The 57,671-nt window shown below is 72.2% G+C and carries 41 protein-coding genes and 2 pseudogenes (2 of these 43 running past the window's edge); 27 read left to right on the plus strand and 16 right to left on the minus strand.

Annotated features, from left to right (window positions below; all coding sequences use genetic code 11):
• On the minus strand, positions 1 to 288 hold the beginning of the coding sequence (locus tag AC5WAM_RS41645; RefSeq protein WP_495523765.1) for a SulP family inorganic anion transporter. It extends 1,374 nt beyond the left edge of the window; only the first 288 of its 1,662 coding nucleotides appear in the window; its start codon is at positions 286 to 288; the stop codon falls past the left edge of the window.
• Positions 289 to 356: 68 nt separating this feature from the next.
• A complete protein-coding gene (locus tag AC5WAM_RS41650) occupies positions 357 to 698 on the minus strand; it encodes an ArsR/SmtB family transcription factor (protein WP_366794411.1) in 342 nt (113 codons plus the stop codon).
• Positions 699 to 951: 253 nt separating this feature from the next.
• Between AC5WAM_RS41650 and AC5WAM_RS41655 the strand changes: the two genes are divergently transcribed.
• The 6 genes from AC5WAM_RS41655 (at position 952) to AC5WAM_RS41680 (ending at position 10,954) form a co-directional block, all read left to right on the plus strand.
• Positions 952 to 1,305 carry a zinc ribbon domain-containing protein YjdM gene (locus AC5WAM_RS41655; protein WP_495520936.1) on the plus strand — a complete coding sequence of 118 codons (354 nt, stop codon included), beginning with the start codon at positions 952 to 954 and terminating at the stop codon, positions 1,303 to 1,305.
• A 647-nt stretch (positions 1,306 to 1,952) separates the two neighbouring features.
• On the plus strand, positions 1,953 to 2,153 hold the full coding sequence (locus tag AC5WAM_RS41660) for a DUF5988 family protein (protein ID WP_138957423.1): 201 nt from the start codon (positions 1,953 to 1,955) through the stop codon (positions 2,151 to 2,153).
• Between the two features lie 21 nt (positions 2,154 to 2,174).
• Positions 2,175 to 7,445 carry a type I polyketide synthase gene (locus AC5WAM_RS41665; RefSeq protein WP_495520937.1) on the plus strand — a complete coding sequence of 1,757 codons (5,271 nt, stop codon included), beginning with the start codon at positions 2,175 to 2,177 and terminating at the stop codon, positions 7,443 to 7,445.
• Between the two features lie 159 nt (positions 7,446 to 7,604).
• Positions 7,605 to 8,666 (plus strand): SAM-dependent methyltransferase, encoded by a 1,062-nt coding sequence (locus AC5WAM_RS41670; RefSeq protein WP_495520938.1) that lies wholly within the window; start codon positions 7,605 to 7,607, stop codon positions 8,664 to 8,666.
• A gap of 98 nt (positions 8,667 to 8,764) precedes the next feature.
• Positions 8,765 to 9,655: a spirocyclase AveC family protein gene (locus tag AC5WAM_RS41675; protein WP_495520939.1), complete on the plus strand. Its 891-nt coding sequence runs from the start codon at positions 8,765 to 8,767 to the stop codon at positions 9,653 to 9,655.
• A gap of 39 nt (positions 9,656 to 9,694) precedes the next feature.
• On the plus strand, positions 9,695 to 10,954 hold the full coding sequence (locus tag AC5WAM_RS41680) for an NAD(P)/FAD-dependent oxidoreductase (RefSeq protein ID WP_495520940.1): 1,260 nt from the start codon (positions 9,695 to 9,697) through the stop codon (positions 10,952 to 10,954).
• Positions 10,955 to 11,019: 65 nt separating this feature from the next.
• On the opposite strand, the gene AC5WAM_RS41685 is transcribed toward AC5WAM_RS41680, so the two are convergent.
• Positions 11,020 to 11,667, minus strand: a complete 648-nt coding sequence (locus AC5WAM_RS41685; RefSeq protein WP_495520941.1) for a type III effector protein — start codon at positions 11,665 to 11,667, stop codon at positions 11,020 to 11,022.
• Between the two features lie 127 nt (positions 11,668 to 11,794).
• Here AC5WAM_RS41685 and AC5WAM_RS41690 point away from each other — a divergent pair, with 127 nt between their 5' ends.
• The 6 genes from AC5WAM_RS41690 to AC5WAM_RS41715 all read left to right on the plus strand — a co-directional run bounded on the left by AC5WAM_RS41690 (position 11,795) and on the right by AC5WAM_RS41715 (position 15,584).
• Positions 11,795 to 12,226, plus strand: coding sequence for an Hsp20/alpha crystallin family protein (locus tag AC5WAM_RS41690; RefSeq protein ID WP_495520942.1), 432 nt, complete (start codon positions 11,795 to 11,797; stop codon positions 12,224 to 12,226).
• A gap of 522 nt (positions 12,227 to 12,748) precedes the next feature.
• The gene (locus AC5WAM_RS41695; RefSeq protein WP_495520943.1) at positions 12,749 to 13,192 is read left to right on the plus strand and encodes a DUF2267 domain-containing protein; all 444 of its coding nucleotides are present in this window, start codon (positions 12,749 to 12,751) and stop codon (positions 13,190 to 13,192) included.
• Positions 13,193 to 13,723: 531 nt separating this feature from the next.
• Entirely contained in the window at positions 13,724 to 14,050 is a 327-nt protein-coding gene (locus AC5WAM_RS41700; RefSeq protein WP_495520944.1) for an ANTAR domain-containing protein, read from the plus strand.
• A gap of 206 nt (positions 14,051 to 14,256) precedes the next feature.
• On the plus strand, positions 14,257 to 14,703 hold the full coding sequence (locus tag AC5WAM_RS41705) for an SRPBCC domain-containing protein (protein WP_495520945.1): 447 nt from the start codon (positions 14,257 to 14,259) through the stop codon (positions 14,701 to 14,703).
• A complete protein-coding gene (locus AC5WAM_RS41710; RefSeq protein WP_366794399.1) occupies positions 14,700 to 15,068 on the plus strand; it encodes an ArsR/SmtB family transcription factor in 369 nt (122 codons plus the stop codon). The genes AC5WAM_RS41705 and AC5WAM_RS41710 overlap by 4 nt, the downstream gene beginning before the upstream one ends.
• A gap of 42 nt (positions 15,069 to 15,110) precedes the next feature.
• Complete coding sequence (locus tag AC5WAM_RS41715; protein ID WP_366794398.1) at positions 15,111 to 15,584, plus strand: SRPBCC family protein; 474 nt, start codon at positions 15,111 to 15,113, stop codon at positions 15,582 to 15,584.
• Between the two features lie 119 nt (positions 15,585 to 15,703).
• Here the strand turns inward: AC5WAM_RS41715 and AC5WAM_RS41720 are convergent, their stop codons facing one another.
• The 8 genes from AC5WAM_RS41720 to AC5WAM_RS41755 all read right to left on the minus strand — a co-directional run bounded on the left by AC5WAM_RS41720 (position 15,704) and on the right by AC5WAM_RS41755 (position 26,141).
• The gene (locus AC5WAM_RS41720; RefSeq protein ID WP_495520946.1) at positions 15,704 to 16,927 is read right to left on the minus strand and encodes a cytochrome P450; all 1,224 of its coding nucleotides are present in this window, start codon (positions 16,925 to 16,927) and stop codon (positions 15,704 to 15,706) included.
• 148 nt (positions 16,928 to 17,075) lie between these two features.
• On the minus strand, positions 17,076 to 18,209 hold the full coding sequence (locus AC5WAM_RS41725; RefSeq protein ID WP_495520947.1) for a methyltransferase: 1,134 nt from the start codon (positions 18,207 to 18,209) through the stop codon (positions 17,076 to 17,078).
• A 48-nt stretch (positions 18,210 to 18,257) separates the two neighbouring features.
• A complete protein-coding gene (locus AC5WAM_RS41730; RefSeq protein ID WP_495520948.1) occupies positions 18,258 to 19,955 on the minus strand; it encodes a serine hydrolase domain-containing protein in 1,698 nt (565 codons plus the stop codon).
• Positions 19,956 to 19,987: 32 nt separating this feature from the next.
• A complete protein-coding gene (locus AC5WAM_RS41735) occupies positions 19,988 to 20,929 on the minus strand; it encodes a class I SAM-dependent methyltransferase (RefSeq protein ID WP_495520949.1) in 942 nt (313 codons plus the stop codon).
• On the minus strand, positions 20,926 to 22,047 hold the full coding sequence (locus tag AC5WAM_RS41740; RefSeq protein WP_495520950.1) for a Gfo/Idh/MocA family protein: 1,122 nt from the start codon (positions 22,045 to 22,047) through the stop codon (positions 20,926 to 20,928). The genes AC5WAM_RS41735 and AC5WAM_RS41740 overlap by 4 nt, the downstream gene beginning before the upstream one ends.
• A 5-nt stretch (positions 22,048 to 22,052) precedes the next feature.
• Positions 22,053 to 23,363: a B12-binding domain-containing radical SAM protein gene (locus AC5WAM_RS41745; RefSeq protein WP_366794391.1), complete on the minus strand. Its 1,311-nt coding sequence runs from the start codon at positions 23,361 to 23,363 to the stop codon at positions 22,053 to 22,055.
• Positions 23,360 to 24,481, minus strand: a complete 1,122-nt coding sequence (locus AC5WAM_RS41750) for a Gfo/Idh/MocA family oxidoreductase (protein WP_495520951.1) — start codon at positions 24,479 to 24,481, stop codon at positions 23,360 to 23,362. Before AC5WAM_RS41750 ends, AC5WAM_RS41745 begins: the two co-directional genes overlap by 4 nt.
• Positions 24,471 to 26,141: a Rossmann-fold NAD(P)-binding domain-containing protein gene (locus tag AC5WAM_RS41755; RefSeq protein ID WP_366794389.1), complete on the minus strand. Its 1,671-nt coding sequence runs from the start codon at positions 26,139 to 26,141 to the stop codon at positions 24,471 to 24,473. Before AC5WAM_RS41755 ends, AC5WAM_RS41750 begins: the two co-directional genes overlap by 11 nt.
• Before the next feature lie 287 nt (positions 26,142 to 26,428).
• Between AC5WAM_RS41755 and AC5WAM_RS41760 the strand changes: the two genes are divergently transcribed.
• The 12 genes and pseudogenes from AC5WAM_RS41760 (at position 26,429) to AC5WAM_RS41815 (ending at position 41,039) form a co-directional block, all read left to right on the plus strand.
• The gene (locus AC5WAM_RS41760) at positions 26,429 to 29,581 is read left to right on the plus strand and encodes a helix-turn-helix transcriptional regulator (RefSeq protein WP_495520952.1); all 3,153 of its coding nucleotides are present in this window, start codon (positions 26,429 to 26,431) and stop codon (positions 29,579 to 29,581) included.
• A 133-nt stretch (positions 29,582 to 29,714) separates the two neighbouring features.
• Complete coding sequence (locus AC5WAM_RS41765) at positions 29,715 to 29,885, plus strand: hypothetical protein (protein ID WP_495520953.1); 171 nt, start codon at positions 29,715 to 29,717, stop codon at positions 29,883 to 29,885.
• Between the two features lie 27 nt (positions 29,886 to 29,912).
• Positions 29,913 to 30,755, plus strand: coding sequence for an SAM-dependent methyltransferase (locus AC5WAM_RS41770; RefSeq protein WP_495520954.1), 843 nt, complete (start codon positions 29,913 to 29,915; stop codon positions 30,753 to 30,755).
• 874 nt (positions 30,756 to 31,629) lie between these two features.
• The gene (locus AC5WAM_RS41775; protein ID WP_495520955.1) at positions 31,630 to 32,094 is read left to right on the plus strand and encodes an NUDIX hydrolase; all 465 of its coding nucleotides are present in this window, start codon (positions 31,630 to 31,632) and stop codon (positions 32,092 to 32,094) included.
• Positions 32,095 to 32,199: 105 nt separating this feature from the next.
• A complete protein-coding gene (locus AC5WAM_RS41780; protein ID WP_495520956.1) occupies positions 32,200 to 33,222 on the plus strand; it encodes a Gfo/Idh/MocA family protein in 1,023 nt (340 codons plus the stop codon).
• Positions 33,223 to 33,312: 90 nt separating this feature from the next.
• Positions 33,313 to 34,602, plus strand: coding sequence for a DegT/DnrJ/EryC1/StrS aminotransferase family protein (locus AC5WAM_RS41785; protein ID WP_495520957.1), 1,290 nt, complete (start codon positions 33,313 to 33,315; stop codon positions 34,600 to 34,602).
• A 26-nt stretch (positions 34,603 to 34,628) separates the two neighbouring features.
• On the plus strand, positions 34,629 to 35,318 hold the full coding sequence (locus tag AC5WAM_RS41790) for a methyltransferase (RefSeq protein ID WP_495520958.1): 690 nt from the start codon (positions 34,629 to 34,631) through the stop codon (positions 35,316 to 35,318).
• 101 nt (positions 35,319 to 35,419) lie between these two features.
• Positions 35,420 to 36,220: a histidinol-phosphatase gene (gene hisN, locus AC5WAM_RS41795; RefSeq protein WP_495520959.1), complete on the plus strand. Its 801-nt coding sequence runs from the start codon at positions 35,420 to 35,422 to the stop codon at positions 36,218 to 36,220.
• 64 nt (positions 36,221 to 36,284) lie between these two features.
• Positions 36,285 to 37,850, plus strand: a complete 1,566-nt coding sequence (locus tag AC5WAM_RS41800; RefSeq protein ID WP_495520960.1) for a carbamoyltransferase C-terminal domain-containing protein — start codon at positions 36,285 to 36,287, stop codon at positions 37,848 to 37,850.
• Positions 37,851 to 38,076: 226 nt separating this feature from the next.
• Positions 38,077 to 38,415: pseudogene (locus AC5WAM_RS41805) on the plus strand (alpha/beta fold hydrolase); the annotation flags it as partial.
• 99 nt (positions 38,416 to 38,514) lie between these two features.
• Positions 38,515 to 39,165: an AAA family ATPase gene (locus AC5WAM_RS41810; protein WP_495520961.1), complete on the plus strand. Its 651-nt coding sequence runs from the start codon at positions 38,515 to 38,517 to the stop codon at positions 39,163 to 39,165.
• A complete protein-coding gene (locus AC5WAM_RS41815; RefSeq protein WP_495520962.1) occupies positions 39,165 to 41,039 on the plus strand; it encodes an ATP-binding protein in 1,875 nt (624 codons plus the stop codon). Before AC5WAM_RS41810 ends, AC5WAM_RS41815 begins: the two co-directional genes overlap by 1 nt.
• On the opposite strand, the gene AC5WAM_RS41820 is transcribed toward AC5WAM_RS41815, so the two are convergent.
• From AC5WAM_RS41820 to AC5WAM_RS41840, 5 genes and pseudogenes are all read right to left on the minus strand, one after another.
• Complete coding sequence (locus tag AC5WAM_RS41820) at positions 41,014 to 41,766, minus strand: hypothetical protein (protein WP_495520963.1); 753 nt, start codon at positions 41,764 to 41,766, stop codon at positions 41,014 to 41,016. The two genes, AC5WAM_RS41815 and AC5WAM_RS41820, sit on opposite strands and share 26 nt — an antisense overlap.
• 383 nt (positions 41,767 to 42,149) lie before the next feature.
• Complete coding sequence (locus AC5WAM_RS41825; protein ID WP_495520964.1) at positions 42,150 to 42,380, minus strand: hypothetical protein; 231 nt, start codon at positions 42,378 to 42,380, stop codon at positions 42,150 to 42,152.
• 63 nt (positions 42,381 to 42,443) lie between these two features.
• Positions 42,444 to 42,926 (minus strand): hypothetical protein, encoded by a 483-nt coding sequence (locus AC5WAM_RS41830; RefSeq protein ID WP_495523790.1) that lies wholly within the window; start codon positions 42,924 to 42,926, stop codon positions 42,444 to 42,446.
• Entirely contained in the window at positions 42,923 to 43,348 is a 426-nt protein-coding gene (locus tag AC5WAM_RS41835; protein WP_495523791.1) for a hypothetical protein, read from the minus strand. Before AC5WAM_RS41835 ends, AC5WAM_RS41830 begins: the two co-directional genes overlap by 4 nt.
• A gap of 115 nt (positions 43,349 to 43,463) precedes the next feature.
• A pseudogene (locus AC5WAM_RS41840) lies at positions 43,464 to 44,117 on the minus strand (CotH kinase family protein); the annotation flags it as partial.
• Between the two features lie 290 nt (positions 44,118 to 44,407).
• Here AC5WAM_RS41840 and AC5WAM_RS41845 point away from each other — a divergent pair.
• The 3 genes from AC5WAM_RS41845 to AC5WAM_RS41855 form a co-directional block, all read left to right on the plus strand.
• On the plus strand, positions 44,408 to 46,000 hold the full coding sequence (locus AC5WAM_RS41845) for a hypothetical protein (RefSeq protein WP_495520965.1): 1,593 nt from the start codon (positions 44,408 to 44,410) through the stop codon (positions 45,998 to 46,000).
• A 549-nt stretch (positions 46,001 to 46,549) separates the two neighbouring features.
• Positions 46,550 to 46,768, plus strand: coding sequence for an MbtH family protein (locus tag AC5WAM_RS41850; RefSeq protein WP_495523766.1), 219 nt, complete (start codon positions 46,550 to 46,552; stop codon positions 46,766 to 46,768).
• A gap of 197 nt (positions 46,769 to 46,965) precedes the next feature.
• On the plus strand, positions 46,966 to 57,671 hold the 5' portion of the coding sequence (locus AC5WAM_RS41855; RefSeq protein WP_495520966.1) for an amino acid adenylation domain-containing protein. It continues 376 nt past the right edge of the window; 10,706 of the gene's 11,082 nt are visible here — the first part of the coding sequence; its start codon is at positions 46,966 to 46,968; its stop codon lies beyond the right edge, outside the window.

A 57,671-nucleotide genomic window follows, 5' to 3' on the forward strand; every position in this document is an offset into this window, starting at 1 on the left:
TGCCAGGGCCACCAGCAGCACGCCCGCGATCAGCCCGACGGTGAGGACCCCGCCGGGCCCGTGCTCGGCGGCGATCGGCACCAGGACCACGGTCATCGCCCCCGTCGGCCCGGACACCTGCAGCCTCGAGCCGCCGAACAGCGCGGCCAGCGCACCGGCGACCACCGCGGTGGCAAGCCCCGCCTGCGCGCCGAGCCCGGAGGAAACCCCGAAACCCAGCGCGAGCGGCAGCGCCACGATCGCCACCGTCAGACCCGCGAGCAGGTCCCGGCGCGGGCCGCGGCCCATCTCGGCGACATCCGTGCCTGTGGGAAGAAGCGAGCGGACCAGACCCCAGGCCCGGGGCTGCGGAGCACTCACCGCGCGGCGACCTCTGCCTCCCGCAACTCCTCCAACAGGTCGTACCGCCCGGCCAGCATCTCGGTCAGAATCCGGCGCGCGGCCCGCATCAGCTCGGCGACGTCCCCGCCGGCCAGGGCATACACCACCGTCGACCCCTCACGTCGCGAGCTCACGATCCCCGAGCGGCGCAACACCGCCAGCTGCTGCGACAGCGTCGACGGCTCCACCTCTATCGCGGCCAGCAGGTCACGCACGGGCATCGGTCCGTCCTGGAGCAACTCCAGCACCCGTATCCGTACGGGATGACCGAGCATCCGGAAGAACTCAGCCTTGGCCTGATACAGCGGAACGGACACGGACCCTCTCCCCGAGAACCTCACGTGATGACGCCGTGCCCGCGGCTACCTACGGGCACGGCCACCACACCATCTAACGAATTGCAAAATTTCGCAATTCAGCTAGTCGATCTATCCTGGCCGGACACATCCCACGTTCCAACAGAGCAGCGCCAAGGCCGCGAGAGCGGTTCGACGACGCGGTGGAGGCCCCGGCGCCAACGCCCGTCTCGCCCGATGAGGCGCGGCTCCCCAGCTGAAATGGACTGCGCCGATGCCTGAGAACCTGCCGCCCTGCCCCACCTGCTCCAGCGAGTACACCTACGAGATGGGTGCGCTCCTGGTCTGTCCCGAATGCGGGCACGAATGGTCACCCGCGTCCACCGAACCGGCGCAGGCCGCCGCGGACACGGCGATCAGGGACGCGGTCGGGAACGTTCTTGCCGACGGTGACACGGTCACGGTGGTCAAGACGCTGAAGGTCAAGGGCAGTCCCTCCGGCATCAAGGCGGGCACCAAGGTGCGCAACATCCGCCTCGTCACCGGCGTGGACGGCCACGACATCGACTGCAAGATCGACGGATTCGGCCCCATGCAACTCAAGTCCAGCGTGGTCAAGAAGGCCTGACGCCGGCCGTGGCGCCGACACGGTCTCCGACCGCAGCCCGGACAGCGCGGCGGGGAACGGTGCCCCAGAGCAGCCGCAGCCTGAGTGTCGGGTCATGCGGCGGGAGGCGCAGGCCACGGCGAGGGCAGATGTTGGCGCATGCGGAACAGTACGCGCCGGGGGCGCACGCGGGTGAGGCCGTGTCGTGGGCGTCATGCGCACAGTGCTCGGAGAGGCCCCGGGGTTCACCTCGGGTGGGGCAGGGCACACCTCCTTTCCGGGCGGGGGAGTGCGCGGTCATCGGGTTCCGGTTGTCGCGGTGCATGGCCTGCGCGGTGGCTGACACGCAGTGCGCGGGGACGCGTGCGGCCTGCGGTGGAGCCCACGCTTCGCCGTGCTCTGCACCCCTGCCTCGACGCGCTCCGGGTCGGTTCCGGATATGCCGGAAGGAGGGTTGCCCGGTCGGCCGCATGGCCATGGGGTCTGTGAACGGCGTGCACGGGGTGTGAGGTGGGGGCCCGACGTGCGGAGGCGGTCGGCCGGGGTGTGCGGGAAGGTGCGGGTGGATGGGGCGCGCTCGCGCACGCCGTCCGCACACCCTTATTCGACGGGGTGAGGTGGGAGTTCTCTGCTGCGGTGCCTGACGCGCAGCCAAGGAGGTACTCCCCGTGATCACCATCGTGACCGATGGCGGCCCCGAGGACATGGGACGGGTCCGCCGGATCGACCAGGAAGAGATTCCCGAGCGCTGGGTCGTGGCCTACTACGGCCGCCACCAGCACTTCGAGCGGACGAGCGCGACCGAGCTCGTCGAGGGCCTGCGGGTTCCCGTCTTCCGGTTCACCTACAGCACCGCCATCGCCGAATAGCGGCAAGGGAGGTGACCCGGCATGTCTGCATCCCACGAGGTCCCCATCGCGGTGGTGGGGATCGGCTGCCGACTCCCCGGCGGCGTGAACACCCCTGATGAACTCTGGCAGTTGGCTGCCGACGGCCGTTCGACCGCCGGTCCGGTGCCCGCCGACCGGTGGGACGCCGAGACCCTCGCGGCCCAGCAGGACCCGGAGCTGAGGGAGCCGGCCGCCGTCGGCTGCTTCCTCGAGGGGGACGTGTGGTCCTGGGAGCCGGAGGCGCTGTCGGTGGCCCCGGCCGAGCGGGAGTGGGTGGACCCGCAGTCCCGGGTGATGATGGAGGTCGCCTGGGAGGCAGTTGAACACGCCGGCATTCCAGTCGACCGGATCAGGGGCTCGCGGACCGGGGTGTACGTGGGGACGTACGCGCCGGACAATCTGTTTCGGGAAGCACGTCCGGTTCAGGACGCACCCAACAGCCCGTACTTGTTCGGGAACTACACGGCGGGCACGGCGGGCCGGGTGGCGTTCTCGATGGATCTGCGCGGCCCGGTCATGGTGGTCTCCACGCACTGCTCCTCCAGCATGGTGGCTCTGGACACCGCATGCGGAGCGCTCACACTTGGTGAGTGCGACATGGCGCTCGCGGGCGGGGTGCTGCTGATGGTGGCGCCGCAGACGCACTACTTCGAGGCGCCGTTACTCCTGTCGCGACGCGGGGCCTGCCACGCCTTCGACGCCCGTGCGGACGGGTACGTGCGGGGCGAAGGCGCCGGTGCCGTGCTGCTCAAGCGGCTCGCCGACGCGCGCCGCGGCGGCGACCGGATCCTCGCCGTGATCCGCGGCAGCGCGGTCAACAACGACGGCCAGGCAACGAGGATGACCGCCCCGTCCGGTGAGATGCAGCGCCGGCTCTTCGCAGCCGCCGTGGAATCGGCGGGCATCGACCCGGGTGAGATGGGGCTGGTGGAAGCGCACGGGCCGGGCACCTCGGTGGGTGATCCGATCGAGTACGCGTCCATCCACGCGGTCTACGGACGGAGCGGCCGGGGCCGCTGTGCGCTCGGTTCGCTGAAGACGAACATCGGGCACACCGAGCCGGTTTCCGGCGTCGCCGGGGTCATCAAGGCGGTGGAGAGCCTGCGGCGCGGAGTGGTCCCGCCGAACCGGAACTTCACCGACTGGAATCCGGGCATCGACCGAGCCGAGAAGTCCCGGCTGTTCGTGCCGACCGAGCTGACCCGCTGGCCGGTGCCGGGCATGGGACGCCTCGCGGCCGTGTGCAGTTACGGGGTGAGCGGCACCAACGGGCACATCGTGCTCGAGGCGGCGCCCGCCCCGCGCCGCCGACCCGCACGCCGGGGGACGCGGCCTGTCGTCGGAAAGCGCCTGTTCCTGCTGTCCGGGTCCTCGGAAGACTCGCTGGCAGGGGCAGCCGGACGGCTGGCCGACTTCAGCGAGAGCGCCCCGGCCGACGCGGCCGATGTTGTCCACACCCTCGCACTGCGCCGCCGACATGCCGAGCACCGGCTCGGCATCGTCGCCGACGGACTCGGGCAACTTGCCGCCCGAGCACGGGAGTTCGCGGCCGGCGGCGTGCCCGAGGGTGCCGTCAGCGGCGTCCCGGTGCTGCCTCCCGACCATCCCGGCCCGGTCTTCGTCTTCACCGGGCAGGGCTCCCAGTACGCGGGCATGGGCCGGGGCCTGCTCGCTGACGAGCCGGTGTTCGCCGCCGCCGTCGACGCCCTCGAACCGCTGATCGGGGCCGAGTCCGGCTTCTCGCTGCGGGAGACGATCGAGCGCCCCGAACTGCTGGTGGGCGTCGACCGCATCCAGCCGACGCTGTTCGGCGTGCAGGTGGCGCTGGCCGAGCTGTGGCGCTCCTGGGGGGTGCGGCCGGCCGCGGTGATCGGGCAGTCCCTGGGCGAGGTGGCCGCCGCCGTGGTCGCCGGGGTGCTCAGCCGTGCCGACGGGGCGAAGGTGATCTGCCGCCGGGCCACCCTGCTCACCCGGGTCGCGCATGGCGCCATGGCCTCCGTGATGCTGAGCGCCGCCGAGACCCAGGCCGCCATCGACGCGCTCGGCGCGGTGGGGGTCGCGCTCGGTGTGCTGACCGCGCCGCGCACCACGGTGATCTCCGGCGACGCGCAGCAGGTGCGTGACCTGGTGGCGTACTGGAACGAGAACGGCGTGGTGGCCCGCACGGTCGATGTGGACGTGGCCTCGCACTCCCCGCAGGTCGACCCGGTCGTCGACGAGCTGCACGCCGCCTTGTCCGAGCTGCCCGACAACCGGCCGGGCGCCATGCCCTTGCTGCCCGACAACCGGTCGGGCACCATCTCCTTCTACTCCACCGTCAGCGACGACCCGCGCGATCCGGGCCCGCTGAACGCCTCGTACTGGGTGCACAACCAGCGTGACACCGTGCACTTCCAACGCGCCGTGACTGCCGCCCTGGCCGACGGGTACCGGCTGTTCATCGAGTGCACCGCCCACCCGCTGGCCGCCCGGCCCGTCACCGAGACCGCCGCCGAGCAGGGCGTCCAGGACGTGGTCGCGATCGGCTCGCTGCGCCGCGGCAGCGACGACACCGAGGCGTTCCTGACGCATCTGGCCACCGCCCACTGCGCAGGCTTCGACGGCATCGACTTCGCCGGCCGCTACGGCGACGGGCAGCTCGCCGACGTGCCGACCACCTTCTGGAACCGCACCCGGCACGGCGGCACCACCGAGCCCTACGCTCTCATCGCGCCGACCCTGCCCGCCGCCCGCCAGCACCCGCTGCTCGGCGGCCACGTCGCCGACCCCGACCGGCCGGGCCGCCATCTGTGGCAGACCCCGATCTCCGCGACCCGGCTGCCCTGGCTCGCCGACCACCAGGTGGCCGGCGTACCGGTGCTGCCCGGCACTGGTTTCGCGGAGATGTTGCTGGCCGCGGGCGCCGAGGTCTTCGCCACCGGCCGGGTCGCGATCGAAGACGTGACGATCGAGGCGCCGCTCGTCCTGGAACCGGAGCCGCAGGTGTTCACCCGGCTCGTGGAGGAGGACGACGTGGTGCGCGGGCAGGTACTCACCCGCACCGCGGAGGGCCAGGTCGTGCACGCCCGCGCCACCATTCGCCCGCTCACCGACCACGAGCGGCGTACGGGCGCCCCGATGGACGGCCCCACCGCGGAGTGGACCGAGTCCGCCCCGGCCGACCTGCACCGCCACTTCCGCGAGCGCCACAACGTCTTCCACGGCCCGGCCTTCGCCGCCATCGACCGCATCCGCCTCGACCCGGGACGCACCCGCGCCGTCTCCGCCCTGCGCATCGCGGACACCGCCCGCGTCTCGGCACACACCCTGCGGCTGCATCCGGCGCTGGCCGACGAGTTCGTGCAGACGGCGGTGGCGGCCTGGCTCGGCCACTGCGCGACCAGCCCGGGACCCGTCGTGGTGGCGGGCTTCGGCGCGCTCCGCGTACACGGGCCGACCGGCCACGCCCGGCATGCGGAGGTGACCTTGCACGAGGCCGACGACCTGACCTGCACCGCGTCGGGCACGCTCAGCACAGCCGACGGCACGGTCGTCGCCGAGATCACCGCCCTGCGCCTTTCGAACATCACCCCGCCCGAACAGCGCTACGCCGACCGCCTCGCCCACCTGGCCTGGCAGCCCGTCCCGGTCGGCGAAGCTCCCGAGTCCACCGGACAGCAGTGGCTCGTCGTGGCACCGGAAGGCACCCGCTGGGGCGAGCGCCTGGCCGCCAAGCTGGGCAAGCGGTCGGCGGGAAGCCATCTGCTCCTCCACCCGGCGGGCACCCCGCTCGACGCGAAGCAGCTGGAGCGGGCGATGGCCGCCGACACCCGCCCCGCCGCGACCCATCTGCTACTGGTCCTCGACGGCCCGGACACCCAGGGCACGCCCGACCGTGCCCGCGCCGCCGTACGCCGCACCCTGACGGTGTTGCAGACCCTGGCCGCCCGCACCGCACCGCCGCGCCTGTGGGTGTTGTGGCGCGGCGATCACCCTCTGGCCGCCGCGGGCGTGCGCGGACTGCTGAGGGTCGCCGCCTTCGAGCACCCCGAACTGCGGGCCGGAAGCCTGGAGTTGGCGGGCGACACCCCGCTCGATGACGCCCTGGGGGATCTCCTCGACGACACCCTGCCGGTCACCGAGGTCGCCCGGCGGCACGGGGTGCGGTCGGTGGCCCGGGTGCGCACCGGCCCCGGAGCGACTTCTCCCCCCATCAACGCCCCATGCCATGGCGGCAGTTACCTGGTCACTGGCGGCCTCGGCGGCCTCGGCCTGCTCACCGCGCGGCGCCTGGCCGAACACGGCGCCCGCGCCTTGGTCCTGGCCGGCCGTACACCACCCGGCCCGGACGCCGAGCGCACCCTCGAAGCGCTGCGCACCACGTACGGCACGCGCATCGAGACGGTCCTCGGCGACATCGCCGAGCCGGGCACCGTCCGCCGCGCCCTGAAGGCCGCCGGCGGGAGGCTGCGCGGCATCGTGCACGCCGCCGGCGTCGTCGAGGACGCCACCATCGCGCACATCGGGGACGAACTGCTCGAGCGGGTCTGGCGCGGCAAGGCCGAGGGTGCCTGGCAGCTCCACCAAGCCACTCTGGAGGACGAGTTGGACTTCTTCGTCGTCTACTCTTCGGTGGCCTCGCTGCTCGGCTCACCCGGCCAGGGCGCGTACGCCGCCGCCAACGCCTACCTGGACGCGCTGGTAGCCCACCGACTCGCCGAGGGCTTGCCCGCCACCGGCATCCACTGGGGTCCCTGGTCCGAGGTCGGGCGCGGACAGCGCCTCGCCGAACGCGGCTTCGTCACGATCAACCCGGCCGACGGCCTCGACGCCTTCGACCGCATCCTCGCCGAGGGCCACCACCAAATCGCCTACTCGCCCGTCGATGCGGCCGCCTGGACCGCCCCCTACCCCGCTCTGCGCGAAGCGGCGCTCTACACAGAACTCCTCACCGGCATCCAGGCGAGCGCCGAGGCCGACGGATCCCCTGTCCTCGACGACCTCCACCAGGCCGCCTCGGACTTCGAACGCCACCGCGTCCTCACCGAGTTCATCGTCGCCCAGGTCCGCGACCTGCTCGGCGGCACGCCCCGCCACATCGGCGCCCACACCAGCCTCGTCGTCCTCGGCCTGGACTCCCTCGGCGCGGTCCAGCTCCAGCAGCGGCTCGCCAAGGCGCTGCGCTGCGAGATCGCGCCGGGCACCATCTGGGTCAAGCCGAGCCCGGGGGCGCTGGCCGAGGCGCTCCTGGAGTCCATGGGGTTCACGTCGGCGCAGGGGGCGAGCCGCTGACGGACGGCTACGGCCGCCTGCGCCTCCTCCTGAGCTTCATCGAGACGCAGGCAGCCGCAACTGGTTTGACGGCGTGATGCGGGCCGGTCGACGGCATGACGCGGCCGGTCCACGGCGTAACGCGGACCGGGCCATTCCGAGCTCATGAAGGGTATGGACATGACGACTGCACACGGCACCGGCCAGACGCGACCGGGGACGCCGCGGGAGCCCGCCCGACAAGCTCCGGAGGGATTCCTCCGCGTCGAAGGGCAGAAGACGTTCCTGGAGACGTTCCTGCCGGTGCGCAACGAGGTGCTCCACGACTTCTACCGCACCTCCCGCACCAGCCGCGTCCCGCGCACAGGCAAGCGGAAGGACCTACGGGCCGCGGTCCGGCTGCTCGGCGGGGGCGCGAAGGACACCGTCCCTGACCTTTACCGCCTCTACTACAACCGCCTGTTCTCCATGATCTGGCTCGCGCTCAACTGGGGCCCCTACACCCCTGAGATCCGGCAGGTGGCCGACCCGCGACAGCGGATCCACCTCTCCCAGGTCAACTCCGTGGACCGGTGCTGGCAGCCGACCGTGGAGAGCGCGCCGCAGGACGGCCGGCTCATCGAGGTCGGCACCGGCCTCAGCGACGGCTGGGCCCGGATCGCGCACCTGCTGCCGCAGGTCGAGATCGTGTCCCTCACCATCGAACGCGACCAGGCCGAGATCGGGCGCCGCATCGCCGAACGGCTCGGCCTTTCCGACCGCGTGTCCTTCCGGGTCGGGGACCTCTTCGACCCCGCCACCACCCGTGATCTGGCCGGAAGCGCAGACGCCGTCACCGCGATGGGCGTCATCCCGCACTTCCCGCCGCCGCGCAAGGCGGAAGGAATGCGTGCCATGGCGGCCATGCTCAAACCCGGGGCCGCGCTCCACATCTTCGACGCCTACCGGGTCCGGCCGTTCTCCCGCTTCATGGACCGGGCGCTCATCAGCTCCCTGTGCTGGTACCCGACCCGCGACGAACTGTGCGACGCCCTGGACGCGGCCGGCCTGTCGCTCACCCGCTTCGACGCGTACGACGCCGAGAGCTGCCTGCCGTTCGCGGACGACACCCGAGGCAACGACCAGCTGCGCCGCGCGTTCGGGCCGGTCGTCGCCTGGGCGTTCCCGAACATCGTGAGCCGCTTCATGAAGGGGCTCCTCACACCCCAGGACTCGGTCTACCTGTCGGCGGTCCGGCGATGACCGTCCCGGAACCGGCCCCCGGCGCGGCCCCGGTGGATGCGGAACCCGCCGCCCGTGTGCCCGTCGCGTCGGCCTCACGGACCTGGTGTTCCCCGGTCATGGCCTGGGCAGCGGTCGGGACCGTGTTCCTGGCGGCCGAGGCGTGGGTGATGGTGCGCTGGGCCGTCACCGAAGCACGCTGGTTCCCCTCCGGCGACCACGGACTGAGCCCCGCACGGCGTGCCCTGGCGGACGCGTTCCAGATCCTGAGCATCGCAGGAGTCCTGGCCAGTGTGGGCTGGCCAGTCGTCCGGAGCATCCGACAGCGAGCCCTGACCATCGAGACGAGAGTGCTCCTTGGCTACCTGAGCGCCTTCTGGCTCATGCCGGTCGTCAACTACACGTCCCAGACGGCCGGTTACAGCAAATACCTGATCGGCACCACCGACTGGGGCTCCTCCATCCCCGGCTGGCACGGCCCGGACCCCGACACGCACCCGGTGCCGCTGTTCGTCGGCTGGTTCGCGCTGGCCGAAGTGATGATGTGGACCCTGCCGACGGTCTGGGTGCTCGGCGCCGCGGCGCGCAGGCGGCCGCAGCTGTCCGGACCACGCCTGGCCCTGCTCGCCTTCGGCACGGCCCTGGCCGCCGAACTGATCCTGGAGCCGACCATGGTCTTCACCGGCGGCTACGTCTACGTCACCGCGGTGCCCGAGCTGACCCTGTTCGCCGGGCACTGGTACCAGCTCCCCACCTACGCGATGGTGGTCGCCGCGCTCGCGTACGGCACGATCCCGGGCCTGATCTGTCACTACCACCGCCATCACGGACGGGGCGCACCCGTTCTGCGCGGGACAGGTGACCTGTCGCCCGCTGTGCGCCCGTGGGCGGCCACGCTGGCCGTCATCGGCATCGCCCAGGTCTGCTTCCTGGCCCTGGTCGTCAGCTACGCCGTCATCCCCCTGCTCGGCGGAGAACCCGCCACCGACCTGCCCGCACACCTGCGGTGACGATCAACCACTCCACCACGACCGCCCCCGGGAGAGCGCATGCCACAGACCAGGGACCGCGCCGTAGTCATCGGCGGCGGATTCGCGGGACTGCTCGCCGCACGCGCCCTCGCCGCGCACTTCGCGACGATCACCGTGATCGAACGCGACCCCCGGACCGATGCCGCCCACCGCCGCGGAGTCCCGCAGTTCCACCACCCCCACGGCCTGCTGCACCGCGGCGCGGAAGCCCTCGAAACCCTCTTCCCCGGGCTCCGCGCCGAACTGCGAGAACGCGGAGCCGCCACCTTCGACTTCGGTGAACGGACCCGGATCCTGTTCCCCTCCGGCTGGGCTCCGGCCGGACCGGTCGGAGTGGACCACCTCGCCTGCAGCAGGGCACTGCTGGACGACCTCCTGCACCGGCGAGTCGGCGTACTGCCGCCCGTGCGGCAGGTCACCGCCACCGTCACCAACCTGATCTGGTACGACAGCCGTGTCGCCGGTGTCCGCGATGTGACAGGCGCGGCGCACCCCGCCGAGCTGGTCGTGGACGCGTCCGGCCGCACCTCGCGGCTGACCGACTGGCTCACCCGTAGCGGCAGACCCGTCCCGACAAGAGCTCACGTCTTCGCCGGTCTCACCTACGTCACCCGTGTCTACGAGGACGCACTCGACCAGGGCTGGCACATGTCGACCGAGATGACCTACGCCCCCACGATCCGCCGCGGCTGCCTCATCCAGCGCGTGGAGGCGGACCGGGTGCTCCTCACTCTGATCGGAGCGGACGGAGTGCGTCCCCCGTACGACACCGACGGCTTCGAGGAGTACGCCGCGGCGCTGCGCAGCCCCCACCCCCTGGACGTGATCAGAACCTGCACGCCGCTCGGCCGCACCTACCGCTACGGCGGCCTGCACAACCACTGGAACCCTTACCACCACATGCGCGACTGGCCGGACGGGCTCATCGCGCTGGGCGACTCCGTGGCGGCCCTCAACCCGATCTACGGACACGGCCTGACCGTTGCCGCGCTCGAAGCCCTGGCTTTGCGCGACCTGCTCGCACAGAAGCCGGGCCGCGGCCTCACACGCCGCTTCCAGCGCACGGCCGCCGACATCATCCGCGTGCCGTGGTTGCTCGCCAGCCGCTCGGACGCAGCCTGGCGACCCCACACGCAACGCCCCTCGGCCCGCCTCACCAACTGGGCGCTGCGCCGCTGCCTGGGCCGCGTGCCGGACCGTCCCGAGCTCTACCGCAAGGTGGTGACCGTACAGAATCTGCTCGCACATCCGGCGACGCTCGCGTTCCCCTGGCCCTGAGAAGCGGCCCTGGTCGCTCCGGTCAGGGATGGACGCGAGCGGGTCGGGCCACCCCCGCTGTGGGGTCAGTCGTCGTCGGCTGCTGTCGTGCGCCGGTCGTCGAGGGCATCCAGGCGTTCGACGAGGTGGGTGTGGCGGGCGTCGAGGTAGGGGCGCATGTTGTCCAGAGGGGCGATGAGCTCGGCGGCGTCGGTGGCGCCGAGGGCGGCGTCCAGGGCGGCCTGGGCCGAGTGCGCCTGGGGCGCGAGGTGGTCGAGCGCGGTGATCTGTCCGGCGAGGCGGCGCAGGTCAGCCGCGTTGTCGCGGGCCCAGGTCGCGGTGGCGCGTTCGGCGGCCCTGGCCTGGCGGGTGGCTGTCACGCGCTGCTCGCCGGTGGTGCCCGCGGCGCCGGGGCGGCCGCGCAGGTAGCGGCGTTCGGCGGCCTGGCGGCTGGCGACCCCCAGGGGAGCGGCGAGGTCGGCCCAGCTGGCGCCCGCTTCGCGGGCGGTTTCGATCAGGCCGGTCTCCCAGCCGGCGAGCTGTTCGCGCACCTGACGCAGCAGCATCAGGGAGGCCAGCGCCTGGTCGGGGCCGGGGTCGGCCGCGTCGGACGGCTCTTGCTGGGCCTCACGCAGGGCGTCGTCTATGGCGGCGAGGGCCGCCGCGGCGGCGAGAAAGGACGCCGGGCTGCGGGCGTCGGTGCTGGTCGTGGGCGGTTGGTCGGCTGCGGTCACGGGGACCTCCCTCATTCTGTCATCGGGTAGACGACACCAGGATTGTCATCCATTGGATGACATGTTACAACGGTGTCAGTGCAGCGCATTGGCAGCAACTGCTCGAACCTGCTGGAGGTGTTTCACGATGTTGATGCGCACTGACCCCTTCCGTGAGCTGGACCGGATGGCGCAGCAGCTGATGGGCCCGGGTACCTGGTCGAAGCCGTCGGTGATGCCGATGGACGCTTACCGCGAGGGCGACGAGTACGTGGTGGCCTTCGACCTCCCCGGCGTCACCGCGGAGGCGATCGACATCGACGTCGAGCGGAACATGCTGACCGTCAAGGCCGAGCGCCGCCCCGTGGCGAAGGCCGACGGCGTGAAGGTGGAGCTGTCCGAGCGGCCGCTGGGTGTCTTCTCCCGCCAGATCGTGCTCGCCGACACCCTGGACACCGAGCGCATCCAGGCCGACTACGACGCGGGCGTCCTCACCCTGCGCATCCCGATCGCCGAACGCGCCAAGCCCCGCAAGATCTCCATCGGCGTCGGCTCCAGCCACAAAGAGATCTCCGGCTGACGCCCGCCCGGAAGCGGTGCGGAGGACGGATATCTCCCCCTCCCCGTCCTCCGCACCCGCCCTGACGGCCGGCCCGACGCCAAAAGGGATGGGGTGGCGGCCGGTTGGCCGTGCGGCACGCGGTGCCCCTCGACCGTGTACAGCAACGCGGCCAGACGGCACTGGAAAGGAAGCCGACCGCGCAGCCCGCGTGGCATGCGCCCAGCTCTCGGCACGCCTGCGGAAGGTTTCGCCCTGACCCTGCTCGATCCGGCGCAGAGCGTCGAGCGACAGCCCTCCGAGCAGTTCGTGCGCGCGGATCGCCGCCTGATGCGCGGGCGGCACCGAGCAGACCGCGACCTGGGACGTCAGCACCCTGCTGCACGCCATCGCCGACACGGCAGGCGAGGACCCGATGAGGCAACCCCTGCTCCAGCTCTCCCATCGCCTGAGGCCTCGTCCTCGGCCACGCCTCAGCCCACCTGACCCACACCGGGGGCCGCGGCTTGCACCCCCATGGCTTCATGAAAGGCATACACCGCAGTGATCTCCGACGTGCGCGTACCGCTTGAACACCAGCAGCCGTACTCGACGGCGTACGAGCAGATGCTGGAGAAGGTCCGCTACGAGGGCGCCTACCCCACCCGTGAACGGGCCGACGAAGCCGTCCGCCTGGTCCTCGCGGGGCTGGGACGTCAGCTGACCGGCGACGAACGCGTCGATCTCGCCGCCTGCCTGCCCCTGGAGGCCGCACGCGTCCTGACCGCACAGATACCGGACACCCAGCCGCTGACCGGTTGGGCCTTCGTCAAGGACCTCGCCGCCCGCAGCGGCGCCTCCCTGGCCACCACCCGCTGGGACACCGGCTCCGTCTTCGCCGCCGTCACCGCCCACGCCGGCCCCGACCTGATCACCCGCATCCTCCACCAGCTCCCCAGCGGCTACGCGCTGCTGTTCGGCCAGGCGGAACTCACCTCGGCCGCCTAGCCGACGAGCTCGGTGCGGAGATGGTCGTACCGGGCGCGGTCCTTCTCGATCATCTCCAGGCCCGGCGCGAGGTTGAGCAGGACGTGAAGACGGCCGTCCGGCATGTCGACGAGGACTCGGCCGCGTAGAGCACCGCGCCGAGTCCGTCGATGCCGCGGCGGTGGGCTCCACCGGTCGGCCGTGCACCTGGCTGACCGGGTCCTGGTTCGCCGACTCCAGGTGTGCGATGACCGGAACGCGGCTTCCCCGCCCTTGGGCTTGTGCGTCAGGCTGCGGCCTGCCGTTCCCTCCGATCCGGGCGGGCAGGCCCGCATCCCCTTGCCCCGGGCCTGCGTCGGGCTCCGCCCTGAGCGCATCCTCCTCGTGCGCAGAGCCCGATCCACCGTCCCCTCGGAGGGAGCCACGGCGGGCCTCAGATGGCGAGAACGTGACTCCTCACGGAAGGATCGCGCCCGAGCAGGGGTGACGTAGCTTGCGCAGGGCAGGAGAACGTCAGAGCCAGGCCACCCTGCCTGCCGATCGGAGGCCACCGTGCCGTTCTCCGCTCCGCACGAGCCCGGCCCCACAGCCCTGACCGACCGGGTCCACGCCCTGGAAGAACACGTGGACCAGCTCAAGCACGCCGTGCGCTCGCACGCGGTCATCGACCAGGCCATCGGCGTCGTCCTCACCGTCGGACAATTGACACCCGAGGAGGCCTGGGACGTCCTGCGCGAGATCTCCATGCGCACCAACATCAAGCTGCGCACCGTGGCCGAACATCTGCTGACCTGGGCCCAAACCGGCGACCTGCCCTCAGCCCTGCACACCGAACTGGAACGTCAGCTGACCCTGCGCGAGGCCGTCGCGGCGAGGTAGCCGAACCGAGTGGCCGAGCGCGGCCTTCGAGGGTGGCGGTGCTGGCCTTTGGCTCCACGGCGGGCAGGGCGAGTTCGGTGCCGGACGGACTCCACGGCGGACAGCGAGACGGCGAACCCGGTCAAGCTGCAACCCCCAGGTTGCACATCATGGAGTGACGTGCAACCCTGGGGTTGCATCAGCGTCGGAGCGGAAGGAGTCCTCTCGTGAGCGAGGACCGGATCGAACGAGAAACCCTGATCGAGGCGTCCCTGGAGCGGGTCTGGTCCCTGGTGGCCGAGCCCGGATTCTGGGTGGCCGACAAGGCGAGCCTGCCCGGCACCGTGGCCAGGGAGGGCGAGACGATGCTGGCGACGAACCCGGAGTACGGCGACTTCCCGGTACGTGTGGAGAAGGTCGAGCCGCCGACCTACCTGGCCTACCGCTGGGCCAGCGCGTTCCCGGGAGAAGAGCTGCGCGAGGACAACAGCACCCTCGTGGAGTTCACCCTGACACCGGAGGGCGGCAAGACGCGGCTGCGCGTGGTCGAGAGCGGCTTCGCCGCCCTCGCCGGACCCGAGGAGCTGCGCGGCAAGGCGGTCCAGGACAACACCGGCGGCTGGCAGCAGGAACTCGACGCGCTCAAGTCGCGCGCCGAACAGCCCACCGCGTGACCGACGAACCCCGCGGCGCCGTCGAGGCGGTCGACACCGTCCTCGCGGCTCTGGCCGACCCGACGCGGCGCCGGCTGCTCGAACTGCTCGCCGCGCAGGGCGAGGCCACCGCGACGACGCTCGCCGCACACCTTCCCGTCTCGCGTCAGGCCGTGGTCAAACACCTCGCAGTCCTGGACAGCGCCGGACTGGTGACCGGCGGTCGCATCGGACGCGAGGTGCGCTACACGGTGCGGCCCGCGGCGCTCGACGTGACGGCGCGGTGGATGGCCTCGCTCGCCGCGGACTGGGACCGGCGGCTGGCGCGCATCAAGCACATCGCCGAGGCGGCGGAACGGGACTCCCGAGCCGCAGACGAGCCGTAATGGTCCGCGCCCACCGGCGCGACCCCACAGAGGAGCATGATCATGTCTACGGAGAACCGACACCTCACACACGCCCCTGCCGCGTACGCCTGCATGCTGGTGCGCAGGCCCGCAGCAGAGGCCTTCCAGGCATTCGCCGATCCCGACGTCACCTCCCGGTTCTGGTACAGCAAGAGCAGCGGGCCCATGGTCGAGGGGGCCGAGTTGCGCTGGGAGTGGGAGACCTACGGGGCTTCAGCCGACGTCCGCGTCCGGGAAGTGCAGGAGGGGCGCCTGATCCGCTTCGAGTGGGGCAACTACGAGCAGCCGACCACGGTCGAGCTGAAGTTCACCCCGCGCACGGCCCAGGCCACCTTCGTCGAGGCCACCGAGACCGGCTTCCAGGGCTCGGGGGACGACACCGTCCGCTGGGTGAACGACACGGTCGGCGGCTTCACCAGCGCTCTGTGCGCGATGAAGGCCCTGCTCGAACACGACATCGAGCTCAACGCCGTCCCTGACCACCACCCAGCCTGACCACCCCCCGAGCCCGCCCCCCAGCCTTCGGCTTCCAGTTTCTTCTTGCATGCCTCACTGCTGCCGTACCGCACGCCGGGGGCGATGCCGGAGCCCGGACAGTCGGTGCGTGCGTCCGGTTACGGGTGCCGTCGCCCGGTAGAGGCTTCCGGCCGGGGCGGGGTCAGGTTCACGGGCAGGGCGAGCGGGCCGCGGACGACTGCCTCGGGCTGACGCCAGTGCAGAGAGGGGAGGGGAGTGCGGGGCGTGAGGTCGGGGGCAGCCGTGGCCAGTTCCTCCAGGGCGACGCGGAGCTGGGTGCGCGCCAGTTGGGCGCCCAGGCAGGTGTGGGCGCCGTGGCCGAACGTCAGGTGGCGGGCGGGGCGGCGGGTGAGGTCCAGGCGGTCGGGGTCGCGATGGGCACGCGCGTCGAAGTTCGCGTGCAGCAGCGACACCACGAGCGCCTCCCCGGCCCGTACCACGACCGTACCGAGCCGTACGTCCTGCCGTGCGACGCGCGTGAAGCTCATCGGCACGACCGGTGCGTGGCGCAGCAGCTCCTCCACCGCCGCGGCCGCCCCGCGGTGCGGCGCCGCCGCCAAGCGGTGCCACTGCTCGGGGTGTTCGAGCAACGAGACGACGGCCAGGCCCAGCTGGCCGATGGACGTCTCGTAACCCGCGTTGAGCAGCAGCTCGACCAGGGCCGTCAGCTCCTCGTGGCTGAGTGCGCCGCCTTCGTCGTACGCCGTCGCAAGGGTGCCGAGGACGTGCTCGCCGGGGGCGCGGCGGGCCCGGTCGATGAGGTCGCCGATGTAGGCGCGCAGCGCGTCGCGGGCCGGGCCCTGTTCCTCGAACGTCCCGGAGGTGACGCCCAGCGCGCGGTCCGCGAGACCGGCGAACCTGGCGTGCTCGGCCTCGGGTACGCCGAGGACGCGGCAGATCGTGGCGGCCGACAGCGGCATCGCGTACTGCGCGACGAGGTCGATCCGGTCCCGCCCGGCCAGGAGACGGCGGGCCTGCCGCCGGATGCCCTCCTCCAGACCGGCCACGGCCCGAGGCGTGAACGGACGGTTCACCAGGCGCCGCAGCCGGGTGTGCTGCGGCGGGTCGAGACTGGTCAGCGCCGCCGGGTCCGGGCGCATCGGGTGGAGGGCCGGGGCCTCGGGGGCGACGGCCGCGGCGCGGCTGAACCGCTCGTCGGTGAGGACCGCGCGGCCCAGGTCGAAGGCGGTGACCAGCCAGATGCGGTCGCCCGTGGGCGCGACGACGGGCGCGATGTCCGCCACCCCGTCCCCGCTGGACAGGAAGTCGGGAAGCGGCCCGTGCTGGCCGACGGCCCGGCTCGGCAGGTTCAGGGGATTCATGAGTACGCGTGTGCTCCCGATCGAGGGCGGCGGGCGGCAAGCGGCGGGGCGGCGTGCGGCGGGCGCGCAACCGGTCATGCGCCCGGCCCGACACCCGCCGCCCCGCCGCTACCTCAGTCAACTGGCTGCGTGCCCCGTGACCTGCTCGTCACGTGGTGGTCTTGGTGCCGACGACGAGGTACTCCGGGCCGTCGAGATGGCGTACGGAGGTCTCGGTGAAACCGGCCTCCTCCAGCCAGGACCGGCAGTCGGCACCCGTGTAGCCGAGGCCACCGGCGGAGACGAGCGACACGTTCAGGCTGATCAGCAGGCCGGTGGTGCGGTCCCTGCGGTCGTCGTCGATGAGGGACTCGTAGATGAGCAGCGAACCGCCCTCGGGCAGCGCCTCGTACGCCTTGCGGATCAGCATCTTCTTGATGCCCAGGTCCCAGTCGTGCAGGACGTGCCCCATCACGAGGGCGTCCGCCGTCGGCAGCGGGTCGGTGAAGAAGTCGCCGCCCTCGAAGCGCGCCCGGTCGGCGATGCCGAGCTGCTTGGTGTGCGCCGTGAACCCCTCCTCGACCACGGGAAGGTCGAAGCCGATGCCCTCGACGTGCTCGTGCCGGGTGAGGATCTGGGCCAGGAGGGACCCCTCGGCGCAGCCCACGTCCACGACCGTGCGCACGTTCCGCCAGTCGTGGGTCTCGGCGAGCGCGTGGTTGGCGCCCATGCTGTAGCCGGTCATCGCCCGCAGGAAGCCGGTGACCTGGTCCGGCTCGGCGAAGGCCTCGCCGAAGGTGTCGCTGTCGGCGTCGGCCTCGACGAGGGAGGGCTCGGTGGGCGCCGCCTCGCCGGAACCCTCGGAGTTGCCGGACGCGGCCAGGGCGCGGGTGAAGTCGAGCCGCCCGCCCGTGCGCAGCCCCTCCGTGAGACCGGCCCAGCACGGGAAGCCCGCGTTGAGGAACTCCAGGTAGCCCGAGATGTCGGTGGCGGGCTTGGCCGGGTCCAGGTACCGGTCGGCGAGCGGGGAGTTGTGGTACACGCCGTCCCGCCGATCGAGCAGGCCCATCGAGACCAGGGCGTCGAGGAAGTCGGCGCCGCCGCGCCCGGTGATGCCGAGACGGGCGGACAACTCCGCTCCCGTCGAGGGGCGTTCGGCCAGGGCGGCGAAGACCTTCAGCTCCACGGCGCTCAGCAGGACCTTGGACTTCCAGAAGGCCACGGCGAGGTCGATGATGGCGTGCGGGGAGTCGGGCCTTGCGAGGTCGGGCGTGGTGGGCCCGGGGGCGGTGGGGTCAGTCATGCGGAACTCCGTTCAAGGGGAGGCGTGTCGAAGAGGTGAACCGGTGGTCTACGTCAGGCCCAGGTCCCGGTAGAGGGCGTCACCGATCGCGATCATGCGTGTCTGGTGTTCCTCCTGCCATGTCTTGCCGTTGAGGTGCAGCGCCACGACGAGCCCGGCGTCGGGGTCCGCGAAGGCCGACGAGGTCCACAGGCCGTAGTGGCCGAAGGCGCGCAGCGAGGCGTGGCGGCTGAAGGCCGTGCAGATCTCGCCCAGGTGGTGGGACTCGTTGCGGAAGCCGAGGCCCCAGTCCGCGTTGCCGAACGCGTCGACCAGACCCACCCGGTGGCGCGCGGTGAGCGCCATCACCGTCTGCGGGCGCAGCACGCGACCCGTCCGGCCCTGTCCGCCGTCCATCAAGGCCTCGAAGAACAGCGCCAGATCGGACATCGGGCCGCGGATGTTGAGGCCCGGGATGGGCCGGGTGCAGGACGCCTCGGTGGCGTACCAGTGCGTGGGCTGGATGGGGGCGCCGCCGCCCGCGAGGTGGATGAGCGGAAGGCGGTCGGCCAGCTCGCGGTACTCCGGCGGGCTGAGCACGACCCGGGTGGCGTCCATGCCGCAGGGCGCGAGGACCTCCTCGGCGAGGTAGCGCTCGTAGTCGCGCCCGTTGAGCGTCCGGACCACCTCGGCGATCAGGAACCACGCCCACCACGGCGCGTACGCGATCCGGGCCCCCGGCCGGGCGTCGGGCGGCACCGTCATCGTGCGCAGCCGTTCCCTGCGCAGGGCGAGGGGAGCGGCCATGATGCCGTGCAGCGGATCGAGGCCCATGGGCACGGCCGAGGTGTGGGTGAGGAGCTGGTACAGCGTGACGCTCTCCCGGCCGTCACCGGTGAACCACGGCAGATACGCGGAGACGGGCGCCAGCGGATCGAGCAGGCCCCGCTCCCACAGCTGCCCCACCGCCACGGCCCCCACCGACTTGGAGCAGCAGTACCAGATGGGCAGGGCGGCGCGGGTGAAGGGGACACCGGGGCGGCAGTCGCCGAGGGCCACCGACAGGCGGGTGCCCGACGCGCGGTGGACGACGGCGAGCTGGGCCCCCGGTGTGCTGCGGCCGAGCTCCGCGCGCAGGACGGCCAGGGTGCCCGGCAGGATCTCCTCGGCCCTGCGGCGGGCCTCTTCCTCGTACTCCTCCTCGTACGACTGCTCCTCGTGCTCCTGCTCCACGGTGTCCGCCGGGCCCGGTGCGGGGCGCGGGCGGCGGCCGTGCGGCGCGGGGTCCCCGGCCGGGGGCAGGCCCGCGGTCACCGCGCGCAGCCGCGCCAGGACGCCCGCCCGGTCCTGCTGGAGCATCCGGTCCAGGAAGAAGACGAACAGGAACACGCCCTCCAGGCGCACCCCGTCCCGTTCGAAGAGCCGCACCCGCCGCACACCGTCACCGAAGAGGAACACGGTGGCGTCCGCGACGCTCAGCGTGAGCACCAGAGCGGGCCGCTCGCCCCAGTCCCCGCTGCTGAACCGCAGCTGCCCGGTGGACAGGTCGGCCTGGACGAGGACGCGCTCCGCTGTTCCGGCGGGAGCGTCCGTGAGGCAGACGCCGAGGCGCACCGCCGAGCCCTCGTCCAGCGGTTCGGCGGCCGTCAGATCGGCGGCGCGCCGCAGCCACCGCGCGGAGAAGAGCGGGCTCGGCATGTCTGCCGCTGGTGCCGCTTCGGCCCGCGGCGCGGCGTCGGCCTGCATCAGGTCACCGACGCCTGTCACGTCGCCGATCCCGGTCACCGCACCGGACCCGGTCACCGCATCGCCCCCGCGTCCGGCGCCCGCTGCGCCCGTGCGACGGTGAAGCGCACCGCCGACGTGGTGGTGAGGCTTCCGTCGGGGGCCCGCAGCCGGTCGAGCTCGGCGTTGACCGCTGCCTCGGCCCGCTCGCGCGACTCGGCGGGCACGCCCTCCCAGAACATCCGCCCGGCGGTGGACCAGACCCAGTCCCACCACTGGTGCGGCCCCCGGAAGCGGGTCACGCACGACTGCTCGACGGTCTCCGCCGTGGCGTAACCGGCCTCCTCCAGCATCGCGTGCAGCGCCTCCACGGAGCGGAAGGGGCTGTCCTCGGGCAGGGCGTGCGAGGAACCGCCGCGCCCGTAGGGAGCGCTGGCCGCGAAGACCGGATCCCAGCGGGGGTCGGGCCGCCCCCACCAGGACAGGGCGAGCCGACCGCCGGGACCGAGCAACTCCCGGTAGCGGGCCACGGCTTTGCGCGGATGGGGCAGGAAGAACAGGGAGATGCCGGCGAAGACGACGTCCAGCGAGCCGTTCGCGGGCGGGGCCACGCCCTCCTGAGGGCTCCAGTCGATCGTCTCGGCGTCCGCGACCACGGCGTGGGCGTGCCTGAGGTCCGCCTCGCGCAGCGCCGCACGGGAACGCGCGACCATGCCGGCCGACAGGTCGACGCCGACCGCGCTGCCGGTGGTGCCGGTGGCCCGGGCCGCGGGGACGAGGACGGCGCCGGTGCCGCAGCCGATGTCGAGGAGCCGGTCGCCGGGCAGCACGTCCGCGAGGGCGACGAGCCGTTCACCGAGGTCGGCGAAGTGGTTGACGCCGACCCGCTCGTAGGTGGGGGCGCTGCGGTCGAAGAGCCCGGCGAGCGCGGCCTTGCGCCCGGCGTCGGTGACGGGCCGCTCGACGGTCCGGGCGGAGCGGGAGGCGGGCGGGGCGGAGGCAGCGGTCTCGGTCACGGCGAGGTCCCTTCGGGGGCGGGTGAACTACGGGGCGGGGAGGGGTGCCCGGTGCGCACGGGGGCGCCCGCGCGGGCCGAGGCGTAGACGGCGGTCACCACCTCCAGGGCACGGCGGGCGCCGTCCCCGTCGGCCAGCGGAGGGCGGCCCTCGCGCACGGCGGCGCAGAAGTCGGCTAGCTGGTCGCGGTGCGGCTGGTAGAGCAGCCCGCCCCGGTCGCGCGGCGGCTCGGCCCGCCGCGGGGGCAGGACGTCGGCGACCTGGTTGCCCGCCCCGAACGCGCCGTAGGCGGCGGCCCGTTCGCCCTTGCGGGCCGCGTGGAAGTAGACCAGTTCGTCGTTGTCGATGACCGCGCTGCCGCGGTCCCCGTGCACCGCGAGGCGCGCGGTGCGCCCCGGATAGGCGGCCGTGGTGGCGAGCAGTACCCCCAGGGCGCCCCCGGCGAAGCGCAGACTGGCGCTCGCCACGTCCTCGACATCGATGTCGTGGTGGGCGAGGAGGCCGGTGTGCGCGGCGACCTCCGCGACCGGTCCTGCCAGGTGCTGGGCCAGGTCCACCAGGTGCACCGCCTGGTTGATCAGCGCGCCGCCGCCGTCCAGGTCCGGGGTGCCGCGCCAGGAGCCGGAGGCGTAGTACGACTGCTCGCGCCACCACGGCAGCTCGACGACCAGGGAGGTCAGCGTCCCGAACCGGCCTTCGTCCACGGCGGACTTGACGAGGCGGACGGCCGGGTCGAAGCGGTGCTGGGAGACGACCCCCAGGGTCAGCCCGCTGTCCCGTGCCGCGTCGAGCAGGCGGTCGGCGGCGTCGAGCGTGACGTCGACCGGCTTCTCCACGAGGACGTGCTTGCCCGCGCGCAGTGCCCGCACGCCCACGTCGGCGTGCGTGCCGCTCGGCGTGCAGACCACCACGGCGTCGATGTCGGGCCTGGCCAGGAGGTCGGTGACGGTCAGCGGATCACAGCGCAGGGCCGCGGCCGTGTCCTTGGTGCGCTGCGGATCACGACCGGCCACCGCCAGCAGGCGGGCGGCGCCGGGCAGGCCCTCCCGCTCGTGGGTGAGCAGCCGGCCGAGGAAGGAGCCGAGCACACCGCAACCGATGATGCCGAAGCGGAGCACGTGCCTCACCCCGCCGTCGGGACGATGGAGTTGCCCAGGAAGTTCGGCAGCTCGGTCAGGCGCTGCTGCTGGGCGTCCAGATCGGTCGGGTACGTGGCGCGGTAGTGCCGGGTGACCTCTTCCACCTCGCGCCAGGTCGTCGGCGTCCGGCCGCCGTTGTGGGCGGGCGCGAGCTGGTCGTACAGCGTGGTGCCCGGCCGCAGGAAGAGCTGGTTGATGCCGAACCAGGCGGGCAGGTCGGCGGCCCAGTCGACGAGGCGGCCCGAGATGCACGCCTCGTCGTCCGGCAGGCCCATCAGGACGAACGCGAACGGCACGATGCCCGCGTCGCGCAGCTTCAGGACGGCCTGCTTGATCTGCTCCTCGGTGACCCGTTTGTGCACGCCGGTGTCGGCGACCGCGGGCGACTCGGCGCCCAGCCACATGCCCTGGCAGCCCGCCCGCGCCCACTGCGTGACATCGCTCTTGAGCACCATCTCCGCCCGGGTCTGTCCCACCCAGCCCAGGTCGCGGCCTTCGAGGCGTCGGCACAGCTCGCCGTAGAAGGTGCGGTTGATGCCGAAGACGTAGTCCAGGAAGAACACGAACTTGAGGCCGGCTTCCTGCTGGGCGTCGATCTCCGCGACCACCCGGTCCAGGGGCTGGGTGCGCATGCGGGTGCCGAACGGCAGGTGGCAATAGGTGCAGCCGTACGTGCAGCCACGGGCGGCCAGGACCATTCCGCAGGGGCCGGGCAGCGGCAGGCCGCCGGAGATGACCTCGGCGGTGTAGTCGGCGGTGGGCACCAGGTCGAAGGCGGGGAAGGCGGAGGAGTCCAAGGGGAGGGCCGGGTAGGGCTTCGGGCGCGGTGCCGGGGAGTCGAGCAGGTTGTGCGGCGAGCTCCGGTCGCACAGGATCCGGTCCTCGACGCCCGCGAGCAGGTCGGCGACGGCGCCGACGGTCGCCGAGTCGGTCTCGCCGACGGCCACGTGGTCCACGGCCAGGTCGGCGCGGGTGGACTCGGGCAGCTGGGTGCCGTGCGGGCCGACCGCGACCGTACGGGCCGTGGGGAAGCGGGCGACGGCCCGCTCCACGGCCGCCCGCACGGGACCGAGGTCCAAGGGGTAGCACTGGGCCCGGTCCGCGATGGCGCTGTAGACGACCAGGACGTCGAACGGGCCCGCGGCGGCCGGGGCGTCCTGGAGGCGCTGGTCCCAGATGGTCACGGAGTGGCCCGCGGCCCGCAGTTGACCGGCGGCGTTCACCGCGTCCAGGGGGAGTTGGATGAAGTACCGGTCGAAGGGGTTGCTGGGGATGACGAGGCAGACGCTGCTCATGACGGCTTCACTTCCACGGTGGGGATTCGGGGCGCCGCCGGTGACGAAGCGCCGACGGGCAGTTGTTCCTGGGCGCGCGCTCGGGCCGCGAGCCGGCTGATGCGGGTGATGCCACGCAGGTCGGGCGCGGGGTGCGCGCCCGGGGCGAAGAGCGTGGACAGGGCCCAGCGCAGGGCGTTCTCCATGGGCGAGTCGTGGATGAGCCACTCGCGGGCGCCCTCGGCCCGGCGCATGGTCAGGCGGTGCATGTTGCGCGGCAGGGGAGTGCCGCCGGGCAGGGCGACCGGGTCCAGTTCGAGGCTGAAGGACACCGGGCCGGCGTCGACGCGTACGAGGCGCTGCCTGCTCTCGGCACCCGGGGGCGTCCGCGGGCACCAGCCGGGCAGGGGGCAGCCGGGCCCCGCCTGCGGGCCGACGATCGTCGAGTACAGCTCCACGGTCGGCCCGTCCTGCGGTCGGGTCCTGTCGTGGGCCGCGACGCTCGTCAGCTCCGGGTCGTGGGCGACCCCGAGGTCGTGGGTGCCGGGGTCGGTCGCCAGGTAGCGGTCGTGCACGCCGGGCGGCAGGACCGTGCCGAGCAGGGCGAGCATGTGCAGCCACTCGTAGCCGAACACGCCGTAGTCGCGGTCGACGAAGCGGCCCGAGGCGATGTCCGCGCGCCGGTCCTTGCCGAAGGCGATCCGCACCGCGTCGATCGGGTGGCCCGGTGCCCACTCCTTGCGCGCGGCCTTGAGGATGCCGGGTGCGGCGGCGTGCGCGTACTGGTTCATGACCACCAGGCGGCTCTCGTCGTACTTGGCGAGCAGCGCGGCCAGGTCGGCGGCCTCCCAGGAGCGGCACACCGGCTTCTCGACGAGGAGGCGGGCGCGCGGGTCCCGGTCCAGGACGGCGGCGACCGTCTCCACGTGCGCGGCGGTGGGCGTGCACACCGACCAGACGTCGACCGGCGTCCGGCGCGGCACGTCCTCGATCCGGGTGTAGGCGGGCAGGGAGGGCGAGAGGCGGTGGGCGGCCGGGTCGACGACCGAGACGCGCACGCCGAGCCCGCCGAGCAGCCGGTGGTGCAGTTGTCCCGCGACGCCGTAGCCGACGACGCACACATGCGTCCTACCGGACATACGCGTCTCCCCCCGGCGTCGTTGCATCGGCAGGTCCGGCGCCCGCGGGCCGCCCTTCGCGCAGGTAGCAGTCGTAGTACGCGGGGAAGAGACCGGCTTCGTCGATGAGTTCGTCGACTACGTCGAGGTGCACCCCCGGGGTGAAGGAGTCCACGTCCCGGCACAGGCGCTTGGCCGCGAGCAGGGTTCCGGCCCGGTAGGCGTCGTAGCCGCGGTTGGCGATGCCCTCGTACTCGTACAGGTTGAGTGAGCGGCCGTCGCCGAGGAGCGTGACCGTCGCGCCGTGCGGCAGGTGGTGGCGTACGCCCACGTAGGGGACGGGCGTCGACGTCGCGCCGCAGCGGCCTTCGCTGAGCACGCTGAAGTCCTTGGTCGCGAAACCGGCGAGGAGCGTGCCGTCGGCGAGCAGCGGGACGTCCCGCTCGGTGATCGCCGTGCCGCCGCTGCTGCCGATGACGAGGAAGGGACGGTGGTCGGTGAGCGCCTCGGCGATGGTGCGGTGCGTCTCGAAACCGTCCTCGGCGGCCGTGATGAGCGCCAGGATGTCGGTATCCACGACATGGACGCGACAGCCGAGCGCGCGCAGGGCGTGCGCCACGCGGTTGCCGAGCGTGCCGTAGCCGAGGACGAGCACATGGCGGCCGATGAACTTCTCCCCGGGCACGATGGCGCGCAGCCGGCGCACGCAGGAGTCGGCGATCTCGTTGTAGCCGAGGCGCGACTTGAGCTGCGAGCGGGCCATGTTCAGGACGGGCACGGCCAGTCGGCCCGGCGCGTCGTGGATGCGCTTGAGACCGCTGACGGTCAGTTCGATGGCCGCGTCCACCGGCTCGACGAGACCGTTGTCGCTGCCCCGGCCCTGGGCGAGCAGCCCGCCGTCGTCGATGACGAGGACCTTGCGACCGACGGCGTGCGCCCGGCGGATGAAGTCCTCCACGCGGGCGTCGACGGCCAGTGCCTCGGCCCGGGCGGCCTCGTCCGCCGTCCCGTTGATCACCGAGTTGTCCAGGACGTCGCTGGCGTAGCCGCGGTGCAGGAACCACGCGTGCACCCGGTCGCGGTGCAGCGTACGGTCGCCCTTGGACAGGGCGTAGATCCACTCGGGGGCGATCCCGGCCCGCTCCATGGCGAGCAGCAGGCCCACGCTGTTCTCCACGTAGTGGTCGCGGAAGATCAACGCCCAGTCGGCGAAGGCGGGCTCGGGAGCGTCATAGCGGCCGAGCAGCGGCATCGCCGCCACGATCGAGTCGGCCTCGGCCTGCGTGTAGCACCGCGCGCGCCGCCCCAGCTCCTCCACGAGCGCGGCGAACACCGACTGCGCGCGCGGCGGCAGCGGCCCGGACGCCGACACGAGCACCCGGTGCCCGCCCGCCGCGGACGCCACGGCGTCGAGCGTTCCCGGCGGCCCGGCGGGCAGGGGAGCGCTGCGCACCGTCAGGACGGTGCCCTCCACGCGCACCGCGCACCGGCCGGGCCCCTCCTCGTACAGCCGGGCCGGTTCCCTGGGCCAGGTCTGACCGGCGATGACCGTGCGCACCGCCGCCAGGACGGCGACGGGATCAAGACAGCCGTCCACGACTTCGAACGGGCCGGACGGCCCGCACTGCGACACCTCCTCCTGCTGCTGAACGCGATTCGAACCGACTTCAGATACCGACATATGTCCACCCATGCCCAGGCGTGCATTCCTTGTGAGAACAGCCTTGTGTGGCCCCGCCGTTGCTCTGTGCAGAGCACCGGCGCCCGGCCTCGGCAGCCACTCTCCGCCGGGAGGGGGCGCCCGGGCATCTGTCGGACGACGAGCCTCTCCGCACGGCGAAGGGGGCAGGAATTCTGCAACACCGCGGCATAAACCTCCGGCCATCCGTCATGCCGGGCGGGATAGACCGAGGAGCATCAGTCAATGCATCAGTCGACGGGGGCGGTCACAGCGGAGGGCAATCTGGCATGTTCGTCGGTCGGGAGCGGGAACAGTACGAACTTGCGCGCGTCGCTGCCGCGTTGACCGAGGGGCACAGCGGGTCCCTCGTCGTCCGCGGGCCGGCCGGCATCGGCAAGAGCGCGCTGCTGCAGCACCTGCGGCACGCCGTGAAGCCGGAGGCGACGGTGCTGACCGCGATCGGCGTCGAGAGCGAGACCGAGCTCTCCTTCGCCGCCCTGCACCAGCTCCTGTTGCCCCTGCTCCCCGAGGTGGACCGGCTTCCGCCGCCCCAGAGCGCCGCCCTGCGTGCGGCCTTCGGCCTCCAGAGCGCGCCCGCCGACCGGTTCCTGGTCGCCCTCGCCGCGCTGACCCTCCTGTCCGAGGCCTCCCAGAGCGGCCCGGTGCTCCTCCTGATCGACGACGCCCAATGGCTCGACACCTCCTCCACGGACGCCCTGCTGTTCGTCGCCCGCCGCCTGGGCGAGGAAGCCGTGGGGATCGTCTTCGCCGTACGCGACGGCTCCCGCCCCTTCTCCGCGCCGGGCCTGCCCGAACTGCGCGTGGGCCCCCTGGACACGGCCGCCGCCCGCGCCCTGCTCACCCACCACCTGCCGGAAGCCGCCCCCGCCATCCGTGACCGGCTCCTGCGCGAGGCCGACGGCAATCCCCTCGCCCTGGCCGAACTCCCGCGTGCCCTCAGCCGCCCCCAGCTGGACGGCGCCGCGGTCCTGCCCGAGGAGCTCCCGCTCACCGAACGCCTGCAGCGCCTCTACCGGCACCGCGTCAACGGCCTCCTCGCCCGCCCCGGCAACGCCCTCGTCCTCGCCGCGACCGAGGGCGACGGTGACCTGGCCGTCGTCCTGCGCGCCGCCGGGGACACCGACCGGGCGATGGACGAGCTGGGCGCCGCGGAGAGCGCCGGACTGCTCGACCTCGACCAGCAGCGCCTGCGCTTCCGCCACCCCCTGGTCCGCTCCGCCTTCTACCAGGGCACCCCCCTCAGCGGCCGCCGCGCCGCCCACATCGCCCTGGCCGAGGCCCTCGACCCCGGTGACGACCGGCACGTCTGGCACCGGGCCGCCGCCGCGATGGGCCCCGACGCACAGGTCTGCCACCTCCTCGCCGAACTCGCCGACCGGGTGCGGGGCAGCGGCGGCGTCGCCACCGCCACCAAGGCGCTGCGCCGCGCCGCCGACCTGGCACCGTCCAACGGCCTGCGCGCCCGTCTGCTGATCGACGCCGCCGACTGCGCCTGGACCGCCGCCGAGGCCGGCCAGGCCCACGCCCTGCTCACCGAGGCCGAGCCGCTGGCCGACCAACCCGCCCTGCGCGCCCGCCTCATGCAGGTGCGCGGCGCCATCGCGCACGCCTCCAGCGACCCGTCCAGGGCCTGCGCGACCCTCCTCGAAGGCGCCGCGCTGGTCCAGGACACCGACCCGCACCTCGCCCGCGAGTCCCTGGCCATGGCCGCCCGCTCCGCGTGGGTCGCGGACGACCCCGGGCGCCTGGCGCACATCGCGGGGCTTCTGGACGAGCTGGCCGCGGCGGACGCGGCGGACGCGGCAGGTGCGGAGGCCAGTGCGCGGGGCGCCCTGGTGCCGGACGGCACTGGGGCAGGAGTCGCCGGAGCGGCTGGCGCCGCGGCCGACGGTGTCGGTGGGGGTGGCGTCGTGAGAGGCGGAGCCGAGGCGGCTGGTGCTGCGGCCGATGGTGTCGGTGGGGGCGCCACTGTGAGAGGCGGAGCTGAAGCGCACGCCACGGCAGACGGTGCCGGTGCGGGTGCCACCGCGACAGGCGGAGCCGAAGCGGATGCCACCGCGACAGACGGCGCCGGAGGAGACGTCACCGTGCCACGCGCGGCTGAAGCGGATGCCACCGCGCCATGCGCGGCTGAAGCGGACGCCACCGCGCCGCATGCCGCCCCAGCACGCGGTGCCCGCGACGCCTTCGGCTGCCACCTCCGCTACCTCAGCGGTCTCGCCGCCGATCCCACGACCACGACCACGATCGAGCCCACGCCCGCGAGTCCGGACGGCGGCGACGGCGGCGCGGACGTACGCGGCGCCCGCATCCCCGAGACCTGGCTCGACCCCGACGACCCCCACCCCTGGGTGTGGCCCCCGACGTTCCTGCCCCACCTCCTGAACGCCACCCTGCCCTGGCGCGACGACCTGGAGCGGGCCGTGGACACCCTGCGCCGCCACGGCGCGATCGGCGCCCTGCCCATGTCCCTGGCCCCGCTCGTCGCCCTCCAACTGGTGACCGGCCCCTGGCCCGATGCCACCGCCAACGGCAGCGAGGCGCTCACCCTCGCGCGGGAGACCGGCCAGCTCGGCGCCGCGAGCCATCTGCGCGCCATGCTCGCCTGGATGGCCGCCGCCCAGGGCGACAGCGCCCGCTGCCTGCGCCTGGCCCGGGAGTCCCTCGACGTCGCCGTGCCGCGCCGCATCGCCAGCGCGGTCACGCTCGCTCACTGGGCGCTCGGCCTCAACGGCCTGGCCGAGCGCCGCCCCGGACACGCCGCGCAGGTCCTCGGCGAAGTCTGCGCGCCGGGCGGCTCGGCCGAACACTTCATGCTGCGCCGCCTGGTCCTGCCCGACTACGTGGAGGCCACCACCCGGGCGGGCCAGCACCAGCGCGCGGAGAAGGCGATGCGCCGCCTGGGCGGCCCACAGCCGCACGACGGACCGCACCTGCTCGCGGCCCGGCTGCGCTGCCAGGCCCTGCTCGCCCAGGGCGACCGCGCCGAGGAGCTCTTCACCGCCGCCCTCGACAAGGCCGACACCTCCCCCTTCGAGACGGGCCGCACCCGCCTCCTGTACGGCGAACGCCTGCGCCGCGACCGCCGCATCAAGCTCGCCCGCGAACAACTGCGCCTCGCCGAGATCCAGTTACACCGGATCGGCGCCCGGCCCTGGGCCCGGCTGGCCCGTATGGAACTGGCCGCGGCGGGCGACCGCTCCGCCCAGGCGGCCGCCCCCGCCAGACCCTCCGACCACCCCGCCCTCACCGCGCGCGAACAGCAGGTCGTACGCCTGGCGGCCCAAGGCCTCAGCAACGGAGAGATCGGTGCCCGCCTCTTCCTCAGCCCCCGCACCGTCGGCTACCACCTCTACAAGGCCTTCCCCAAGCTCGGCGTGGCCTCCCGGGCCCAACTCCTGGGCATGACCTTCGACTAGGGAAGGCAACCGGCAGCGCACCTCGCTCGGACCCAGGGCGACCACGTCAGGGCAGATCCTCTCCGCCCGCTCCGACCGGTTCGTCGGGGCGCTCTGGACGAGCTGCGGGGCCTTCCAGAACAATGGTCGATCGATGCCCGCCACGATGGTCAGACGCCACCTGGTGAGGGCCTACGACAGGCACCTCACGGACGTCTTGGGACTGCTGCCCGATTTCACCGTACGGGGCCAGGCCACCGGCGGTGGACGGCCCGGCGGGGTCGGACTCGGCGAACTGCGCCAGCTGGGCCACTGCATCCGTTGACCCACCCCTCACGCTCGGGAGACCTCGATGACCGACGACCCGTCCGTGCACCACACTGTCTCGCCGTCACCGGAGGCCGCCCGCCTCTACGAGGAGCAGGCCGAGACCGTGGACGGCGCGGCCGTCGACGGGAACATCCACGTCGGCTACTGGGACAGTGCCGCAGACGACCGTTCGCTCGACCAAGCCACCGACCGGCTCACCGACCTCGTGGCGGGGCGGCTGGCCGCGGCGCCCGGCAGTCGCCTGCTGGACATCGGCTGCGGAACCGGACGGCCCGCCCTGCGCATCGCCCGGGCCACCGGAGCCCACGTATCGGGAATCTCCGTCAGCAACGAGGACATCCACCTCGCCCGAACCCGCGCGGACACCGGCGCGCTCGCCGACCGAGTGGACTTCCGGTACGCGGACGCCTGCGCACTGCCCTTCGAAGCCGCGTCCTTCGACGGGGCCTGGGCGATCGAGTCCATGATGCACATCAGCGACCGGACCTCCGCCCTCACCGAGATCGCCCGGACCCTGCGCCCCGGTAGCCCGCTGGTCGTCACCGATGTGCTGGTCCGGTCGCCGGTGACCGGGGATGCCGCGGAACTGGTCCGCCGTACGAGCCGCGCGTTCGGGTCCCCGGCGCTGCCCGAACCGGCAGAGCTCCGCACGGCTCTGGACCGCGCCGGGCTTGAGGTGGAGGAGTTCGCCGACATCGGAGAGCACGTCCGGCGCACCTACCAAGCGTTCGCCGATGCCTTCGCCGATGTGGCCCCCGCCGCCGACGACCCCCATTACGAGTTCTTCAACTCCACTCGCGTCCTGCCCCAGTTCGGCGCGCTCCCGCAGATCGGCTACGTCTTCCTGGTCGCCCGCCGCCCGTGAACGAAGGACCTGCCGTCCGGGAGACAGGAGCGGTCCGCCAGGAACGGGTCGATGCACAGCGAAGCGACAAACTGAACCCCGCACGTCTCTCTGCCGAAGCATCGGATTACCCGAGCAACTCCTTCAAATCCAGCACCACGTGTCAGAAGTCGCTTTACCGAGCCGCGATGAGTGGTCAATCCAGCCAACATAGTTGATTGTGAAACTGTCGATGGTGGCAAGAAAATGATTGTTTAGGGGAGGTGTGGCGACGAGGACCCCCTGAGCCGCTGAGTGCATGGATCGAAACCATGGTGACCCGCGGGGCGGTGTGGGCTGCCAGGGCGCCTGCGCTCGACAAGATGCTCGCTACCCGCCGGGGCGCACTTCCCCACGCGTGGAAGGAAGCTGTGTCAAGAAGAAGTCGAGGCGGCCGAAGCCTTGTGTGAACTCGTGCACTCCCAGGATGCCCGGTAGTACTCAAGGCGGCATTGTAGGTACGATCACCAACATGATCCAGCGGTAATCCGTGCCTCTTGAAGGGTGCCGTCCGGGTCGTTCGACTCCATAGGCGTTCTGCCCAGTGCATGGAGCATGCGAACTTCATGCGCAAGTGAAGTGAGGGAAGAATGGTCAGCTGGTTCCGCGGGATGAGGCATGCGGCCGCAGGTGCGGCTGGGAACTCGCCCCTCGCTCAGTCCCTCCAGCATCCCTTCCCGGCCGCTGTCGCGAATCTGTCAGGCGAACGTCGACTGGCCGCGGAGTGGGGAGCCAGGGGCCGCACCTCGGTACTCGCTTGTCCCGACGGCCGCCCCGTCTACGTGACGTTCCGGGACACGGACATACCCGTCGGCGGACTCCGCGGAGAGCCGTCCGGGCGCGGTGAACGGCTGACGTGACCGAGGTTCCCGAACCCCGCCCGGTGGTGGGCGCGCTGATCCGTGACCCGTACGACCGCATCTTCGTCCAGCGCCGCTCGGCAGACCGGCGTCTCTTCCCCGGGTGCTGGGACGTCGTCGGCGGGGCCGTGGAGGAAGGGGAGTCCCTCCTCGGCGCGCTCCGCAGGGAGATAGCGGAGGAGACCGGGTGGCGGCTGCGCCGCGTGCTCGCCCGGGTGGCGCACGAGGAGTGGACGGCGGACGGACTGCGGCACATCGAGTCGGACTACGTCGTCGAGGTGGACGGTGACCTCTCCGCGCCCGCACTCGAACGGAACAAGCACACCGAGTTCGCCTGGATAGCGGCCGAGGAAGTCGCACTGCTCGACGAGAACGCACAGAGCGGCGGGAGCACCTTCATCAAGGACGTGGTGACCGCGGCGCACGCCTGGCTCGCCGATTCTTCCGGAAAGATCCGTTGAGCTCTCTGAACCGTCTGCGGCCAACAGTCTGATCCAGATTTCCGCGAGCCTTCCCTGGCTGCCCGCGTCATCATCCAATGATGTTCTGCGAGGGGGATATTCAGCATGCCCAGTGACAGGTCGAAGAACGTGCGTCCACGTCCGAGAGTATTGGTGGTCGGATTTGCTGGACACCAAGGAAAGGAATACCTGCCGGTCGTGCGGGAGATCGCTGACGTCGTCGGCGGCGTCGACCCCGCCCCGGCGGCCTTATCGCTCGCCGACGAGTGGAGATTCCCGCATTTCGACGCCCTCGGTGACGCACTGGAGAACCTCGACTTCGACGCCGCGGTGGTCACCGTGCCGCACAGTGAGCACTTCCCGGTCTGTACGGAAATCCTGGCGCACGGCAGGCACGTCATCAAGGAGAAGCCATTCGCCGTCACCGAGCAGGAAGCCCGGCAACTGATTCACCTGGCGCAACGGGCCGACCGCAGCGTCTTCACGCTACTGCAGCGCAACTTCAACCCCGTGTTCCAGTTCGCCCAGGAGAACCTCGCGCGGATCGGGGAGCCCTACTGGTTCTCCTATGACTACCACCTCAACCTCGCTCATCCGACCACGGGTTGGCGCGCCTCCAGGGACCAGGCAATGGGCGGTGTGCTCCTCGACATGGGCTACCACCTCATCGATGTGCTCAGCGCAATGTTCCCCGCACCCGAACCTCCCAGGATGCACGCGGCCTTCGTCCACCACTACCAAGAGATGCGCGACCGCCGGCTGGAGGATCTCGTCAGCCTCATGTGCAGCTATCCCTCAACAGGGCTGGCAGGCTCGCTGCGCATCTCACGTCACCACTACGAGAAGATCGAGCACCTCTGCGTGCTCGGTACGGAGGGCGCGCTGAACGTCGCCCCCAGGGTCGCCATCCTGCATTCCATCGGCGGGCTGCCGTTGGAGCGCCGCACCTGGGAAGGCCCCAAGACCGACACCGTGCGCTCCATGATCTCCCACCATCTGGCACACCTGGACGACCGCTACTACCGCCAGGACCACCTCCAGCGTCAACTCACCGCCGTGCGCACGATCGACGGGATCTACCGGGAGCGGCCGCGTGAGCAGAGCGAGCTGGCCCACCGGTGCGCTTGAGGCCCGCTCCACGGCACCCGGAACCGAGAGCCCCCGCGCCGGGGGCCGACCAGCCGCACCCTGGCCCACCCGCGAAAGCAGGAAGGACACATGGCCACCGCCGAGCAACTCGCCCTCCTCGGAGGCACACCCGCCATCGAACAGCCGCTGCCGCACGAGGTCTGGCCCCCGCCCGCCGACGAGGCGGAGCTGACCGAACTGGCCGAGCAGCGGAACACCGACATCTCCATCAAGGGCAACAGCGGCCCCATCGGCCGGTTCGAGAGCGCGTTCCTCGCCTTCCTGAACGACGGAGCCCGCTTCGCGGTCACCTTCAACTCCGGCACCAGCGCCCTCTTCGCCGCCTACTTCGCGCTCGGCGTGCGCGAAGGCGTGGACGTCGTCGGACCGGCACTCACCTACCACGCGGCGCTGAGCCCCGTCTTCGCGCTCCGCGGCGACGTAATCCTGGCCGACATCGACCCCGAGACCCGAGGCCTGGACCCCGAAGCACTTCGAGCCGCGCTCACCGAGCACACCAAGGTGATCACGGTCGTCCACCAGTGGGGCCACCCCTGCGACATGGACGCGATCCTGCGGATCGCCGAGCGGCACGGGCTGCGCGTTCTGGAGGACTGCTCCCACGCCCACGGCAGCCACTACAAGGGCAGGCCCGTCGGCACCTTCGGCGACGCCGCGGTCTTCTCCCTCCAGGCCAACAAGGCCGTCTACGCGGGGGAGGGCGGCATCCTCGTCACGAGCGACCCCGAGGTGCACGACCGCGCCACGCTCCTCGGGCACTACCGGGACCGCTCCCGCGACGCCGTCCTCGACGAGGACCTGCGCGCCCACTGGGTCACCGGCTTCGGGCTCAAGCTGCGCATGTCGCCGTTCAACGCCATCGTGGCCCGGCACGCGCTCGCGGCGTTCCCGGCACGCAAGGAGGCCCGCCACCGCTGTCTGCGCTACTTCGGCGAGCACCTCGGTGACGTGACCTATCTGGAGCCGGTGCACGTCGCCGCCCACGTCGACATGGGCGCCTGGTACGGCTACAAACCGCTCTACCGGCCCGAGGCACTGGGCGACGTCCCACGCTCCGTGCTCATCGAGGCGCTGCGCGCCGAAGGCATGGAAGTGGGCGCCCCTTCCGGCCCCCGCCTCTCGACGCTGCCGCTGTACGCCCGACCGGAGAACCCCCTCTTCCCCGGAACGCCCAAGAAGGGCCTCGCACCACAGGCCGGCTCACACGCCGAACACGTCGAACAGCACGCCCTGTCCCTGCCCACCTTCACCAACTGGCCCGAGGACAAGACGCTCATCGACCAGTACGCCGAGGCTTTCCACAAGGTCGGCCGCCAGCGCGAAGCGCTCGTACGGTACGCGGCCGATGCGACCCGATGAACCACACCACCGAAGAGGGAGAGACCATGACTGCCGAGGAGTCACCCGAGGCCGTGGCCCAAGTCCTGCAGCACGCTCTCGTGGGTGACGACCTGCCCGACACCTTCACCCTCCTGGGGCGGGAGTGGAGCCTGCACCGCGGTGTCTTCCCCAGCACCCTGAGCGCCGCCACCGAGGTGATGGCCTCGATGGTGCCCTACCCCGAGGGCGGCTCCTTCCTGGAGGTCGGCTGCGGCACGGGCGTCATCGCCGTGACCGCCGCACTCCACGGCTGCGCGTCCGTCACCGCCCTGGACATCAACGAAAAGGCGGTGGCCAACACGGCCGCCAACGCCGAGCGGCACGGTGTGAGCGACCGGGTACGCGTCCTGCACAGCGACATGTACGCGGCTCTCGAGCCCGCGGAGCGCTTCGACACCATCTTCTGGAACGTCCCCTGGACCTACGTCGAGGAAGACTTCGCCCTCTCCACCGATCTGCACTCCGCCGTCTTCGACCCGGGCTACCAGGGCCAGGCCCGATACCTGGCCGGTGCGCATGAGCATCTGGCCGACGGCGGCAGGCTGCTCCTCGGCACGGCCGACCTCGGGGACCGCGACCGGCTCGACGCCATCGCGGAGGAAGCCGGCATGCGGATCGAACTCCTCGACCGCGTCCGCCGGATCGAGGAAGTGCGGGTCATGGAGTACCACTTGCTCGAACTGCACGCGAAGTGATCCGGCGGCCCTCGGAACGCCGCCCGGATCACCACGACGCTCCGCCCGGACCACCAGGGGCCGGGCTCCCGAAACCCACGAGGTGTGCAGTGAGGCGCCCCATGTCACGACAGGACGATCTCGAACTGGCCCTGGAGCTGGGCGACATCGCAGACAGCGTCACCATCCGCCGCTTCCGAGCCCTTGACCTGAAGGTCCGGGAGAAGCTCGACCGTACGCCCGTGACCGACGCGGACACCGCCGTGGAGGCGGCCGTACGCGAGGCACTGAGGTCCACCCGCCCGGACGACGCCTTCGCCGGGGAGGAGACGGGCGGCTCCGTCAAGGCCGGGCGCACCTGGATGGTCGACCCCATCGACGGCACCAAGAACTTCCTGCGCGGGGTGCCGGTCTGGGCCACGCTGATCGCCTTGCTGGAGGACGGGCGGCCCACCGTCGGAGTCATCAGCGCGCCCGCCCTGCACAGCCGCTGGTGGGCGGCGGCCGAACAGGGCGCGTGGCTGCGGCGCGGGGCCGTCGACAGCTCCCCCCTGCCCCTGCGTGTCTCCGGCAGCACCCGCCTCACCGAGGCCTATCTGTCCACCACCAGCACACGCACCTGGGGCACCTTCCACTCGTACGAGGCGTATCTGCGCCTGGTCGAAGCGTGCTGGGAGGACCGTGCCTTCGGGGACTTCATCCAGCACTGCATGGTGGCCGAGGGAACCCTCGACATCGCGGCCGAACCGGTCGTGAACCCCTGGGACATCACCGCCGTGCAGATCCTCGTGGAGGAAGCCGGCGGTGTCTGCACCGACCTCCTGGGCGCCTCGCCCCAGGGCGGCACCGGCGCCCTGTCGGCCAACCCGCAGTTGCACCAGCTCGCCCTGAAAACCCTCTCGGCCGCGCCGGACGGCAGCTGATCCAGAGCCCGCCGACTCCGGTGCCCAACGGTCACGTCAGGAATCCACAGAGAAACGGACCAACATGCTGATTCTTTCCCTCAAGGAAGGCCATGACGGCGCGATCGCAGCCGTCGAGGACGGCAAGCTGCTGTTCTCCCTGGAGGCGGAGAAGGACTCGTTCCTGCGCTACAGCAACCCGACCGCCGAAATGTTCGCCGCGGCGGCGGACCGGCTGGACAAACAGCCGGACGTCGTCGCGATGAGCGGCTGGATCAAGGGGACCCAGGCCACCGACCAACCCTCGCGTGCCGGGTACTACGGTGTGGGCGCGTCCGCGATCTCGGACGAGGCAGGCCGGTTCTTCGGAAAGAACGTGCGCGCCTTCTCCTCCACGCACGAGCGCTCCCACATCATGACGTCCTACGGAATGTCGGCATTCCGTCGGGACCAGCCCTTCTACAGCCTGGTGTGGGAGGGGAACATCGGCTCGTTCTACCGCCTCGACGAGCACGGGAAGGTGACCCATCTCAAGGAGGTGCTCAACTACCCGGGCAACAAGTACTCCTACGGGTTCGCGCTCGCCGACCCCAAGTTCAGTCCGCACCAGGAATTCGTCCGCTTCCAGGACGCGGGCAAGCAGATGGCCCTGGCCGGATTTGCCGAGAACCGACCGGCGACCCCGGCGGAGCAGGAGGTCATCGACTTCATCCTCGGCCAGAAGAACGTCATCACCGGCCAGCTGAAGGACCGGATGACCGATTCCCCCTTCCACAACATCGGGGTGGAGACGAACGAGTACAAGAGCCTCGCCGCCCGCCTCTCGGACGCCATCTTCGACCGGTTCCACGCCTACGCCCGGGAACATCTGACGGAAGGCCTGCCGCTGCTCGTCTCCGGAGGCTGCGGACTCAACTGCGAGTGGAACCGCCGCTGGCGCGAGTGCGGGCTCTTCCCCTCGGTCTTCGTCCCGCCGTGCCCCAACGACAGCGGCTCCGCGATCGGCACCGCCATCGACGCGCAGCACTTCTACACCGGTTCGGCCGACCTGGACTGGGACGTCTACGCAGGTGGTGAATTCGTCGAGGACATCGCATTCGACCCGCAGCGCTACGACATCCGCCCGCTGCACTACGGCGAGGTCGCCCGCTACCTCCGTGACGGCAACATCATCGGCTGGGTGCAGGGCCGCTGGGAAATCGGCCCCCGTGCGCTCGGAAACCGGTCGATCCTGGCCGCTCCCTTCACCGAGGAGACGACCGTCAGGCTCAACAAGATCAAGCAGCGCGAGGGATACCGCCCCATCGCCCCGATCTGTCTGGAGCGGGACGCGGGCCGCTGGTTCGGCGGAGGCGGCCCTGACCCCTACATGCTGTACTTCAGCCAGGTCGAGTCCAGCGAACTGCGAGCGGTGACGCACGTCGACGGAACAGCCCGAACGCAGACCGTCGACCCGACCGCGAACCCGGAAGTGGCCGATCTCCTGGAATCCTTCGGCGAATTGACCGGATTCAGCGTCCTGTGCAACACCTCGCTCAACTATTCGGGCCGCGGATTCATCAACCGCACCAGCGACCTGATCACGTACGGCGAGCTCCACGGGCTGGATGGATACGTCGTGAACGACGCCTTCATCACCCAGCGGCCGTGAAGAACCCCCGCCGCTGGATCAGGAAACGGCAGGGTCGGTGAGGCCGAGGCGCCGGTGCCGAGGCTGAGCCCCCGCCCGGCGCCGCTCTCTGCGGGCTACCGCCCCACCCGTCACGCCAGGCTCTGGACGGGGCGCGAACTACGTCATTTGACGGTATCGGCCTCTCCGGCCCGCTCTCAGCTTTCTCCCCGTGGTCGCATCGGCTCGATGAACTGAGGGGGACGCCGTGGTTGCGCGTGCGGGAGTGAGGAACGTCGTCCTGGTCCACGGAGGCTTCGTGGACGGGTCGGGCTTGCAGGGGGTCTACGACGTCCTCAAACGGGACGGCCACCGCGTCAGCGTCGTACAGAACCCGACGTGGTCCCTCGCCGGGGACGTCGTCGCGGTGCGGCAGGTCATCGACGCCCAGGACGGCCCGGTCGTCCTGGTGGGGCACTCCTACGGCGGGGCTGTGATCTCGGAGGCGGGCCTCCACACGAACGTGGCCGCGCTGGTCTACATCGCCGCGTTCGCACCCGACAAGGGCGAATCCGTGAGCACGCTCATTGCCGACCCGCCTCCGGGTACTGACCGGCGCACGCGGCGTGGGTAGGGTGCGCGGGGCGACAGGGGGACGGGCACGGACGGTGAGGCGCCCTTACGGGCGGGACCGGCAGGGCAGCTCATGGGGCGCGAGCACGACCTCGATCTGGTACGGGCATTCGTCAGCTCGGTCACGACGTCCGGCGACGCGCTTGTCCTGTCCGGCGAAGCGGGTGTCGGCAAGACGGCGCTGCTGGACGCCGCTGCCGAGCTCGCACAGGGCTCGGGCCTGCGCGTCGTACGAGCCGTCGGTGTGGAGTTCGAGAGCACCGTCGGCTTCGCCGGGCTCCACCAGGTCCTTCACCCACTGCTGACCGGGCTCGAACGGCCGCCCACCGCGTACCGCGGCGCGCTGCGCGTCGCGTTGGGCCTGGCGGACGGCGCGCCGCCCGATCAGCTGCTGGTGTCGAACGCGACGCTGGCACTGCTCGCCCGCGCCGCGGCAGAGCGCCCCTTGCTGGTGGTCGTGGACGACCTGCCGTGGCTGGACCGCGCCAGTGCCGCAGTGCTGGGCTTCGTGGCCCGCCGCCTCGACGGCAGCCAGGTCGGCTTCCTCGGCGCGTACCGGTCCGCGGAGGGCAGCTTCTTCGAAGGCGGGGGAGTACACGTGCACCACGTACGGCCCCTCGAACCAGCCGCGGCAGCGGAGCTGATCGGGGACCGCTTCCCCTCCCTGCCCCCGCGCGTGCGCGATCGCCTCCTGACAGCGGCACAAGGAACCCGCTGGCCCTGATGGAACTGCCCATCGCTCTCAGCGGTACGCGACGCCCCGAAGCCGCGGTCCCCGAGGTGCTGCCGCTCAGCAGCCGGCTCCAGGCCGTGTTCGCCTCCCGCGTCCGGGCTCTGCCCGAGCCCACTCGGCTGCTCCTGCTGCACGCGGTCCTGGACGGCACCGGCGACCTCGGCGCCCTAGCGGCGGTCGGCCTGGCGGACCTGGCGCACGCGGAGCGGGCAGGCCTCGTGCACGTCGACGCCGCGACCGGCCGACTCGTCTTCCGCCACCCGCTGACGCGCTCCGCCCTGGTCGAGCTCTCGACCAGCGGGAAGGGGCGTGCGGCGCACCGCGCCCTGGCCGAGCGCAGGGCCGACCGGCCGGAGCGGCGCGCCTGGCACCTCGCCCAGGCCACCGTCGAACCCACCGAGGACGTCGCGGCCCTGCTGGAGCGCGTGGCACACGACGTGGTGCGGCGCGGTGACGCGGAGGGCGCCGTGGCCGCGCTGCTGCGCGCCGCGGAGCTGAGCCCGCGCGGCTACGACCGTAGCCGCCGCATCGCCGAGGCGGTCTACCTCGGCGCGGATCTCACGGGCGATCTGCGGGACGTTCCGCGGCTGCTGGAGGAGGCCCGCAGAGCCGACGGCGGACGGGCGGGTCCGCTGTTCGCCGCGGTCGCCGCCGCGCACCACATCCTCCTCAGCGGCGAGGGCGACCTCGACACCGCCCACCGGCTGCTGGTCGGTGCCATCGACATGCAGCACCAGCCGTACGACGCGACGGACGCCACCATGATCGAGGCGCTCCACACCCTGGCCTGGGTGTGCCACGGCGGCCAGCGCGCCGAGCTGTGGGCACCGCTCGACAGGGCACTGGACCTGTTGCAACCGGGCGTCCCCGACCGGCTGGCCCTGATCCTCGGCACGGTCGCCGACCCGGCCCGCACCGCACCCGCCGTGCTCGCGCACCTCGACGAGGCCATCGCCTCCCTCGACCAGGAGACCGACCCGGCCCAGTTGATCCGCATCGCCATGGCAGCGCTCTACGTCGACCGGCTCGCCGGATGCCGGACGGCGCTGCGGCGCGTGCTGCGCACCGGCAGAGACAGCGACTCGCTCACCCTGGAGCTCCAAGGACTGGTCTTCCTCGGCAGGGGCCGGTTCGAGGACGCCTACCGCCACGCGTCCGAGGTCAGCCAGGCTGGTGCGCTCGCCTCACGCGTCCCTGTGGCCCTGTTCGTCATCATGGACCTCGTCGAGGCCGCGGTACGAACGGGCCGGACCGCGGAGGCGGCAGCCCACGTGGCCGCCGCGCAGGCCGCCGACGTCGCCGTCGTCTCGGCCCGGCTCGCCATGATCGTGAAGGCCTCCGCCGCGCTCGCCACCGACGACCACCGCGCCGACGACCTGTTCGACGAGGCGCTTGCCGTGCCCGGCACCGGCTGCTGGCCGTTCGATCGGGCCCGGGTGCAGCTCGCGTACGGCGAACGCCTGCGACGGGGGAGGTCCGCCAAGCGAGCCCGCGGCCGCCTCGGCGCCGCCCTCGACACCTTCGAGAGACTCGGAGCCGCCCCCTGGACGGCCCGCACCGCCAACGAACTATGGGCAACCGGGGAGCCCGTCAAGCACGGCACCCCCACCGGACCCGCGTCCCTGACGACCCAGCAAAGAGAGATCGCCCTGCTCGCGGCGGCAGGCCTCACCAACAAGCAGATCGGCGAGCGGCTCTTCCTCTTCCGCGCACCGTGTCCACCCATCTGCACCAGCTCTTCCCCAAGCTGGGCGTGGCCTCGCGCGCCGCGCTACGAGACGCCCTCAGGGACTTGCCGAAGGCGTGAGGAACCCAGCGCGTCGCTGGTGCCTCCGTGGTTCAAGCGGCCCCTGTCCTGTCGTTGATCTGGAAGGTGATTACGTCGACTTCGTCGGTTTCCGCCAGGTCCGGGTAGTGGCCTTTGAGGACTCCCTGGAGTTCGGTTGCGGTCGTGAGTCCCTCGGCTTGGGCGTCCTGGTCGGTGAGGTCGCTGATCAGGCAGTGCCTGATGCCGGTCACCTCTGCCGGCAGGACGACTTCAGGGTCGCTCTCGAACACCAGCCGTGCCGGACCGAGCTGGGCCGGGTCCCGGAAGCGGGTGGTTCTGGTCTTGGCGCCGGAGCGGACGTCGTCGAGGTAGCGGGGGTTGAACCGGATGATCGGGGGACCGGCCGTCTCGGGGTCCTGGTAGACCGATGGGTCGAGACCGTTCATCCCTTCCGGGGTCCAGCGCTGAGTCAGCGGCATCAGGTCGGCGGCGAGAACCGACCTGGGCCCCGCGGGCGTGGGTACGATGACGCGCATGGTGGGGTAGTAGTCCACAAAGACCTGCCGATCGCGCCCGCACGGGCCGATGACCCCGCGGCCGTGGTTTCCCACGGCGACGATGCAGCGCATCTGGCGGGCGCCCTGGGCACGTGCGGCTCCCAGAGCCACGAGTTCGGCGCAGGGCCCGCCGGTGAAGTGGTAGAGGTTCACACCGGCAAACATCCGGTAGTCGGCGGCCATGACCGCGGCGCCCATCGTGTGGATCCCGTCCTCGTCGGGCCCGGCGTCGGTATGCGCATCCACGGTGCGGCGTGCCAGCTCCACGAGCTCACGCTCGTCATCATCGAGAGCTCGTGCAGATGACGGTACGTACACGTTCCCAGCCTTCTCTTTCGTCAGCGGTCGTCGAAGATCATTCCACGCCGCGCAGGTGGGTTCCACCGGATTGCGGCTCGCCTTGACCGGCTCCCCAGGTGGCCCCGGCGCTGGCGGCGGACGCGGCGCACGCGGCGCGGCCCGGTCCAGGCGCTCGGCCCCGCTGGTGCGGTGGCGTCAGAGCGACGGCGAGAACGGCGACGCTCCGGCGAGGTGACGGGCCACGACGAGGCGACGCCACCGGCGCCGGAGGTGTCGCCGGTGGCGTTGAAGTCACCAGGAGGCCGCGCTGACCTGTGGCAATGACGGTGGTCGGCGGCCGGGGGCGGGTCCTACCCAGTCGCCGCGGGGATCAGGAAGAGGTGGATCGACTGGTCCTTCGCGCGGTACGGGTCGCTCGCCGCGCCCTTCTTCGCCCGGTCCGACACCACCACCACGTGGTCGGACGAGACCCAGGAGACGCCTTCGGCGGTGCCGTAGACGGTGCGCCCCTTGGTGTCCGTGGGGAGGCGGTAGACCGTGCCCTCGTCGACCTGCCACTTCTGCGTGGCGAGGCGGCCCACCCAGAGTGCGGACGACGCCTGCGACAGGACGGCGATCCGGCCGTCGCGGACGGACAGGCCGCTTTAGTCCTCGAAGGGCAGGGACGCGGGCAGCCATAGCGTGTCCGTGTGGTCCCACTGGTCGGTGCCGCGGCGGAAGACCTGGATGCGGCCGCCGCCGGGCCGCCGGCCCTCCTTGCCGCCCGCGCAGCGGTTGCCCTCGCACAGGGCGAGCAGGTGACCGACTCCGTTCCGCTCCACCCACTTCAGACCCTCCATGCCCTTGTTGGCGTCCGTCAGCAGGAAGCCGAGCCACGCCGAGCCGCGGGGCCGCAGTCGGCTGTCGTGTTCCTGAACGCGGGCGCGGTACCCCTTGGGCTTGACCGGAACAGCCTCGCTGAGCGTGAAGTAGCGGTCCTTGACCGGGTCGTGAGCGAGATCCTCGTGCCCATCGGCCTCCGTCCCCTTGCCGTGCTGGGAACTCGCCGCTTCCCGGATCTTGGCCTCCTTGACGAGGCGCAGCTGCGGGGCCTTGTTGTTCTTCGGCTGCTTCTTGGCGGTGGTCATGACGGCAGGGCCTCCATGGTGCCGGGGAAGACGGCACCGCTGGCGCCGTTGGGGTAGGTCTTGCGGAGCTCGGCGAGCTGACGTCGGGCGCTGTCGTAGCGCATCCGTGTGTGGTGGTAGATCCCGTACGTGAACTGGGCGCCGCGGCTGAGTTCCCCCTGGCGGTACGCGGCTCGGTACACCTCGTCGTTGGTGAAGTGCCGCCCAGTGAAGGGCTGTCCGTGCGGGCTGGCCGACTTGAGGTGCACCGAGGGCGCGATGCGCTGCCACAGGCCCTCGCCCCCGGAGTCCTCCGCACCGATCAGCGCGGCGACACGGCCGGGGTCGAACTCCGTGTCGAGCAGGTACTCCAGGTGGTCGAGGTAGTACTGGCAGAAGTCGTGGTGGCGCAGCAGGTTGGTGAACAGCGGCAGCTGTGGCACCTCGTGCGGGGCGTGCGTGATCCGGTAGTAGCCGCGCGTCCTCGCGGGCCAGTCGAGCAGATCCGTGTACTGCCACTGGGTCGAGAAGAAGTCGGCGCCTGGGGCTGTTGTCGTAGTCCCAGGGGATGAACGTGAAGTACGGGCGTGACGTGAAGCCCCGCGCGTCGCCGAGCCGCCCCGAGTTGTAGAGGTAGTAGTTCGACGGCGTCGCGAAGTAATTGTCCCAGCTGCCGAGGACCACGTTGGCGCTCGCCCAGCGCAGGAAGGCCCGCACGTTCAGGAGGCCCTCGACGGACGAGCGGAAGGCGTCGGACGCGAACGCGCCCTCGCTGCCGCGCAGTTCGACGCCGTTGATCGTACGGAGGTCGTCGTAGGTGTTGGCGGCCGGATCGCCCTCGTTCGTCTTGAGGCGGTACGTCCTGTCGTCCGCCGGGCCGCCCGCGGTGAAGTACTGGTGACCGCCGTCCGTGCCGCCCGTGCCGGTGCGGTGCTCCAGGGTCGCGCAGCCGATGTCACCGCAGGACGCCTTGTAGAGGTTGCCTTCGGAGTTCTTGCCGAAGTGGTCCTTGAGGAACTTCTTGTCGACCTGCTCGATGACGGAGAACAGCCCCATGTAGCGGTCGTTGAGGAAGAGCGTCGCGTACGTGTGCTGCGAGGGGTCGTTGCACATCGCCTTGAGGCTGACTCGTTCCATGCCGTGCAGCCGGTCCTCGCTCTCCCCGACCTCGAAGTCCACCTTCCAGGACCGCTTGGGCGCACGCGCTGTCATATTGCCGCTGTTGACCAGGGAGAAGGCGGGCGTGGAGAGTAGCAGTGCTCCTGTCCACGGCGCCTCCTCATGGGGTGCCAGAAGGTGAGCTTCCTCTCTACGCCCGGCGCCACATGACCGCCGGCGGCAGAACCGGCCTTACCGACCTGGCGGCCGTCGGGGCGCTTGCTCACCACGCGGTCAACCGCCCAGCTCGGCGCCGTGCCGACAGGCCCTGGGAGTCGCACAACCATCCACCCGCCTCACAGGTCAAAGCCGCGACACGCACAGGAACACCCATTGGGGGAGTCTTGAAGAAGTTCTCGGTGGTGATGGCCACGAGCCTCGTGGCTTGCGCCGCCACACTGGTCGCCGTGCCCGCGGCACACGCGGGCGAGGGCGGCTCCCGCAGCCGTACGGAGACGCTGCTGGAGGGCGGCAAGGTCTACGCCCTCTACGAGCACCTGTCCTCGCGCTTCCGCCCGAAGGACGTCACGCTCAAGATCCACGCGCCGGACGACACCAAGGTCCTCGCCAGCCTCCGCCTCGACGGCACCGAGACCTGCCCCGACACGAGCGAATGCTTCGAGCACACCTTCCGGTCCGGGCCGGTCACCCTGCCCGCCATGGGCGCCTACGTGATCGACGTCGTGGCGAGGGAGGGCCGGCCGAACGAGGTCGTGCAGCGGTCGACCGGATTCCTCAACTACGGTCTCAACCCCAAGCTGACCCTCAGCAGCAGCCACCCGCGGATCTCCTACGACCACTCCGTGCTCGACGTCTCCGGATCCCTGGTGGCCGAGGACCCCGTCACCCACGAGGTGAAGCCGTTCGCAGGGGTGGGCATGTACTACCGCGCCCGCGAGGCTCGCAGGGAGGGCTGGGTGTGGACGGACGGGACGGGGCGGTTCTCGTCCACCACGTACTTCAACGAGCGCAGCACCGACACCACGTACGAGTACATGTTCGACCAGCAGTACGAGTCGCTCAAACTTCCCCTCCACCAGCAGGCGCTGAAACTCAAGGTGGACACGCCCGCAGACACAGTCACCGCACCGTACGGCAGTGACATTCCGGTCCGCGGCAAGCTCACCCGCATCGCGGACGACGGCGCCGAGAAGCCCCTGGCCGCCGAGGTGAACATCGGCGCCGACGGCACCGTACAGAGCGGGGAGAACGGCACCTTCTCCACGCGGTACACGGTCAAGCAGGGCGGGCAGGTGAGCATCCGGCCGACCGCGTCGAACTGGTTCACGCCGCCGTCCCCGCACACCTTCACGGTGGCCGAGCCCCCGCGGACGAGCAGGCTGTCGAACGTCGAGGGCAAGGTGGACAAGTACCGCAAGGTCACCTTCACCGGCAAGCTCGGTGTCACCCAGGGGACGTTTCCGAAGGGGGCCACGGCGAAGGTCTCCGTCGACCACCGCCCGGAGGGCGGGGCCTGGTCGAGCACCGGCACCTTCGACGCCGCGTACGGCGCCTCCTTCACGGGGTCCTCGCCGAAGAAGGCCGACGCGGGTGGCCACTGGCGGCTCCGCCTCGTCAACGCCGACCTGAACGGTTCGAGCGCCAAGCTGGGACGCACGTACACGCGGGTGTGGAACGACGGGGTCACGCCCGAGGGCGTGCGCAAGGGGGCGAAGGTCACGGCCAAGGGCGGTCTGATGCACAAGCCGGGCTCCACCTGGCGGCCGTACGCCGGGCAGAAGGTCCGCGTCTGGTTCAAGGCCGCGACGGCAGGGTCCGCGTGGAAGGAGCTGGGAAGCACCAAGACGCTCGGCGACGGCACGTTCAGCAAGAAGTTCACCGCGCGGCAGGACGGCACCTGGCAGATGCGCTACACCGACACGGACGCCTCCCACTACGCGGACCACGGACGTGAGGACTACGTCGACGTCCGCTGACGCGCACGGAGGCCCGCAGACGAGGGGCGAGCGCTGAGGCCCGTACGCGAGGGGAGAGCGCTGAGGCCCGCACACGAGGCGGCCCGCACCGGAAGTCATCCGGTGCGGGCCGCCTTTGTCGTCGGTACGCACGCGCCACGCGGCCCGGCCCGCTACCGCAGCCGCCCATGAACCGTCAATTGGCATTTCCTGGATTTAACGGTTCCTGTACCCACTCTTCTCCCGGTTAACTCGCCCATGTGTACCGGGTGTTTCGTGATGCCGGTCACGGTTGAACTTGATTCGCGTCCCACGTAGTGTGATCATCGCCGCCGAGAACGGGGGAAGTGCAGGCTGGTCGAGCGACCCGTAACGGGCGCTTGAGTAACAGAACTTGGGGGATGTGCGGAGCCGTCACCATCGTGTGCAACGGCCGCTTACGGGGGATTTTGCCGCTCTGGCATGAAGTAAATGACCGCTGCCTGGTTTCTGTTCGGGCGCGGCTTGCTGTGTGTTTGGGCAGGTGTGTCCCCGCCCGCGTCCCTCTCCGTGCATGCCGAGAGGTGCAGTGTGAGCAATCCATTTGAAGACGATGACGCCCAGTACCTGGTCCTGGTGAACGATGAGGGCCAGTACTCGCTCTGGCCTGCGACGATCGAGGTCCCCGCGGGCTGGGAGGCGCGGTTCGGGCCGGACGCCCGCCAGGCCTGCCTCGCCCATGTCGAGGAGAACTGGGCCGATATGCGCCCGTTGAGCCTGGTCCGGGAAACGGAATCCGCGGGTTCTTGAACACGGTGTGACGTGGCACGGCAGTAGCGGTTCCCGTCGCTGCCGTCGCCGCCTTCACCTGCGTTTCATCAATTGCTCAATGATTGGTTGAGTATTCATGCGCCCGCTCTATCGGGCGTACGCATAACCGCGTCTGCACAGCAATGGGGTCCGTGTCGGGACGAGCGGGCCGCAAAGGAATTACGGGGGAGCTAGTCATGCTTGGCCTGGACCGTTCGCCGCTTTCACGCGCGCAGCGCGGCGTGTGGCTCGCGCAGCAGCTGGATTCGGTGAGCAGCGCGTACAACGTCGCCCAATACACCGATATCCGCGGGCCGTTGACGCCCGAGCTGCTCCTCAGGGCCGCACGGCAGGCGATCGCGGAGACCGAGGCGCTCGGCGTGCGGTTCGAGGAGAGCGGCGCCACCGCTGTGCAGGTCCGGCGCGAGCGCCCCGACGACTGGGAGCTGCCCTACGTCGACCTCAGCGGCGAACTGCTGCCGCGCGAGGCCGCCGAGCGGTGGATGCGGGAGTCCGTGGAGCGTCCGGTCGACCTGGTGGCGGGCCCACTGTTCACGGTCGCCGTGCTCCGGCTCTCCCCGGAGTGGCACCTGCTCTACCTCCAGGGAAACCACCTCGTCACCGACGGCTACTCCGGCGCCCTCATCAGCGGCCGCGTGGCCGACATCTACACGGCGCTCGCCCGCGCCGAGGAGCCTCAGGGCCGCACCTTCGGCACGCTGCCCGAGCTCCTCGCGCAGGACGCGGACTACCGCGCCTCAGCGGCGTACGACGAGGATCGCGCCTACTGGGCGGAGCGGCTGCGCGACCTGCCGACGCCCCTCGCGCTCTCGGGCCGTCCCGTCGCCCCCGCGGGCAGCGCGACGCGCCGCGTCGGACGCATCGGCACCGCGGACGCGGACACCGTGCGCCAGGCCGCCCGTACGGCCCGCAGCGCCCTGCCCGCCCTGGTCATCGCCGCCACCGCCGGATATCTGCACCGGATGACGGGGGAGCGGGACGTGGTGCTCGGCCTGCCCGTGACCGCGCGCACCAACGCGGCCCTGCGCGCCACGCCCGGCATGGTCTCCAACGTCGTACCGCTGCGCCTGGAGGTCGACCCCGGCGCCTCCTGGACCGATCTCGTGCGGCAGGCGTCCGTCGAGGCCAAGCGCGCACTGCGCCACCAGCGCTACCTCTCCGAGGAGATCCGCGCCGACCTGGGCACCACCGACGCCCTGTTCACGACGCAGGTCAACATCCTGCCGTTCGGCGGCGGACTGCGCTTCGGCGACGCCGTCGGCGCCCAGACCTACCTCGCCGGGCCCGCCGAGGACCTCTCGGTCGTCGTGCAGGACCACGGCGGCGACGGCATCATCCTCGAAGTCGAGGCCAACGCCGCCTCGTACACGCCCGACGAGGCCACCGGACACCAGCAGCGCCTGCTCTCCTTCCTGTGCGCGGCCGCCGCCGACCCCGGCGCCACGGTCGGCCGCACCGAACTGCTCACGCCGGCCGAGCGCCGCCACGTCCTGACCGGCGGCATCAGCACCCCGCACCGTGAGGACCCCACGGCCACCACCCTCACCGAGCGCTTCGGCGCACAGGTCCTGCGCACCCCGGACGCGACCGCCGTGACCTGCGGCGACGAGCGCCTGACCTACCGCGAGCTCGACGAGCGCGCCAACCAGCTGGCGCACCGGCTCGGCGCACTCGGCGTACGCGCCGAGACGCCCGTCGTCGTGCTCCAGGAGCGCACCGCCGACCTCGTCGTCTCCCTGCTCGCCGTCGTCAAGGCGGGCGGCTGCTACGTGCCCGTCGACCTCCGCCACCCCGACCAGCGCCTGCGCGCCATGGCGCGGGACACCGGCGCGTCCCTGGTGCTCTGCGACCGCACCACCGCCGAGCGGGCCCGCGCGCTCGGCGTGCCCGCCCTCGCCGTCGACGACCCCGCCGTCCGGGCCGGACAGCCCGTCGACGAGCCCGACGTCGTCTGCCGCCCCGCACAGCTGGCGTACGTGATGTACACCTCGGGCTCGACCGGCGCCGCGAAGGGCGTCGCCATCACGCACGAGGACATCCTCGGACTCGCCCTCGACAGCGTCTGGCGCGGCGGCGCGCAGCAGCGGGTGCTCCTCCACTCGCCCGCTGCCTTCGACGCCGCGACGTACGAGGTGTGGGTGCCGCTCCTCGGCGGCGGCGAGGTCGTCGTCGCACCCCCCGGCGAACTGGACATCCCCACCCTGGGCGCCACCCTCGTCCGGCACCGCGTCACCTCGCTGTGGCTGACGGCCGGACTGTTCCGGCTCATCGCCGAGGAGGACCCCGGCTGCCTCAAGGGGCTCACCGAGCTGTGGGCGGGCGGCGACGTCGTGCCCGCGGCGACCGTGCGCCGGATCCGCGAGGCCTGCCCGGACCTCACCGTCGTCGACGGCTACGGACCGGCCGAGGCCACCACCTTCATCACCCACCACCGGCTGCCCCCGCAGGCCGAGGTGCCCGACCCCCTGCCCATCGGCCGCCCCTTCCAGGGCATGCGCGCCTACGTCCTCGACGAGGGCCTCAGGCCCGTGCCGCCGGGCAGCGTCGGCGAACTGTACGCCGGGGGCATCGGCCTCGCGCGCGGCTACGTCCGGCAGGCGGGCAGGACCGCCGAACGCTTCGTCGCCGACCCCTTCGCCGTCGCGGGGACGCGCATGTACCGCACCGGTGACCTGGTGCGCTGGAACACCGACGGCGACCTGGAGTTCGTCGGCCGCGCCGACGACCAGGTGAAGATCCGGGGCTTCCGCATCGAACCGGGCGAGATCGAGTCCGCTCTCGCCGCGCACCCGCGCGTCGCCCACGCCGCCGTGGACATCCGCACCGGCCCGCGCGGTGACAAGCGCATCGTCGCCTACGTCGTCGCCGAGGAGGCCGCGTCGCGCGACGCGGAGAGGGCCGGGGCGGCCGCCGCCCTCGACCTCGATGACCTGCGCGCCTACGCCGCCCGCGACCTGCCCTCGTACATGGTTCCCGCCGCCTTCGTCGCCCTGGACACGCTGCCGCTCACCCACAACGGCAAGGTCGACCGCAGGGCGCTGCCCGAGCCCGTCTTCGCCGCGGCCGAGACCGGGCGGGCCCCGGCGACCCCGGCCGAGACGGCGCTGTGCGCCCTGTACGCGCAGGTGCTCGGCGTCGAGTCCGTCAGCGTCGACGAGGGCTTCTTCGAAGCCGGCGGCGACAGCATCATGGCGATCCAGCTCGCCAGCCGGGCGCGCGCCGCGGGCCTGGTGTTCACGCCGCGCGACGTCTTCACGCACCGCACCGTCGCCGCCCTCGCCCGCGTCTGCGGCACCGAGGAGCCGGCCGCGGCCGAGCGCGACCCGGACGCGGGCACCGGCCCCGTGCCCGCCACGCCCATCGTCGAGTGGCTGCGCGAACGCGGCGGCCCCATCGACGCGTTCCACCAGTCGGCGGTCCTCAGCGTCCCGGCGGACCTCGACGAACAGGCCCTGGTCCGCGCCGTGCAGCACCTGCTCGACCGGCACGACGCGCTGCGCCTGAGGCTCACCGACGAGGACGGCGCCTGGCAGCTGGCGGTGGCCCCGCGCGACACGGTGTCCGCCAAGGAGTGCGTCACGCGCGTCGACGCCGCGCACCTGGACGGCGACGCCCTGCGCGCGTTCGCCGACGACCAGCGCGAGCGGGCCGCGCGCCGCCTCGCGCCCCGGGACGGCGCCCTGGTCGAAGCGGTGTGGTGCGACCGCGGCCCCGACGCTTCGGGCCGCCTCGTGCTCGTCCTGCACCACCTGTGCGTCGACGGCGTCTCCTGGCGCATCCTGGTGCCCGAACTCGTCGCCGCCTACGAGGCCGAGGCGCGGGGCACCGCCCCGGACCCGGCCCCGCCGACCACCCCGCTCAAGGAGTGGGCCGAGCAGGCCGTACGCCTCGCCCACGCACCGGAGCACACCGCCGAACTCGCCCTGTGGCAGGACGTCCTCGGCGAGGACGAGCAGCCGCTCGGCCGCCGTCCACTGGACCGGGCCCGCGACACCGTGGCCACCGAGGCCCGGCTGACCCGCACCCTGCCCGCCGACCTGACGGTCCCGCTGCTCACCTCCGTGCCCGCCGCCTTCCACGCGGGCACCACCGACGTGCTCCTGGCGGGCCTCGCGCTCGCCGTCACCGACTGGCGGGGCGCCACCGGCCGCGCGACGGGGCCGGTCCGCGTCGACGTCGAGGGGCACGGCCGTGAGACGGAGTCCCTGAGGTCCCTCGGGGACGCCGGAGGCACGGGCGGCCTCGGGGCCGACTTGACCGGCACCGTCGGCTGGTTCACCTCTCTGTACCCGGTCCGCCTCGACACGCCCGGCGACCTCGCGAGCGCGTGGACCGGAGGCGCGGCCACCGGCGCTCTCATCAAGTCCGTCAAGGAGCACCTGCGCGCCCTGCCCCACCACGGCCTGGGGTACGGCCTGCTGCGCTACCTCAACGCGGACACTGCCGCCGTGCTCGGCGCGCGGCCGCACCCACAGATCGGCTTCAACTACCTCGGCCGCATGTCCGGCCTCGTCACCGACGGCGCGGGCGTGGCGGGCGATGCGGGTGAAGCGGGCGACCTCGCCTGGGCCGTCGACGCCGACGGACTCCACGGCGGCGCCGACCCGCGGATGCCGCTGGCCCACGCCCTGGAAGTCGAAGTCATCGCCCGGGAGACCGGCGACGGCGACGAGCTGAGCGTGGTCTGGCGCTGGCCCGGCGACCTCTTCGACGCGCACGAGGTCGCCGCGCTCGCGGACACCTGGCAGCGCGCCCTGGAGACCCTCGTACGGCACGCGCGGACCCCGGGCGCGGGCGGACACACACCGTCGGACCTGGACCTCGTCGCCCTGACGCAGCCCGACATCGACGCCCTGGAGGCGGAGTTCACCCCCGCCTACGGCGGTGTCGAGGACGTCCTGCCCGTCACGCCCTTCCAGGAAGGGCTCCTGTTCCACGCGCTGTACGACACCTCTGGTGCCGACGTGTACACCGCGCAGTTCGCCTTCGAGCTCACCGGCCCCCTGGACGCGGCCGCGGCCGGGGCGCTGCGCGCCGCCGCGCAGGAGCTGGTGCGCCGCCACCCGGTGCTGCGCAGCGCGTTCCGGCAGCGCGGCGACGACGGCACCTGGACGCAGGTCGTGGCCCGCGACGTGCCCCTGGACTGGCGGGAGACGGACCTCAGCGACCTGGATCCGACGGAGCTGCGCGGCCGGCTCGACGAGATCCTCGCCGCGGACCGGGCCGAGCGCTTCGACGTCTCGACGCCCCGCCTCGTCCGCTTCGGCCTGCTGCGGCTCGCCGCCGACCGGCACGTGCTCGTCCTCATGAACCACCACGTCGTCCTCGACGGCTGGTCCACCGCGCTCCTGATGGGCGAGCTGTTCACGCTGTACACCCAGGGCGCCCGCACGCTGCCCGCGGTGCGGCCCTTCCGCGACCACCTCGGCTGGCTCGCCCGCCAGGACCACGACGAGACGCTGCGCGCCTGGACGGACGCGCTCGCCGGAGTCGACGAACCCACCCTCATCGCCGCCCCCGCGGGCGCCGACCTGCCCCAGCGGCCCGAGCGGGTGTCCTTCGACTTCACCGCCGACCTCACCCAGCGCCTCCTCGCCGCCGCGCGCGGCCGGGGCCTGACCCTGAACACGCTGGTGCAGGGCGCCTGGGGCATCCTGCTCGGCGCGCTCACCGGACGCGACGACGTGCTCTTCGGCGCCACCGTCTCCGGCCGCCCCGCCGACCTGCCGGGCGCCGAGGACGTCGTCGGCCTGCTCATCAACACCGTGCCGGTCCGGGTGCGCCCCACGCCGGGCGCGACCGCCGCCCAGCTGCTCGGCGCGGTGCAGGCCGAGCAGTCGGCGCTCACCCCGCACCACCACGTCGCCCTCACCGACCTGCACACCGTGACCGGCCTCGGCGCCCTCTTCGACACCTGCCTGGTCTTCGAGAACTACCCGGTGGACATGGCGGCACTGCGGCTGCCCGGCGGCGGACTCGCCGTCACCGACGTCACCGTCCACGACGGCGCGCACTACCCGCTGCGCCTGGTCGTGCTGCCCGGCCACCACGACGGCGGGCACCTGCGCATCGCCCTCGACCACCGCCCCGACGTCCTCCGCCGCGAGGAGGCCGAACGCATCGGCCTGCGCCTGCACCGGCTCCTCGAAGCCCTGGCCGACGACCTGGACACCCCGCTCGCCCGCCTCGACCTGCTCACCCCCGAGGAGCGCGACCAGGTCCTCACCCGGTGGAACGCGACCGCGCACCCGGTGCCCGACACCACCCTGCCCGCGCTCGTCGAGGAGCAGGCCGCCCGCACCCCCGACGCGCCCGCCCTCCACCACGGCGACACCACCTGGACGTACGCCGAACTCAACGCGCGCGCCAACCAGTTGGCCCACCACCTGCGCGAGCGCGGAGCCCGCCCGGAGACGAAGGTCGGCGTCGCCCTGGAGCGCTCGCCCGAGCTCGTCCTCGCGCTGCTCGCCATCGTCAAGACCGGCGCGGCCTACGTGCCGCTCGACCCCGACCACCCCGCGTCGCGCACCGCGCAGATCCTCACCGACGCCGCGCCCGACCTCGTCCTGACGAGCACCGCGCTCGCCCCCGGCCTGCCCTGCCACGTCCCGGCCCTCGCCCTGGACAGCGACGACGTCATGGCGCGCGTGCGGTCCCGCCCCGCCACCGATCCGGACACGGAGCGGCCGACCGGCCGCACCCCCGCGTACGTCATCTACACCTCCGGTTCCACCGGCCGCCCCAAGGGCGTGGTCGTGGAGCACGCGGCGATCGTCAACCGCCTCCTGTGGATGCAGCACCAGTACGGTCTCGACGCCACCGACCGGGTGCTCCAGAAGACCCCGTCGGGCTTCGACGTCTCGGTGTGGGAGTTCTTCTGGCCGCTGATCAGCGGCGCCTCGATCGTCGTCGCGCCGCCCGGAGCGCACCGCGAACCCGCGCTCCTGGCCCGGCTCATCCAGGACGCCGGCGTCACCACCACGCACTTCGTGCCGTCGATGCTGCGGGCCTTCACCGACGAGCCCGCCGCCCGGGGCCGCACGAGCCTGCGCCGCGTCTTCAGCAGCGGCGAGGCCCTGCCCGCCGACCTCGTCGAGGACTTCCGGGAGATCTCCGACGCCCCGCTGCACAACCTGTACGGGCCGACCGAGGCCGCCGTCGACGTCACCCACTGGACCTGCCCCCAGCAGGACGTACCGCGCACCGTGCCGATCGGCCGCCCCGTCTGGAACACCCAGATCCGCATCCTGGACGCGGCCCTGCGCCCGGTGCCCCCGGGCGTCACCGGCGAGCTCTACCTCGCGGGCACCCAGCTCGCCCGCGGCTACCTGGACCGGCGCGCCCTGACCGCCGAACGCTTCGTGGCCGACCCCTACGGCCCGCCCGGCACCCGCATGTACCGCACCGGCGACCTCGGGTCGTGGGACGCCGAAGGCCGCGTGCGCTACGCCGGGCGCTCCGACCACCAGGTCAAGATCCGCGGCCAGCGCGTCGAACTCGGCGAGATCGAGGCCGCCCTGAGCGCACACCCCGCGGTCGGACAGGCGGCCGCGGCCGTCGTCGACGGCAGGCTCGTGGCGTACGTCCTGCCCGCCGAAGCGGTCCCGTCCCCGTCCCCGTCCTTGGACGGTGATGCGCTGCGCGCCCACCTCAGCGCCGAGCTTCCCGCCCACATGGTGCCCTCGGCGTTCCTCACCCTCGACAGCTGGCCGCTGACACCCAGCGGCAAGCTCGACCGCAAGGCCCTGCCGCGCCCCGGCTTCGAGGCCGCCGAGACCAGCCGCGCACCCCGCACGGAGCGGGAGGCCGCGCTGTGCGCGCTCTTCGCCGACGTGCTCGGCGTGGAGCGGGTCGGCATCGACGACAGCTTCCTCGACCTCGGCGGGCACTCCCTGCTCGCCACCCGGCTCACCAGCCGCATCCGCGCCGAACTCGGCACCGAGGTGCAGATCAAGGACCTGTTCGAGCAGCCCACCGTGGCCGGGCTCGCGGCCCGCCTCGCCGCCACGGCGGGCGACGCGAGGCCGCCGCTCACCGCCACCGACCGGCCCGCCGCCGTACCCCTGTCGTACGCCCAGCGGCGCCTGTGGTTCCTCAACCGCCTCGAAGGCGGCTCCGCCGCCTACCACATGCCGCTCGCCGTGCGCGTGCGCGGCGCCCTGGACCGCGCGGCGCTCACCGCGGCCCTCACCGACGTCGTGGCGCGGCACGAGAGCCTGCGCACCGTATTCCCGGAGACCGACGGCGAACCCCACCAGCTCGTGCGCCCCGCCGGGCCCGTCGAGCCGGAGGTCCGCGACTGCCCGCGCGCCCGCCTGGACGACGAGCTGGCCGCCGCCATCACCCGCGCGTTCGACCTCACGGACGAACTCCCGCTGCGCGCCCATCTGTTCGGCGTCGACACCGACGAGCACGTCCTGCTGCTCGTCGTGCACCACATCGCCGCCGACGGCTGGTCCATGCGCCCGCTCGCCCGCGACGTCTCCCTCGCGTACGCCGCCCGCGCCGAGGGCCGGGCGCCCGGGTGGGAACCGCTGCCCGTGCAGTACGCCGACTACGCCCTGTGGCAGCGCGCGCTGCTCGGTGACGCGGCGGACCCGCACAGCCCGGCCGCGCGGCAGACCGCGTTCTGGCGCACCGAGCTGGCCGGGGCGCCCGACGAGCTCCAGCTCCCCTACGACCGGCCGCGCCCGCGCACCCCGAGCCACCGGGGCGCCACCGTGCCCGTGCGGCTCGGACCCGACACCCACGCCGCCCTGGCCCGCCTCGCCCGCGACGGCGGCGCCAGCCCCTTCATGGCCGTACAGGCCGGGCTCGCCGCGCTCCTGTCGCGGTGGGGCGCGGGCACCGACATCGTCCTCGGCACCTCCGTGGCCGGGCGCACCGATGTCGCGCTCGACGACCTCGTCGGCTTCTTCGTGAACACCCTCGTGCTGCGCACCGACGTGTCGGGTGACCCGACCTTCCGTGAGCTCCTCGCCCGCGTGAAGAAGGCGGACCTCGCGGCGTTCGCGCACCAGGACGTGCCCTTCGAGCACCTGGTGGAGCAGCTCAACCCGGCCCGGTCCATGGCCCGCCACCCGCTGTTCCAGACGATGCTCACGTTCCAGAACACCACGGCGGCCGAGGTCGGCCTCGCCGGGCTCGACGCGACGGTCGAGCGGGCCGGCGCCGCCTCCGCCAAGTTCGACCTCGCCTTCAGCCTCACCGAGCGGTACGCCGACGACGGCACCGCCCTCGGCATCGAGGGCGAAGTGGAGTACGCCACGGACCTGTTCGACGCCGCCACCGTCGAAGGCCTCGCCGCGTCGTTCGCCCGCCTCCTGGACGCGGCCGCGACCGCACCGGACCAGCCCGTCGGCGCCGCCCCGGTGCTCGCCCCCGAGCAGCACACCCTGATCGTCGAGGGCTGGAACGCCACGGCGCGCCCCACCCCGCCCACCACCCTGCACGCCCTCGTGGAGGCGCAGGCGGCCCGAACCCCCGACGCCGAAGCGGTCCTCGCCGCGGACACCACCCTGACCTACCGGGAGCTCGACGAGCGGGCCAACCGGCTCGCCCGCCACCTCGTCGAACGGGGCGCGGGACCCGAGGACTTCGTCGCCCTCGCCCTGCCCCGCACCGCCGAGACCCTCGTCGCCGTCCTCGCCGTGCTCAAGGCGGGCGCCGCCTACGTCCCGGTCGACCCGGCCTACCCCGCCGACCGGATCGCCCACATCCTGGGCGACGCCCGTCCCGCGCTCCTCGTCACCACGGCGGCCACCGCGCCCGCCACGGCCGAGGTGCCCCGCCTGGTCCTCGACGACCCCGCGACAGCCGCCGCCGTCGCCGCGCACCCCGCGACTCCGCTCACCGACGCCGACCGCCGCGCCCCGCTGCTCCCCGGCCACCCCGCCTACGCCATCTACACCTCCGGCTCGACCGGCAGGCCCAAGGGCGTCGTGGTGCCGCACGCGAACGCGGTGAACCTCGCGCTGTGGGCCGTCGAGGAGTTCGGCCCCGAGCGCCTGGCGAAGACGCTGTGCGCCACCTCCCTCAACTTCGACGTCTCCGTCTTCGAGCTGTTCGGGCCGCTGGCCTGCGGCGGCCGCGTCGAGATCGTCCGGGACCTGCTGGCGCTCGGCGAACTCCCGCACTGGGAGGGCACGCTGCTCAGCGGTGTGCCCTCGGCCTTCGCGGGAGTGCTGAGCGATGCCGCGGGCAAGGTCACCGCCGACACCGTCGTCCTCGCGGGCGAGGCCCTCTCCGCGCAGGCCGTGGCTGACCTCCGCGCCGCCGTCCCCTGCGGCCGGATCGCCAACATCTACGGGCCGACCGAGGCCACCGTCTACGCCACCGCCTGGCACGCCGACACCGAGAGCGCCCAGGCCCCGCTGATCGGCCGCCCGGTGCGCAACACCCAGGTGTACGTCCTCGACGCGCACCTGCGGCCGGTGCCACCGGGCGTCGCGGGCGAGCTGTACCTCGCGGGCGCCGGACTCGCCCGCGGCTATCTGCGGCGCCCCGCGCTCACCGCGGAACGCTTCGTGGCCAGCCCGTTCACGCCCGGCGCCCGCCTGTACCGCACCGGCGACCTGGTGCGCTGGACCGCTGACGGCCAGCTCGCTTACCTCGGCCGCTCCGACCAGCAGGTGAAGATCCGCGGCTTCCGCATCGAACTCGGCGAGGTCGAGTCCGTCCTGGCCGCGCACCCCGCCGTGGCCCACTGCGTCGCCACCGCCGCCGAGGGCCCCGCCGGGGACCTGCGCCTGGTCGCGTACGTCGTCCCCGAGGGCACCCCGGACGCCGGACTCCCCGGCGTGCTGCGCGAGCACGCCGCCCGCGCCCTGCCCGGCTACATGGTGCCCGCGCACCTGATCACCCTGGACGCGCTGCCGCTCAC

The sequence above is a fragment of the Streptomyces sp. JLYT201 genome, assembly GCF_059448825.1.

Coding starts and splice junctions, on each gene's coding strand:
- AC5WAM_RS41725 (WP_495520947.1), bottom strand. CDS start 18,209: ATGACTGACCCCACCGCCCCCGGGCCCACCACGCCCGACCTCGCAAGG.
- AC5WAM_RS41785 (WP_495520957.1), top strand. CDS start 33,313: ATGGCCACCGCCGAGCAACTCGCCCTCCTCGGAGGCACACCCGCCATC.
- AC5WAM_RS41765 (WP_495520953.1), top strand. CDS start 29,715: ATGCCCGCCACGATGGTCAGACGCCACCTGGTGAGGGCCTACGACAGG.
- AC5WAM_RS41715 (WP_366794398.1), top strand. CDS start 15,111: ATGTCTACGGAGAACCGACACCTCACACACGCCCCTGCCGCGTACGCC.
- AC5WAM_RS41750 (WP_495520951.1), bottom strand. CDS start 24,481: ATGTCCGGTAGGACGCATGTGTGCGTCGTCGGCTACGGCGTCGCGGGA.
- AC5WAM_RS41815 (WP_495520962.1), top strand. CDS start 39,165: ATGGAACTGCCCATCGCTCTCAGCGGTACGCGACGCCCCGAAGCCGCG.
- hisN (WP_495520959.1), top strand. CDS start 35,420: ATGTCACGACAGGACGATCTCGAACTGGCCCTGGAGCTGGGCGACATC.
- AC5WAM_RS41655 (WP_495520936.1), top strand. CDS start 952: ATGCCTGAGAACCTGCCGCCCTGCCCCACCTGCTCCAGCGAGTACACC.
- AC5WAM_RS41790 (WP_495520958.1), top strand. CDS start 34,629: ATGACTGCCGAGGAGTCACCCGAGGCCGTGGCCCAAGTCCTGCAGCAC.
- AC5WAM_RS41800 (WP_495520960.1), top strand. CDS start 36,285: ATGCTGATTCTTTCCCTCAAGGAAGGCCATGACGGCGCGATCGCAGCC.
- AC5WAM_RS41760 (WP_495520952.1), top strand. CDS start 26,429: ATGTTCGTCGGTCGGGAGCGGGAACAGTACGAACTTGCGCGCGTCGCT.
- AC5WAM_RS41770 (WP_495520954.1), top strand. CDS start 29,913: ATGACCGACGACCCGTCCGTGCACCACACTGTCTCGCCGTCACCGGAG.
- AC5WAM_RS41670 (WP_495520938.1), top strand. CDS start 7,605: ATGACGACTGCACACGGCACCGGCCAGACGCGACCGGGGACGCCGCGG.
- AC5WAM_RS41745 (WP_366794391.1), bottom strand. CDS start 23,363: ATGAGCAGCGTCTGCCTCGTCATCCCCAGCAACCCCTTCGACCGGTAC.
- AC5WAM_RS41755 (WP_366794389.1), bottom strand. CDS start 26,141: ATGTCGGTATCTGAAGTCGGTTCGAATCGCGTTCAGCAGCAGGAGGAG.
- AC5WAM_RS41780 (WP_495520956.1), top strand. CDS start 32,200: ATGCCCAGTGACAGGTCGAAGAACGTGCGTCCACGTCCGAGAGTATTG.
- AC5WAM_RS41810 (WP_495520961.1), top strand. CDS start 38,515: ATGGGGCGCGAGCACGACCTCGATCTGGTACGGGCATTCGTCAGCTCG.
- AC5WAM_RS41675 (WP_495520939.1), top strand. CDS start 8,765: ATGGCCTGGGCAGCGGTCGGGACCGTGTTCCTGGCGGCCGAGGCGTGG.
- AC5WAM_RS41720 (WP_495520946.1), bottom strand. CDS start 16,927: ATGAATCCCCTGAACCTGCCGAGCCGGGCCGTCGGCCAGCACGGGCCG.
- AC5WAM_RS41665 (WP_495520937.1), top strand. CDS start 2,175: ATGTCTGCATCCCACGAGGTCCCCATCGCGGTGGTGGGGATCGGCTGC.
- AC5WAM_RS41830 (WP_495523790.1), bottom strand. CDS start 42,926: ATGACCACCGCCAAGAAGCAGCCGAAGAACAACAAGGCCCCGCAGCTG.
- AC5WAM_RS41680 (WP_495520940.1), top strand. CDS start 9,695: ATGCCACAGACCAGGGACCGCGCCGTAGTCATCGGCGGCGGATTCGCG.
- AC5WAM_RS41690 (WP_495520942.1), top strand. CDS start 11,795: ATGTTGATGCGCACTGACCCCTTCCGTGAGCTGGACCGGATGGCGCAG.